Raw genomic sequence first — 57,671 nt, 5'->3', positions numbered from 1 at the left:
TCGATTTGGACAAGGTTTCCCAATTCAACTACGATGGGGTTTCTTCGTTTGGATTTTAAAATTCCATGAACTACAAATTTTTTTCTCGTATACTTTTGGTCATAGAGCTCCTTACATAAAACTTCCAAATGAACATCCGCCTCTTGAAAGACAGATTTTTTGAGGATTATCCCTTGGCATTTTTGGAGTTTCATTTATAAAGAGAATATTCAATTATCTTTCGATACAAAGTTCGCTGAGAAATTCCCAGGAGTTCTGCGGCTTTTTCTCGGTTTCCATTGACAAACTCTAGGTTTTTTTGAATGATTGCTTTTTCATATTCTTCTAATGAAATTCCAGGAATGATTGTGTCTAATAATCTCTTTTTTGAAGCAGGAGAAGGAAGTTCCAAAAGCTCTTCTGGAAGATCCTCAATTGTTAGAGTATCATCTTTTGCGAGAACGACCATTGACTCTAAAACATTTCGAAATTGTCGAATGTTTCCAGGCCAATCATAATTCTGAAAGAACTTCAAAACATCTTGGGACAGCTTGGTAATGCTTTTTCCATATTTTTCATTAAACTCAACAACGAAATGATTAAAAAGTAAGGGGATATCTTCCTTTCGCTCTCGCAAAGGAGGTAGTATCAATTTCGCAACAGCTAAACGATAATAGAGGTCCTCACGAAACTGCTTTTTTTCAACTTCTTCTAATAGGTTTTTGTTGGTTGCCGCAATGATTCGCACATCCACTTGAATAGGAGTCGTAGAACCAACACGATAAACAGTTTTATCCTCCATGACCCGGAGTAAACGAACTTGGCTTTCCATATCCAACTCCCCAATTTCATCCAAGAAGATGGTTCCCCCATTAGCGGACTCAAAAATACCCGGTCGATCCTTGTCAGCTCCAGTATATGCACCCTTCACTACTCCAAATAACTCTGCCTCCAAAAGGGATTTTACAATAGCACCACAATTGATCTTCACAAAGGGCTTATTCTTTCTTTGTGAATGTTTATAGATAAAATTTGCCAAGACTTCTTTTCCTGTTCCTGATTCTCCTTCAATGAGAACCGTGATTTCCGTTGGTGCGATTTGTTTGGCTTTTTCATAAACCTTTTGTATATTGGCGGAGACTCCTATAAAAAAACTTTCGTTTTCGTTGATTTCTGATAGTTTCTTCTTGAGTTCTAAATTTTCAATCTTGAGTAGTTTTGTATCCAAGCAGGATTGGATTTTGTGATAGAGATGTTCCAACTCCACAGGTTTGACCAAATAATCCCATGCCCCTGATTTTAAAGCCTCAACTGCGCTTTCCACATCAGGTTGTCCTGTGATAAAAATTACAGGAATATCAAAATTTTTGCTTTGAACGAACTTGAGGATTTCTAATCCATTCCCATCGGGGAGTTTCAAATCACTCAAAATCAAGTCTATTTCAGCGTTCAAATTTTCTATCAAATTCACGGATTCGGATTTTTTTGCCGACTCTAAAATCTTGAAGCCTTTCGATTGTAAAAATTCCTTTATTCCTTCTCGGTAGGTTTCATTATCTTCAATGAGTAGTAGGGTTTTTTTGAGCTTCTTTTTCATAAGGAAATTTCTGACCAATATTTTTCATAGAATTTCCATAAAAATAAATCGTAAATACCGTTCCTTCTCCTTCCTTGGAAACAAAATCAATTTCACCACCCATCTCTTCCACCATTTTTTTGACTAAAGCTAAACCCAAACCACTACCATCTTGTTTTGTTGTGAAGAATGGCTCAAAAATACGACCCTGTATAGACGACGGAATTCCCGGACCGTTGTCTGCTACCCTAATATATGGAAGTTCATTTTCTATCCCAGTGGAAATTTCAATTTTTCGTTTTTTTGTGGCGTCTTTATCCGTGTAAAATGCTTGAATGGAATTGATGATGAGGTTAATCAAGATTTGCTTTACGAATAAGGGATCAATCTCAAAATGAGCTGGTAGTCTTCCGGGATAAAAATAAATAGAAGCTTGAACTTTGTCAGCCTGTGGCTTCAACAAAGAAACGATGGAAGGTATGAGTTCATTCAATTCTAAAAGTGTAAAATTTCTCTTCTCTGCTCGAATGATTTTTATAAATTCCTGCAATAAGCGGTTTAGACTTAAGATTTCTTTTTTGATGATTTCTACTCGTTTTAGCATTGCTTCCCGCAAGGAAGGATTTTCTACTAATTGGATTTGATTTTCTAAAAGTTGTAAATGAAGATGGATTGCTGACAACGGATTTTTGACTTCATGAGCAAGTCCAGCTGCTAATACAGGCAGAGCTTCATTTTGAATATTCGATAAAGGAAGGGATAATACATTTGGTTTTTCAATGGCTTGTTTGACATTTTTCTTTTTTAGGGCTTTTTTTTTATTCATAGCGAACGTCCAATACTTGCACAAAGAAAAAATAAATATCATCTGAGGAAAGGTATTTCTTTTTTTCCATTTCTAAAAAACTTCGTAAAAACAATCTAGGCACTTCTTTTGAGTCTAAAATCAAAATTTTATCTGGGACATTCTCTACAAAATCTCGTTTATAAAAAGACAACCCTATATAAAAGTTCTGGTTTTTATTTTTGTATTCCAAAAGAGAGTTTAGGATTTGTCGATTCGAAAGGCGGATCCAGAAAGCTTTAGTTTCATCTTTTAGTAAAACCTTATAGTATGTTTGATTTGAACGAAGTTGTTGGGAAGCTTTGTGAATTTGTCTTTCCAAATCAGAAACCACGCTGCTTGCATATACCAACTTGGTTTTGTTTTTCTTCTCATAAGCCGAACATACCCAATCCAAATCTAACTCAGATGGTGTGTAAAGATACATTTCCAATCTGGGACATTCTTTTATGTTATAAATACTTTTTAGATACTCAACTTGATATTCTTCTTCACAAAGTGATAAGATTTTCCCATAGCGAACGAAAAAACTACGAAAGCCGTTCTCATACCCACAAACCCTTCCATAAACCACAGGGACGAATTCTACATTTTCTATGTTTCGAAAATTTTCTAGTTCACTCCACACCTCTAAGGGCAGTTTATAGGTCTGAAAAATTTTTACTCTGATCCCTTTCGTAGTGATTGTTTTTAAAAGAAACCCCAATTCTCGAAAATATCGATCTGTTTGTAAAGAATCAAAAAAGATCCAGAGTTCCGACTGATAAGGTATCAATTCTCTTTGGATTTGTCGAAGAGAAAAAACTAAATCTTCTGTATGCAAACTTTCTGAGGGAATGTATTCACTAAAATCTTTTATTAGCTTTAGATTTTGATTTTTATAAACAACATAAAGATGATGGAGTTCTGGATTTAGGGAAGAACGAAGGATGGGAAGTAAAGAACTCATGGAACCAGAACTATCTAAAAGAACAAATATTTGATTTTGTTTTTGAAATTTCGACAACCATCGTTGGTATTGAGGATTTTCCACCAAGAAAGGAAGGATTTTTTTCAGGTTGTTTGCTAAAGTAGATTGGAGTTTGTCGATCTTTGTTTGGGTTTTGATTTGATATAGCTTTTGCATGGTTTTACAAGAAAAAATGACTTGATATAATTGCACACTCTCAGAAGTTAAAAAATATGCTTCCCCCACGTGAAAATACGAAAACTCATTTTTTCCACAAATCTCTAAAAGCTGCACACGAGCCTGTAGCTCCGTCAAACCTTCTTGATATTGAGGATAATCCAAATTTAGTTTTTCCGACGAAAGAAAAGTATATTGAAACTGAAGTCTTGCTAAGAATATGGTTGCATCCTGCAAAAGCACTGGTAATTCCATAGGAGAAAGAATTTTATCTGATGAGTTTTGGACATAAAAAGGGAAGATCGCAAGATGTTCAGGAAAAGTTTTAGGATAAATGTTCCCAATAACCAAAACTCCCAAAAGATACCAAAGCTTCATCTTCTCTTTATTTTTTTCATTTTTTGGAGTTGTCAAATACAATCCCCGAAAAGTCCCCTACCTCCTAATCATCATGATTTTTTTTATGGAAAAGATTTTATTCAAATCATTGGGTATGGGCGAATCCCAAATTCACAAAAAGAACCTTACGAACACCGGCTCAATCAATGTGTCAAAGAAGCACAAATCCACGCTCACAGTAAATGGCTCGGGATAACAGAGAAATACATCGAATCCCAAAGGCTCTGGTATGATCAACTAAAAAACAATTATTATTCCCTTTGGCGTAAATGCCTTGATGAAGCAAAAATCCAAGAAATCATACCCATTTTCCCAAATCAATGTAAAATCATTGTTCATTATTATTGTGATCCACAGGAATGGTAATGCTTTAATTCAACGTCAAAAACTGAATCACAACCAAATTTTTGTTGACATAGAGAAAAAATTTTGTTTTCCCAACTTTTAAAGTAAGAAAGCTTTTTTTCGATAATCTTTATGATGGCGGGTATAAGTTTTCCTAATGATATTCATCGAGCTTATCCTAATCCTCACGACCCGCATGATGTGATTCTAAAAAATCAAGAAAAAATTCCTCAAAATGATCCCCTCAAGCACTTCCAAGAAAAAAACAAAGAACAAAACGAAGAAAAAAGGGTTTCCTTAGAAGAACTGCAAAAATCCTTGATAAAACCAAAAGAAATCAAAAGGCTAATTTACTTAGCCATTCCCTTTACAAGACACTTTATTACTGAGCTGGACAAAGAACCCAAAGGATTTTATTTCGATAGTCAAGGATAAATTAATTCTTCTTTTGAGTTAAGAGTTCATTTTTACGTTGAAGCAAGTGCTGTGCGTATTTGCTATTGAGATTCTTCATGTGCTCTAAGGTTTTTTTTATGGCTTCTTCGATTTCTTCTAAGGTCATCTTGTTGATCTTTTTTCGCTTGGGTTTTTCTTTTGCCATGTATCCAGTTTTTTTTTTATCAAAACAAATTCAACTGATTTTATGAAGTCTCATTGTCATCATGAAGTCCATATTTCTTACGAAGGCTCTTACAAAAGGGAGTTTCATATAGGGGATTTTGAATACAACTCGCTTCTTCATACCGATTCAATTGTAAAAATAAGAGATATAAAACCTTTCTGTAAAAGTCCTCTTGTAAGATAGATGAAGGTTTGATGGAAAGAAATTCTTCTGTTTTTTGGAGAGCTTCTTCAATTCGCCCGAGATTTAATAAAACATAGACCATTTCCAAATAGGCATCAATTTGAGTATTAGAAAACTCACTTGCTCCTTTGTATCGATCTAAAGCCAATTGCCAGTATTCTTTTTGTTGAGTTTGATTCCCTTTTATGACGTATAGTCTTGCTTGACTGAGAAAGTAAGTTCCCAACTCCGAAGGTTCAGAAACAAAAATTAACTTATCAAAAAAGTGAAGATATTCTTCTAAGTAGATAGCATTGCATATAGGATCATCACTGGGACATTTCAATATGGCTTCATGCGGGACATATCTATTCACATAATTTACTAATGCGAATTTATAATTCGGTTCATCTCGTAGAACTTCCAGTAAATTCAAATCCAAATCAAAGGGGAATCCCCAAGCTTGAGGATTTTGTTTTTTCATTTCGTTATAATAGCGACTTTCCCAGTAAAGGATGTATTGATACCAATAAGGCTTTCCTTCTTGAGGAAGGCATAATGCATCAAAGCATTCTTGTAAAAGTAAAGGAAGTAGAATTCTCTTTTGGTCTTTCGTTATGTTTTCTGGGATTATGTAAGCGTACTTGATTGCTTCTTTGAGAAGTAAAATGGCTTGATTTACGTATTGTTGTTTTTCCTGCCAATAACTGGTGGGTTGCACCGTTATGAAGTTTTTTTCAAAAGAAAATAAATTATACTTTTTGATAAAATCCCAGCGATAACTATCATCAATCAAAATGGTTGATTGGATTTCTTGAGGACAAATTTCCTTCATGACCTTGAGGTTGACTTGATGTTTCTCTAAAATTTCTACAGCTGGTAGAAAAAAATCATGATAAGCTTTTTCTGGATTTTGTTTTTGAAATGGTTGCGGGTTTGTCGTAAGGCGGTATAGAAACGATACCCATTGATAACGATAGTAATAAATAAAAAAACCAACAATCAACCAAAACAATCCAAAAAGCAAAAACAAGTTTTTATACTTTAGGATTTGTTTCCATAAGATATAAAGCATATTTCGTATTCCCCAAAAAATTATTTTTCATCAATACAAAAAAATGTAGAAAACACAAAGAATTTAATAAACTTTGACACATGGCAAATTCCAAAACAAGAAATGTCAAAAGAAAACATCGAAAAAGGATACGAAAACTAAAAGAAAAAAGAAAATTACAAAAAATGCAAGCTAAAAAATCCAAATCCTCAAATCCATAATCATGAAGCCAACAATTTTGCTTTTTTTGTTTTTTATCTTGATTACTTTTTTTCATGCTAATGCTGAGGAAAACAAAACCACAGAAACCTACTTAGAAGAATACAAACAAAAGCTCAAGGAATTCTATCAACCTCCCAATTGTTTTTTGTTATCTTTTCGAACGAACTTGAATATCCCCCAGTATGGTCAACAAAATGCTGAAGGTTCGGTCAGAGCCGATAACGTAAACCAACGCATTCGAGTTATCTTGATTGAACCGACTTTGGGTTTAACCATCAGTTGGATCACAGTGATTGACAAAATAGCTTATTTATCCCATCCGAATAAAGAAGGAGTTCTAAAACTCCCTCTTAAAGACGTTTCTTTGGGTAGCGTAGTAAATAACCAAATCCAAATCCCTTTTGCGTTGTTTCAGGACATACTTTTTGGGAAGCTCCCTACCGAACTTTTCCAAACCCAAGACTGGAAATTCGAAAACCAACAATGGATTGTTCAATATACACAAAATGGAGACGTAATCACTTTTTACTTTCGAAATGAAGATCCCCTCCGCCTCGAAAAAGTTATCTACCAAAAACCACAAGACTCTTACTATGCAATAGTGAACTTTGTTGATAAATTTTACGAAACAAAATACCCCAAGCAACTCAAAATACAAACCTTCCAAAACAAAACTGCTTTAGAATCCATGACGATAAACTTTTACAAATACATTGACACAACCAAGTGTAAAAACGAACACTTTCCTGTTAAATAACGTTTTTTCTTCCTCAAAGGAAAATTATTTGACATCTGATTTTCTTATCAGGATTTCAATGCAATAAAAAAGGAGGAAAGAGAAAATATGAAATCCCAAAGAGAAAATTGGGGGTCCTTGATTGGCGTTGTTCTTGCTGTGATGGGAAGTGCGATTGGGTTAGGTAATTTCATTCGCTTCCCCGGGCTTGCTGCAAAATACGAAGGTGGAACCTTTATGATTCCTTATTTCTTTGCTCTGATCTTTTTAGGAATTCCCATAGCATGGATGGAATGGACCATCGGAAGAACAGGGGGACAAAAAGGATTTCATTCAACTCCAGGGATATTTCGTATTTTATGGAAAAATCCGTTATCTCCTTATTTAGGTTTTTTAGGACTTTTGGTACCAGTAGGAATTTTTATGTATTATATCATCATCGAAGCTTGGAGTTTATATTATGCTTTTTTGTATCTTGTGGGAAGTTTTCCTTTGTTCAATAACGACCCCAATGTTTATAAAGAATTCTTTGTTCGTTCTACCGGAATCAATCAAGACGGGATTTTGTTTGATACCCGACAAACTCCGGTTCTTTTTTTTGTTTTATTTTGTTATCTCTTGAACATGTGGATAATCTATCGTGGTTTGGTAAAAGGGATTGAAGTGGTCAGTAAAATTGGCATTCCCTTGTTGTTCGTAATCTCTTTCGTGATTTTAATTCGTGTTTTGACGTTGGGAACACCAAACCCCGAGCACCCTGAAAGAAATGTCATAAATGGTTTGGGTTTTATGTGGAATCCGGATACATCAGAAAAATCGTTTTTTGAGTCTTTGTTGAATGCCGACATGTGGCTTGCTGCTGCTGGTCAAATTTTCTTTTCTCTTTCCGTAGGATTTGGCGTGATAATTACTTATGCAAGTTATCTCAAAAAAGATGACGATGTGATTCTTTCTGGAACAACCTCTGCTGCCGGAAATTCCTTCGCTGAGGTCGCCTTAGGTGGTTTGATTACTATTCCAGCTGCTTTCATTTTTTTAGGACAAGAAGGAATAACTGATAGCGTCTTTCAATTGGGGTTTATTACACTTCCGAACGTTTTCGAAAAGATGCCTTTGGGAGGACTTTTTGGTTTCTTGTGGTTTTTTCTACTTTTTATCGCTGCGTTGACAAGTTCAATTTCAATGCTACAACCTGCCATCGCATTTTTCGAAGAAGGATTAAATGTCGGACGTAGAGCAAGCATTAGTCTACTTTCTTTTGTTACGTTGATGGGAACTTTGTTTGTGATGTTTTTTTCGAAGGACCTAATTGCTTTGGACAATATGGACTTCTGGATTGGCACATTGGGGATTTTTCTTTTAGCAACCATCCAAATCTTGATTGGTGGGTGGATTTACGGAGCTGAAAAAGTCTATCAAGAAGCACAAGTAGGTTCCATCATGAAAATCCCAAGGCTTTTTGTTTTTGTGATAAAGTATATTTCTCCTGCATATTTACTGATTATCTTCATCAGTTGGTTATACCAAAAACTTCCACTATATGTTGAGACCCTTGTCCAAAATCCAACGGCAAGAATTACTTTTTCCTTCGTGGTGTTGTTATCTTTGTTTTTTATTTTACTCATTGCTCAAGCAAACCGGAATTGGAATAAACAAAGTCAAGGAGTATGACTATGACGATTGGTGGTTGGATCATCATGATTTTTTCGGTTTCTTTTGTTACGATTTTGTTTTTTTGGTCCTTGTATTTGGTGTTAACCCACAAAAAGGCGATTGAGCACCTTCATTCTACTTTGGATGAAACACCAGACATCAAAGAAGACACATAACTTATGGTTTCTATTAGTGCTGCCATCATCACCTATAACGAAGAGCAAAACATTCGTGAATGTATACAATCACTACTTGAGATCTGCGACGAGATCGTAGTGCTTGACTCCTATAGCACAGATCGAACGAAAGAAATTTGTTTATCTTTCGATAAAGTAAAATTTTACGAACATCCCTTCGATGGACATGTGGAACAAAAAAACCGAGCCATTGAACTTTGTAGCCATGAGTGGATACTATCTTTGGATGCCGACGAAAGGGTATCCGAAACCCTCAAAAAAGAAATCCTCTTTTTGAAAAATCATCCTGAGATCATGAACCAGTACACGGGATTTCAAATCCCTCGTCTGACCTACCATTTAGGAAAGTTTATTTATCATAGTGGTTGGTATCCCCAAAGGAAATACCGTTTGTTTCGAAAAGGGTTTGCGAAATGGGAAGGAGAAAACCCTCATGACTATATCGTCATCCAAGGAAAAGGGAAAAAACTCAAAGGAGACATCTTGCATTATAGTTTTAAAGATCTCTCCCATCAGATTGATACCATCAATAAGTTTTCTTCTATAGTTGCTTTTAATCGTTATCATCGAAAGAAAAAATTCAGTGTTTTTCGATCAATCTACAAACCCATATCGAAGTTTATAGAAATCTATTTCGTAAAAAGGGGTTTTTTGGATGGTTATCCTGGTTTTATTATATCTGTTGCCTCTGCTTTTTCTTCTTTTCTGAAAGAAGCAAAAATCTATGAACTAAAACATCAATTCATTGAACGCCCATCAAATCTACGAAAAGACTACCAATACCAAAAAAAATCATGAAATCTCGATATTTACTCATTACATCAACAATACTATTTCTAAGCTTGGTTTTTTTTTTATTTTTGAACTCATCCCCGCAACAAGAAGCAACTCAAGTTTTGTTCACAGTACCCAGAGGGAAAAGTCTATCATATGTAGCGCAAAAACTAAAACAAGAAAACCTCATTCGGAGCTCGGATTTCTTTTTGGTTTTAGCCAAGCTTTTCTATTTTCATTCCAATATCAAAGCGGGAGTTTACGAAATCCAAACCCTGATGACGTCATTAGAGATTTTGGATCTTTTAGTTAGTGGGAAAGTCAAAATGATACAGTTCACCATCATTGAAGGATGGACCAACGAACAGATTGCCGAATACTTTCTCGAACAAAATTACATCCAAACAAAAGAAGAATTTCTCTCTTTAACAAAGGACCCGGAGATTCTAAAAAAATACAACATTTATGGTCCTACTACTGAAGGTTTTCTTTTCCCAGAAACTTATACGATTGATCCTCAGCTCCCTATTAAAACTATCCACGAAATCATGATAAAGTTCTTTTTCAAAAAACTCTCAGAAATTGCTGACTACCAAAAACTTACCCCGAAAGAACTCTATGAAAAAATCATCATCGCCTCCATCATAGAAAGAGAAGCTGTCCATAAGGAAGAGTTATCTCTGATGGCAAGTGTGTATTACAATCGTCTGAAAAAAAAGATGAAACTACAAGCTGATCCTACTATACAATATATCTTAAAAGACCCAAAGAAAAAACTCACACTTAAAGATTTAGAAATTGATTCCCCCTATAACACCTATAAATACAAAGGACTGCCTCCTACTCCCATTTCTAACCCTGGTTTCTTTGCTTTAAAAGCTGCCTTTTATCCTGCGGAAACCGATTATCTTTTTTTCGTTCGAATTGAAGGAGGTAGACATCATTTCTCAAAAACATATTCAGAACACGTAAAAGCAAAAAGAGAATACTGGGATAAACAATAAGGTTTAATTGCTTAAAGCTTTGAGTAATTGCCTTAGAACATCCGGAAAACAACTAACCGACAAATGGCTTGCATCATAAAAATCATCACATTCCAATAAAGCTGGATCGTTGAAATTCAAAAAAGGAGTATGGTATTTTTGAGACAACTCTGAAATTTGAGAGATCACAAATGAAATTTCTGGATGATTGCTATAGATATTTCGTAAATACGGATTTACTCTTGGTATGTAAATTACTGCCTTGGATTTGTTTTTTACTGCATCTAACAAGAGCTCAAGAAAAATCAATTGTTCGTAAGAAATTGTAAAGTTTTTTAAATATAGATTTTCGAATTTTTTGGTTTCTTCTTGTAAATCTTTGTCTGACATTTTTCCAAACCATGCGTATTGAGCTCCTTTGGTATAGTTCATCAAAATCCTATGAGGAGATTTTTCATAGACATAATAACTCAGATTTTCTTCACCAAATAACAATAAAACCTGTAGAAGCTTTTTCTCCTGCTCTGTGAGTTGATTGTATTCAATTTGATATTTTTCCAATAATTCTTGGGTATTGCTTCCAAAGATTGAGCCTTTGATTCTTTGAAGCAAAGTCTTCATAGAGAATTGTATTCCTGCGAGAGCAAATAGTTTACTTTTTTTATAAATTTCTTTATCTTTTCTGGGAATGAGGTTATCATATTTTTTGATGAAGTCTTCATCAACTCCGAAGATCAAAACTGGATTAGCAAAGATATGAGTATTTCGATTAAAAGCATCAGGGGATACTCCCACCAAAAAAACATCAGGATGATGAAACTCCAAAATCTTTTTAGCAAGGTAAAAATAATAAGCAGGCACAGCTTGAAATGCAGTAAAATTCCAAATGTCTAAATCCTTTCTTTGGATGTAATTTGCCACTTCCTGTCCTAATCCCAGACTCCGAGAATCCCCCAAAACAACAAAAAGTTTCTTTTGATCTTTAAAATTCTTGGGTTGATTTTGGACGTGATTTTTAAGGTTTTCGAGTAGTTCTTTTCGATGTCGATAAAATACCATTCCTCCGGGTTGAAGAAAATGGTCACGCACAACTTCCCACAAAAATATCTTATCGAACAAAAAAAGAAGCAAAATCAACAAAGGATAAAAGAGTAAGTTCTTGATATTCTTCATCAAAACTGAAAGTAAAAAAAGTCTTGTCCAGTTTTGGAAAATTCCAACAAAAGAAAAATTACAATCACAAAAAACACCATTTGCAAAAAGAAACTATATTTTCGGAATCTCTCAAGCTTCTCTGGGTATTCTTCAAAAAATTGAAATACCAAAACCGAAAGAGTGGAAAAGAAAATGATTTCGGTATTCAATGAAATTCCTTGAAAATCGAAAGTCAGCATTTTTTCCAAAACATACAAAGCTCTATCGATATCCTTTACAAAGAAAAACGTAGTTTGGGGTAAAAAGATCAACCATGTGATGAATCTACGAAGTATCTTAGACAACAAAGATTTTGGAACTTCTGAAAGACCTCTTCGAAAAAGAAAAGATTCTATAGACAAACTCAAGCCTACAAAGACTCCCCAGAAAATAAAATTATAACTTGCACCATGCCATAAACCTCCAAGAAAAAACGTCAAGATTAAATTTCCATAATGACGAAGTTCTGGAACCTTGCTTCCTCCAAGAGGAATGTAAATGTAATCCCTAATCCACATGGAAAACGTCAAATGCCAGCGCCTCCAAAAATCGGAATGAGATACCATAAAAAAAGGAGCTCGAAAGTTGATGGGAATATGAATCCCCAAGAATAATCCACAACCTCTTGCAATGTCTGAATAGGCAGAAAAATCCGCATACAACATTAACAAACTCGAAAACACTAATAGCCATGCATCACCAGTTGACAAAGTTTGTTGATTATCATGCAAAGGAGCTATCACAGAGGCAAGAATATCAGCAATTAGCAATTTTTTTACTACACCAATCAAGATGAGCCAAAAACCTTTTTCTAAATTTTCTTTTGTGGGAAATGAAAGTTTCTTTATGTTTTGGATTTGAGGTAGTAATTCCTCTGCCCTCATGATGGGACCTGCAATCAGTTGAGGGAAAAATAATATGTAAAGCAAAACTTCTCGGAATGGATGTCTTTTGTCATACCTACCAGAAAAAACATCATACGAATAAGACATGATTTGAAAGGTATAAAAACTAATACCCAAGGGTAGAAAAATTTTTAAACCCATCACATCAAAAATTTCTTCAACTTGATGATGGCGTAGAATTGGGATTTGAAGAAGATGACCAAGAACATCCAAAAGAAGATAAAAATACTTAAAAATAGCTATGTTGAGAATATCAATGATCATGATAAAAACAAAAATAAACTTTTGTTTATAAACCCTCCATAGTTCCATTCCATAGTAATTGATGGCAACGATCAAAATCAAATGAAACAGAAACGGAATGCTCCAAGTTCCATAAAAATAAAAACTACTGACCAACAAAACCCAAAAACGAAAACGAGCAGGCAAACTCCAGAACAAAAAAAATACAACAATAAAAAAAACTAAGTATTCAATAGTAACGAAAAGCATTAATCAAAGATACGCTGATAGAGTTCGAATAAGTAATTTGCTTCGGGAGTATTTTTCCAAATGATGGATGGTTCAAACTCCCAATAGTGACCTTCGGGCAATTTCGTTTGTTCGATATTTAATTCTCCGATAGCGAAACGGTAGAGATCCTTTACTTCATAAAAGAGTTCTTCGAAAACCTTACGCAAGTTTCCTCTCTCTGTATATAGTGAAATTTCGTAGATGTGTTTCTCGGGATCTCGATTCACAATTGATAAAAATTTATATCTTTGATTTTGGATTTTCAATCCTCTACCCATAAGTAAATTTCTATCCATAGAAACAATAGGATTGTCCAACTGTACGTAATACTTTTTCATCACTTTATAGCGGGCATCTCGAATTTGTTTTACGAAAAAAACATCTGTCGATAAAACCACCAATCCCCTTGAATTTTGATCTAATTCATCAGCAAGATAGAGTTTCTTTTTAGAATAGGTTTCTGGTAAGAGTTGAAAGATATTTTTCTCTCTTGATCTTTTTGTAAAGTATCCTTTTGGTTTATTGATAGCCAAGTAAAGATTATTTTTGTTTAAAGATACTCTTTTCCCTTTGTAAAGAACCAAATCACTTGTTTTGATTTTATAGTTGAGTTCCGTGATGGGTATTCCATTTACAAGAACTTCTTTTTTTTGTATTGTTTCTTCGATTTCTCTTCGCGGAGCTACTTTGCAGATTTGTAAAAACTTTAAAAGTGTGATCTCTTTTTGTGATTGTGGTTTATCAGAACTATCATCAATTTCAGACAAAAACCAATGGATTTTCTTTTGAATATTTCTATCGATCATTATTTTAGTTATTTTGGTTTGCTTCTATGATGTTCGTTTTCGCCTTTTTGAAATATACTTCTTTTTCGTTTTTCCGTAAAACCATTCGATAATCATTGAGGACCTCATATAGAGTTGCCACATCTCCAATAGGTAAAACAGGATGAAATTGAATTTCACCTGTATTTAGAACTTCGAACCTTCCTTCTTTCAGTTTTTTCCCGTGATTTTTATATATAAACTTTTTGCTTTTTTGCTCTGGAGATTTATCATCTTCTAACAAAAATTCAATACTGCGAAAACGCGTTTGATCTTTATCATCCACTTCCCACCACACACCTAAAAGGATTTCTTCGATTTTTTTTGTATCCACTGTGATATTTTGTTGAGTTAAAGTATTTCCCAAAAATGCTCCAAATACCCAACCTAAATAGCCTCTTTGGGTTTTTACAAAATACCAATAGTCTTCAACACTACCGATTCTCGTTGGAGTTGGAGTTTTTTTTATGACTTCTACTTTTTCCCCAAACTTCAAAATGGAAACTTCAAAAGCATAAGTTGACGGATTGGTTCGTAAAATCGCAAAATTACGAATAACATATTTTTCTTTTTCTTCTGCAAAAATGGAAAGATAACCTAAGAAAAAGAAAAAAAGGGATAGAGCAAAATTGATCTTTTTGGATTTCTCATTTTGGTTCTTTGGGGGCGTATGGATCACCATAGATCCAAATTCTTGTTGGTCCTGTATCCAAGATAGGATTTGGCGGGAATAAATTGTCCATATAAGCATTGTTGATCGCCTGTTGGAGCACTTTTTTCACAATAGGATTATCTTCAATCAAAAATGCATCTGAAAGTTCATAATAAGACTCACCTAAAGAAAGTTCACGAAAAGCTGAAGCAACATCGTACCTTACTATAGGATCGGGATGCCTCAAAAATTGCATCAATGCACGATAATACTGTCCTTTTGTGTTATCATTAAATAAAATAGCAAATGCGATACGAGCCTTCACTTGGTCGTCGGTTTCCTCTTGATATCGTTTCTCCAAAATTTCAATGGCTTTGGGACTTCCAATCTTTGCCAACGCCAAAGCAGTAGAAAGACGTAAATCTTTATAGGGGTGACTTAAGAAAGGAGCAATTGGATCAACTCCTTCGAATGAACGGATATTTCCTATAGCTTGGATGATAAAAAAAGCCAAATTCACATAGTTATAACCCCTCATTCGAACCAGAACCCATTCATCGGACAAATTGATAGCAATGAATTTCTTGAAATCATCGGCGATTGACCACGCTGCTTCTGGAGAGGTAGGAAATATGTACTTATCAGACAACATCGCAGGAGCAATTTCATTTCTTTCATAAAATAACTCTGGGGATTGGGTTTGTTGAGCTTTGGCTATGTTGTCTTGATAAAGCTTTCGCTCTTCTTCAATAATTTTCCCTACGATTTCTAAGGCTTTCGCAAGAGGAGGTATTGCTTCTTTTCTGCCAATTTCTCCTAAAGCGTGAGCAATTGCTGATTTTACATAAGGATCAAAGGTTGCCATTTTTCGGTATTGGGGATCGTCTAATCCCCTTAGTAATTCCCTTGATAAAGGTCGAACAAAACGGAATCTCCTCAAAGATGCCATGTAGTGAATAGCATTCAGCTTTTCCTGCAAACTACCATTTTCCAAATCCTTTTCTAACCTATCATAAAGCTTTTCATAAAACTCGATAATTTCTCTTTTATCACTTGGAACCAGAGAAGTAAAACTTAAAATGAGAGTGAAAACAACTAAAAGCTTTTTCATAATTTTACCCCTTTGAACTATATCGTAACTTTAGAGACGGAAATAAAATTATCCCCTAAAATTTTTTATTCTAAAATGACCCTCAACATCCAAGCTGTTTTTTCGTGGACATCCAATCTTTGAGTAAGAAGATCTATGGTTGCTTCATCGTTTGATTCTTCGACAATGGCAAAGTTTTCTCTTATGTATCGTATAACCTTTTCGTGATCTTCGACTAAATTCTGAACCATTTTCTCCGCCTTAGGGACACCTTCATCTTCTTTTATTGTAGTCAATTTTGCCAATTCACTATAAGAGTAAGGCGCATATTCCCCTAAAGATCGAATTCTTTCTGCAATTAAGTCGATGGTATTCCAGAGCTCCGTGTATTGCTGCATGAACATATCGTGTAGTTGCTGAAACATCGGACCCGTTACATTCCAGTGATAACTATGGGTTTTAAAATACAAAAAGTAAGTATCAGCCAACAAACGCTTAAGAATTTCGACCACTTTTTCTCGTGATTCTTCTTTTATGCCTATGTTGATCTTTTTCATGGATAACAATGAATCAAACTTCAATAAAAAATCAATAAATTTTTATTCTAATCGATAAAATTTACACTATTTAGAATTTAAAAAAATTTAGATAAATTCTAAACGAATAATATCATGAATTCATCGCTAAAATGACTCAAACTATTAACATTATAAATAGTCATTTTATTTGATTTTTCTTTTTTACATTTTTATACTACTAAATTCTAATTCAAAAAAAATTTTTATCAACATAAGAAAGAAATTATTTTTTTATAGGAATAGTCTTTTTTCTTTTTTCATTGAAATGTAATATTTCAAAATTCAAGGAGGAGTGTATGGCACAAACTAAACTTAAAACAAAAGATTCAACTATTATAACAGAATACAAGATTAGTGAACCAAGAACATTTTATGAACTATATTTACGAGCTGAGTCTATGTATCCAGAGCGAAAAAGTTTCCTTCGAAGAAGAGGAGATGGAACTATTGATGGATATTCTTTCTCTGAAATGAGAAGAATGGTAGAAGAAATAGCCTCAGGTCTTCGAGAAGTAGGACTTCAAAAAGGAGACAAAGTCTTATTCTTGTGTGATAACTCCAACCATTGGATGTTAACGAATGTAGGTATCATTACAGCAGGTGGAGTTTGCGTCCCCAGAGCTACAGATGTTACAATTGATGATATTATATACATCACTAACCATTCCGAAGCCAAATTTGCGATAGTACAAAACCATAAAACTTATGAAAAGCTAACTTCTTTGCTACAAGACCTACCCACACTTCGAAAAGAAAACATCTTTATTTTGGAAGATGATAAGTATTACTTATTGAAAGGAGATAGTAAATCTGTTTATGAAGCGATTATGAAAAAAGGACAAAAAGTCCTAGAAAAGGATCCTGATTTTGTAAGAAGGCTTAACTCAGAGCTAGATCCTCATGAGATGTCAGTATTGATCTACACAAGCGGAACCACGGGAACTCCCAAAGGAGTGATGTTAACACAAAATGGTTGGATAGCCTCGGCAAGAAATAGTCTAGCAAAATTGGAATTACGAGAAAGTGATACAGCTCTAAGCCTTTTACCACCCTGGCATGCTTTCGAACAAATTGTTGAATACACATTCTTATACTTTCCAATACCTTTTATGATTACGGACATTCACAATCTTAGACAAGATTTAGTGGATTTTCAACCAACCACATTTCCTTCTGTTCCAAGAATATGGGAATCTTTGTATAATGGAATCCTTTCAAAAATCAAAAAAGAATCAAAAGTAAAACAAAGCATCTTTTTCTTCTTTTTGAAAGTGGGAGAAATCTGGCATAAGAACAAATCAATACTCGGTGGCTATGATTTTCAAATTGAAAAAAAACCTTTTTTGAAGGATCTTCTTGATAGAACCATAGCATTAATCATTTTAACGCTTATTTCTCCATTAAAACTTATTTCACTAAAGGTATTTGCTCCCATCAAAAAAGCTTTGGGTGGTAAATTACGTTCCTCACTATCAGGTGGAAGCGCTTTACCAGAAGTAGTGGATCGCTTTCTTTCTGCAATAGGACTCAATGTCACAGAAGGTTATGGTATGACAGAATCTTCTGGAGTAATCTCAGTGAGGGATTTTGATATGCCAACACCAGGAACAGTGGGAACAGTTCTCAATGGATACCAAATCAAACTCAAAGATGAAAAAGGAAATGACGTCAAACACATTCCGGGTGCCAAAGGAACTCTATGGATCAAAAGCGAGCAAGTAACCTTAGGCTATTATAAACGTGATGATTTGAATAAAGTTGTATTTGATGAAGATGGCTTTTTTGATACAGGGGATTTGATGAGGATCAACTGGAGAGGTCAATTATTCTTCACTGGTAGAGCTAAGGATACCATCGTTTTAGCAGGTGGTGAAAATGTTGAACCCGTTCCCATTGAAGATAAACTCTTGCAAAGTGAATATATAGATCAAGTATTAGTTGTTGGAGATGAAAGAAAAACCTTAGGAGTTTTGATTGTTCCCAAATTTGATCTTGTAAAAGAAAAAATCCCCAATGCTCCTGATGATTATTCAAAATGGAATGAACATCCTGAGATTCGCCAGCTCTTCCGAAACGAAATTACAAGAATTATCAATCCTAAAAATGGTTTTAAATCCTTCGAGTTGATTCCCAAAGATACATTCTACATTGTCCCTCGTCAATTCGATCCAGAAACTGAAATGACAAGAACCCTCAAGCTTAAACGTCCCGTCATTAAAGAACACTTCAAAAGAGAAATCGAACTTATGTATCAACGATAACAAGCAGTCTCGGACTGCTTTTTTTTATATCTTGAAGTCAAAGATTTGTTTCAGTTCTTGTTTTAGAACTTTCCCGGATAGATTTCGGGGAAGTTCTTTTAAAAAAATCACTTTACGTGGGAGTTTGTATTCAGCCAGATAATTTTTAGCAAATTCTATAACATCACTTTCGGATAATTTAGAATTTTGCTCTTTTACAATAAAAGCAGTAATAAAAGACAGATTTTCTTCTTTTTGGATTTCGCAGACAGCTACTTCCATCACTTCTGGATGTTGTTCCAAAACTTTCTCGACTTCTAATGCTGAAACCCGATAACCGAAGGACTTTATAATATCGTTGTTTCTTCCTTGAAACCAGAAATAGCCTTCTTCGTCTTGATAGGCTAAATCTCCTCCAACAAACCATTCTCCTCGGTACACCAACTCCTCTTCTTCTTCGCGGTTGTGATACCCTAACATCAAACCCTGATCAGAACGATGAACAGCGATAAGTCCCACTTCTCCAAGCAATGCTTCTCGATCATGCTCAAGGGATAGGATTTTGACATTACGCCCTGATTGGGGTTTTCCGGGACTTCCAGGTTTTGTAGGAACTTTTGGACCCGAACTGATATAAGTAGAAATTTCCGTCATTCCTAAGGCTTCATACAGGGGCTTTTGAGTTAAATCGGTCCATTCTTTCCACAAAGAAGCTTTTAGAGCTTCACCCGCTGATAAACAATGCCTGATTGTTGAAAGTTTCGAAACTTCGTGGGAATGGTATTTTATAAGCCTTCGATACAAACTTGGAACAGTCGCAAAAATTGTGATGGGAAAGTTTCTCATGATCCAGGTCCACAAGGAAAGTTGATTTCTTCCACTTCCTACTAAAACCGAAGTTGCTGAGTTGGACCAGACATCCATAACCCCTACCCCCAAAGTGTAGGTCCAGTTCAGTTCTCCTGAATGAAGAACCCAATCATCTTCTTGGATTCCCAGCCAATCGTTTTGGATTGGGGTTCGCCCTATGAGATTTCGTTGAGCATGGATGACTCCTTTTTGTCTTCCCGTCGTCCCTGAAGTATAGATCATAAAAGCAGGATCTTCACTATAGGTGATGGGAGTTTCAAAAGATTGATAAGTAGAAACCTTTGGGATTTCCATTTTGTTCGAAATGAATTTTACTTTTACTTTTTCTGGTAATTTATCAGGTAGCTCCAAATCTTGGCATATTACCAAATCCACATTAGCATCATCCATGATGAATCCAACTTCTTGTTTGGTTAACATCCGAGAAATAGGAATTGGAATCATTCCTGCCAAGATGGAAGCAAAAAAATAAAAAATTACATTTGGATTAGAAGGCAAACGTAGCAAAACCTTAGAAAAAGGTCTTTTTTTGTGTTGGATTAATTCTTGAGATAGCATCTCTATGATTTCGATAACTTCTTTATAAGTGTATTTGATGATTTCGTTTGGATTTTCGATATAAATTAAAGCAGGTTTTTGAGAATTTCGATTTTTTTCGATGATATATTGAGCCAAATTGAACTCATAGGGTTTTGGAGTCTTCATGTTTTTGGTTTGAGGCTTCCCACTGTTTCTGTATATTCCAACTATTGTAAGTTTGATTATTTTTTTTAAGGTTTTCTACTTGTTCTTTATTGTGTAAAATTTTTTCTGCCAAGCGGAATTCTTCTTCTAATGAAGTAGAAAAAATCCCTGGGTCATCAGCACCAATACAAACAGTCAAACCATGATTGATAAAAAACTTCAAAGGACTAAAACCCAAAATCCTCAGGTTTGATGTGGGGCAACTTTCAATCACTACATTTCTTGTTTTTAAATCCTTGATCACGAACTCCCAGAATTCTCGATGAAGACGTAGTTCTTTATCTTCGTATTTTATTTGAATGGAATCATTTTCGTTCATTGATGACAATTCTTTTTGTTTTTGGTATAAATAGTCTTGATAGTGCCATTGGTTGGTTTCCGAAAATTTCATAAGATACTCTAAATGATCATTTCGTTCTTGAACTGATTCTATATAAACTTGATCCTTCACTCGTTCTTCAGTATAAGCCAAGGCAACACAATGGCCTAAACGATGTGCATTTTTTGATACTTCGTGAATCCAGCGAATTGCCGATGAAGGAGACTTGTTGGTAAAACTTTCCCCAACGTGGTATAATACGACAAACTGTTTTTCAGTGATGACTTTTTCTAAGAAGGCTTGTTTTTCTTTGGGAGGATCATTCTCCTCGTATCCAGCAAAATCTATCCCCACCAAAACCTGATTTGGATATTTGTTTTTGAGGCTTTTGAGGATTTCGTATTGCCACTCATACAGAGGAAACTCCCGGTTGAGGGAGATTACTAATTTTGATTTTTTTGGGAAAAACTCTTTTTCTGCTTTTTGAAAGCCCTCAATCAAAGCATGAACTTTTTCTTCAAATTCAATTTGAGAAACCAAAGGAGAAAACATCATACGATATTCAGAATAGATTTCTTTTTGATTTCCTATAACCCTTAAAGAAATTACGCGCAATTCCTCAGGGTCTGTATGGGAAAGAGAAATCACAAAATCAAAGCAATTTTGAAAATACAAAAACCCCTTAGGTTTACTTTCATCGTACACATAAAAAGTTCGTAATATTTCTTTTTGTTTATCATTAAGCTCTGATGTTTCCCAAATACGATAATGATTGAGGATTTCTAAGTTGGGTTCTCTTTGGTAGATTTTTCTGTAAGAATCCCGAAAAATATGCCAGCGAGGGGATTTTCGCTTCCCCAACCAGTGTATGTCTTCTTCTTTTAAGCAACCATATAGATGGGTATGAACTTCATAAAGATCATTCATTCGGTCGGCTTTGAGTTTCTCTTATTTTGATAAATTCTTTCTTAGGGGTGTCCTCACTGGCATCAATTTCGATCGGTTCTGGTTTTTCTTTTTGTTGTTCTTTTTTGTCTTCTGAAGGAACTTCTTTTACTTCATCCATGAGGAAGAATCAAAAAGTGTTTAGGTAGCTTTTCTCTTGAGGTGACAAGGTTTTTTTCAACAGAACTTTCTCTTGATCTTTTAAATAAATCACATTTTCCTTAATTTCATAAGACACAGGACGAAATTCATTTTTATTTTTGTAGAAAATCACACCAGGCTGATTTCGAAAAGCATAAAAAGTAATTTGATTTTGCTTATCTTTAATGACTAACATGTCATTTTGTTCTTCTATTTCTAAGATAGGATTTTCGGGGATTTTCGAAATATTGATTTTTTTTCCTGTCCAAAATTCAATGGTGTTCAAAACTACTACGTCAATAAAAGAAGAAACTCCGTAGACTGGGATAATAACAAAAAGTATCATCACAATCGAACGAATCACACCACCAGCTTTGGACGGACCACCTATAGAACCATTAAAACTATATACGGTTCGAACTAAGGGGAAACTCCCATAGCAGTTCAACGACAAATAACTCAAAAACCCCAAAAGGGTAAATAATACAACGATTTTTCTCATTGTTTTCATAGGATACTCCTTTTTTATTCTGACCAATTTTTTACTCTTTCTACGGCTTTGTGCCAATAGTGCAATTCTTTTTTTCTTTGAACTTCACTCATTTTAGGTTCAAAGATGGTTTTATCTTTCATGATCTCTGAAAGTTCTTCTGCATCCTTCCAGATACCCGCTTGAATCCCAGCCAGATACGCTGAACCAGCGGCTGTGGTGTCTATGTTTTTGGGTCTTTCGACTTTACGATTCAAGATATCGGCCTGGTATTGTAAAAGAAATTGGTTGCTTGTTGCTCCCCCATCAACTCTTAAAAATGGCAGTTTTTTCCCTGTGTCTTTTTCCATTGCGTGGACCAAATCATACGTTTGTAATGCAATTGATTTTAACGCTGCTCGAGTGATACGTGCTGGACTGGTATCACGTGTGAGTCCAAAGATAGCCCCCCTTGCCTTCATATCCCAATACGGAGCTCCTAACCCAACAAAAGCTGGGACAAACACCACCTCATCATCGTCTTTTAAGTCTTTGATAAGTTCTTCACTTTCTTTGGCTGTTGCAAAGAATTTCATGTAATCTCGGAGCCACTGTATCACAGCACCTGCAATAAAGACAGCACCTTCCAATGCATACGTAGGATTGCCATCTTTATCACAAGCTAACGTAGTCAAAAGCCCCGAATTACTCAAAATAAAATCATTCCCAGTTTGGAATAACAAGAAACATCCTGTTCCGTAAGTGTTTTTTGCCTCTCCGGGATGGACGCACAACTGACCAAATAACGCTGCTTGTTGGTCCCCTATCATGGCATAGACGGGTATTCCATCAGGTAGAACTTGAACATTTTTCGTGGTTCCAAAATTTGCTCTACTTGGTAAAACCTCAGGAAGAATATTTTTGGGAATATTGAGAATTTCTAAAAGTTCCTCATCCCATTCTTTTTGTTTGATATTGAAAATCATGGTTCTACTGGCATTCGTAAAATCTGTTTTATGTTCGCCCGTGAGTTTATAAAGAATCCATGAGTCCATTGTTCCCATTTGTAATCTTCCGTTTTTTGCCAAATCTCGAGCTCCCTCGACATGATCTAAGATCCATTGGATTTTGGTTCCGGAGAAATATGCATCAATCACCAATCCTGTTTTGTTTCTCACTATATTTTCATAACCTTTTTCTTTTAACTCTTCGCAGATTTTAGCCGTTCTTCGACATTGCCAAACAATTGCGTTATAGATTGGTTTTTGGGTTTTCTTATCCCACAAAACAACGGTTTCTCTTTGATTCGTAATCCCTATGGCAATTGCATCTTTGGAATCTAAATCTCCTTTGTTGATGGCATCTTGAATGAGGTATAATAAGCCCGCCCAAATTTCTTCAGGATCATGCTCTACCCAGCCTGCTTTTGGAAAATGCTGAGTAAATTCACGATAACTACTACTGATGATTTCTCCCTTCTCGCTGAAACAAAACACCCTTGATCCTGTAGTTCCATGATCAATGGAAAGGATGTATTTTTGACCCATGAGGTTCTCCTTTGGTTATCGAGACTGAAGGATTTTCGCAATTTCTACTAAGGTGTCGGCAATATCATAGGTTTTGATGGGAATTCCTAATTGCCTTGCTATTTGATTCAAAGAGAAAATTCCCCGCACCATTTTTTCTCCTGATGGTCCTTGATAATCCACAACTAAGATATGTTGTTGTTTTCTATGACGTAGAGTTTCAATCACATCAGCAACCGTAGCTTGAGATAATGTTTTAATTTCAATCACGTCAATTTCATTGCTGGGAGTCATGATGTCTTTAACCAGAATTTCACTTCTTTTTACATTGTTCTCTTGAGCAAACTTTACTGGCTTTTCTCCTAAGATATCTTGAGCTGTGATTATCCCTAAAATCTGATCAGAATAATTCACAACAAACAATAAACGAACTTTATTTGCGATCATTTTCTCATTGGCTGCATCAATAGGTTCGTTTGGATAAATGATTCTTGCAGGAATTTTTTTTAAATCTGTCATTGCTTTGATGGCTGGATCTGTTGGCTGCAAAGGCTCAAACACCGGAGCTTCCGGTCGGTGAAATTTAATCCCACTTCCCAAAGGAACCGTAGATAAAAGCTTAGCCATACAATTCTCCTTTTGTATTTGTGGAATTCATATATGCAAATCTTTTTTCTTCATCAAGCAATAAATTTAATAAACTTTAATATTTTGCTTGCAAGGGGAAAATTAATCTTTATTTAACAAAGCTGATATACAACCCACCAAAACTTTTTATGATACTAAATGGTTTTATGGGAATATTTTTGAGTAGATACAAAAGATTCTTTGTGGATTTTTCGTTGGATTCTCAAAGATACACAGCTCATTGTCCCAATACGGGTTCTATGGAAACTTGCTTTGATGAAAATAATCCCATCATACTAAGCATAGCTCAAAATCCACAAAGAAAATTACTTTATACACTTGAGTTGGTTTTTCACAATCAAAACTGGATTTTTGTTAACACCTATCGAGTCAATTTTCTCATGGAATGGGCATTCAAACACCAAAAAGAACTTCTCTCAAAATTTTCTTTTCCAATTTATCAATATCAATACTTAAAAAGAGAGCCGAAATTCGAGGGGCACAAATTTGACTTTCTTTTGTTTAATCAAAATCATCAAGAAAAACTGAAAATCACAAACTATCAAATTCTGTCTCAACAACCTCAAAACCACTCAAAACCAATTCTCATAGAAATCAAAAACACAACGTATTATCACAAGCAAAGTAATACTCTACAATTTCCCGATGCTCCAACCCAACGAGGAACAGAACAAGTAAAAAAACTGATTTATTTTCTGGATCAAGGCTTTGATTGTTATGTTGTGTTTTTACTTTCTCGGCAAGAAGGCACATTATTCACACCTGCCTACTCAATTGATCCAAAATTTAGTCATGCTTTGGAGTTATTCCATCAACGAGGCGGAAAAATCCTTCCCATTCGAATTGGGATCGATGTTCAAGAAATATCAAAACAGGAATTTACCCAACGAACAAATACCACCTCATCAATCATACCAAACAAAAATTTAAAGCATTATCAAGTCCGACTCTATCTTCGAGATTTTCTTTCTTTTTCTTTTCTCAAGAAAACTTAAATTTTCTTTACAATGAGCTTGTGGAGCAATTTTTTAATGCATGCTGGATTTACGTCGAATTGAAGAAAATCCCGAAGAACTCCGAGCTACTTTAAAAAAACGAAGACAAGATGATTCCTTTGTCGACCAATTAGTAGAAATCTTCAAAGCCTCTAAGTCTTTACAAACAAAGATTGAAGAAATGCGTTCTCGAAGAAATAAAGAAAGCAAAGAGATTGGAAGAATCCTAAAAACTGATCCAACTACAGCAGAGCTCAAAAAAGAAGAAATCAGAAAATTAGGAGACCAAATCCAAGAACTCGAGAAAAAACATGAAGAACTTCGGCTCCAAATCGAGGACATTGTCCTCCAACTCCCAAATTGGCTTGATCCTGAGGTTCCCGATGGAGATGACTCACGTCAAAATGTAATCATCAAACAAGTAGGAGAAATCCCCAAATATGATTTCGAAGTCAAACCCCACTATGAAATTGGAGAACGTTTAGGCATTCTGGATTTTGAACGAGGAGTAAAACTTGCGGGTTCCAGATTCTACACTTATCGTGGTTTGGGTGCTAAATTGGAACGAGCTCTTATGAACTTCATGCTAGATCTTCATACCAAAAAAAATGGATATGAAGAAGTTTGGGTTCCAGTTCTAATTAAAGATCAAGGCATGGTCACCACAGGTCAATACCCAAAATTCAAAGGTGAATACTATCAACTGGAACGAGATGGATTGTCTTTAATTCCCACTGCTGAAGTTCCTTTAGTAAATTTATATTATGATGAAATCATTCCCGAAAATCAACTTCCCATCAAAATAACAGCTGCGAGTTCTTGTTTTCGAAGAGAAGCAGGCGCAGCGGGGAAGGACACACGAGGACTCATACGAGTTCATCAATTCCAAAAAGTAGAATTAGTACAGATCACCCATCCAAACACTTCAAAACAAGCCCACTTGGAGATGCTACAGCACGCAGAAATGGTTCTTCAAGAATTAGGACTTACCTATCGAGTGGTTCTTCTTTGCTCAGGAGATATGGGAGCAACCGCTGTAAAAACTTATGATCTTGAAGTTTGGATCCCCGGCTTGCAACGTTGGTTGGAAATTTCTTCTGTGTCAAATTGCTGGGATTACCAAGCCAGAAGAGGGAGAATCCGAATCAGAACCGAAAAAGGAAATATTTACGCTCACACTCTAAACGGCTCAGGATTAGCTATTGGAAGAACCTTAGTAGCCATTTTGGAAAATTATCAGACTTCTAATGGCGAAATCTTGATTCCAAAGGTCTTAGAACCGTATCTCTAAGTTAGCTTGATGGGTTCTTTGTTGATGGTGCATCGACCTTCGAATACGCAGCCTTCTTCTACGATAAGAGCAGGCGTAACGATGTCTCCTTTTACTCTACTCGATGAAAGAAGTACTACTCTTTTCGTGGCTAAGATGTTTCCAATCACTTCGCCACCTACCACTACCACCGCAGCTTTGATGTCAGTTTCGACTTTTCCTGTCCTTCCAATTAAAATTTTTCCCTCATCTGTGAAGATAGTTCCTTTGAAGTAGCCATCTATTCTTAGAAGATTTTTTACTTTGAATTCTCCGCGAAATTCTGAACCTTCTCCTATAATAGAATTAACCGCTACGGCTTGTGTAATTTCATCCATAAGGTTTGTAAATCATTCATCAATATGTGTGGATTAAATGCCAATGTTCCTATGTGAACTTCGTAGTAAATCATGTTTCTTAAAGTTTTTCCGCTTTTTCCTGAGTAAGCAATCACATCTCCCTTGTTTACAATCTGATTTGGTTGAACGATTACTTCATCCAAATGGGCAAAAAACGATTTGATCCCAGGTAAATGTTCAATCCATATAGAAAGTCCAAAAACAGGATGATATTTGATTTCTGTAATCTTTCCTTTTGCTGTAGCATAAACAGGAGCTCTTGGTAAAGTAAAAATTTCTACCCCCCTTAAAGGGTAATGATTCCCTCGATCAAGGATTACCTTTGAGCCATAATTATTGCTAATAAAGCCTTTCACCGGTAATCCTGTAGGTATGAAAGAAAAGAAATGTTGGATTTCTTCTGATTGTAGTTTTTGTAAAATCTCTTCTAATTGGGTGTTGGTTTCTTTTAAAATTTCATTATCCAAATTTGAAATATTCAGAGATATCTTCAAGATTTCTTCAATTGTTTTCTGATCGCATTCTTCTTTTTTTTGTTTGCATTCTTGGATAAGATATTTTAAATATTCAATTTGCTCCAAAGTAACATCATAAGAAAAACCTCCCTCTCCCTTTTTACGAGAAATCCTCAAGTTTGAATGCATCTTTGCGATGGTTTCTGCAAATTGAAGGATTTGATTGTGCATTGGGAGGATTTCTTCAGCCAAACGAGCACTTTGTAAGTAAAATTGACTGCTTGTAACTCCCATGTCGTAGTACTGTAAATTCTGGGAACTCCGATAAACCAACATCATCACAGAAGTAGAACCCACCAAAAAAACTCCCAAAAAAATAGCAAACAAAGTATAAAAATTAATATGAAAATTCAAAATACTGCTTTCGGAATGGGGAATAAACATAATTGTGAGTTTTTGAAGTCCTTTTCGATGTATCTTGTAGAAGAATGCTTTGATTTTTTCCAAAAAGTCTTTTAAACTTTCTCGTTTTTTAGGGGTAATTTCTAATCCTAAATAATAAGAAATTTTTTCCACATCTTGAGTGGCTTCTTTGGAATTTTTCTTTTTTAGACTTTGCTTTCTCTTAGAAGTTTCTTTCCGCTCTTTCATTACTGACACTTTTTATCTCTTACTTGATAAAAACAATTTTTTTTCATTTACTTATATTAGAGTTCATTAAAATTTTCTTTATTTAACAGGGTTCAAATATGAGTGAAAGTCTTCATACTCAAAAAAAAGTGATCAACTTATCTGAACTAAAACTAAGTGATACGCATGCCCCATGGCAAAAAGAGTTCTTTAAGAACATAGAAGGTTTTGTTCAATATGGTGTTTCCCCAGAAAAAGCAAAAGAACTCTTATTTCAATTTATAAAGTTATCTTCAGAAACTCCCATGCCAGAAGTTATGAAAACCTTTGAGGAACCTTCAAAATTAGATGAAGTAGGAGTCTATACGAAACAAAACCCTAAAATTCGTGATTTTATTACAGAATTTCTCACACCTCTTTTTCAAAATTTCACATTTGAGGGAACTGAAAATTTAGAATACCTCCTTCCCTTAGCAAATGAATTCCCTGTTACCATCATATCAAATCACATGAGTCATTTAGATGCACCAGCCATTTATTATATGTTTTATAGACAAGGAGGGATTGCACGAGAAATAGCAGACCGATTGGTCTTCATTGCTGGTAGATTAGCCTTTACTGAAGACTTCACAAGATTAGGGTTATACATGTTTGATACTCTGCTTGTTTGTTCAAAACGGGATATGGCGCAAAATCCCAGCTTGGCAGATGTAATGACAAAAATCAACATGCGAGCTTTCCGTCAGTCCCAACAACTTCAAAAAGAAGGAAAGATCATTGTTATTTTCCCTGAAGGAACAAGAAGTCGAACTGGACAATTAATTTCCTTTGTAGATGCAGTTTATCATTATGTAATGAACAAAATCATCATACCAGTTTCAATTGAAGGAACGGATGAAATCCTTCCAACCTCTACTTTTCTTTTTAAAGCAGCAAAAGGGCGATTTGTTTTAGGAAAACCAATTCTGGTTGGTAGACTACCTGATCACTTAATGAAAAAACTCCCAGAATATGTGGTTCATTTAGAAATCCCTGATGATGTCGATGACAAACGACAATTTGTTATAGATACCCTCGCTACCCTAGTGGGAAGGAATCTCCATCGACACCGACATGGTTTCTATAGAAACTTATACAAAGCAACAGATAATAAAGAAAACATACTAATTCAGATTCCCAAAAACCCTAAAGAAAAAATCTTTGTGATAGGGCACTCTCCTTACGCTACTGCCATTTCTTGTGTACTAGCCAACAAAGATGCACAAATCAAAATCTATACTTTGTTTGATCAAGACAAGATAAAAGAATATAACAATTTAAAAGTGGATCAAGAACATTTTCCCTACTTCAAATTACCACCAAATATGGAGTTTACAAACTCAACGGAATTTCTTGAGGATGCCACCTTGATCATTCAAGCAGTCCGACCTTGGGAATTAGAAAAATATTATGGCACAATCAAAGAAGACTTAAAGAAAACTCATGTTCCTATTATAAACATCGCGAAAGGTTTTACTTCTTTGACGCAAGGTATCATAATTAATGATTTGGTTCAACATTTTGAGTTACCAGCTGATAGATTTTTTACCATGGCAGGAGCCAATTATCCCCAACAAGTGATGGAAAGAAAAATGACTGGCTTCGAAATAGCCGCTCACACAAATACCGAAAAGATCGATTACTACATAGATCTCTTTCGAACAGACTATATTTACGTAAAACCTGCCATTCAAAAAAAAGACATTCAAGGAATACAATTAGGAGGAGCGTTGAAAAACATCTACGCTCTAACCACAGGAATAGTCGATGGTTATTTTAGTAAATATTATGGTGGGAATAACGATAACACTTTGTTTCACTTATCAAATCAATTTTTCGAAGAAATGAAAGCAATCGGGGTTTTCTTGGGTGGAAAAGAAGAAACGTTCTTTGGATTATCAGGTCTTTCGGATCTAATGTTAGCTTGTTTCGGACAAGACTCAAGGGATCGTCAATGGGGTTATGATTTTGTTTTCCAAAAAGCGGATCCCACTCGAGTTAGCTCAGGCTTATTTGGTTTGAAAACTTTGCCAAGACTAATCCCCTCTCTTCTTTCAGATAGTGATACATCATTCCCCATAGCTACTATTACATATAAAATCGTTTATGAAAATCTACCGGTTGAAGAAGGTGTTGAAACCTTATTGAGAAAACTAAACCAATATTAAATATCTCTGATAGCGATTTTGAAATGCTGCGATAAAACCACTAACTGGTGAGAGAATAACCCCCAGTATAGGGATAAAAATTAAAATTAAAGCTCCAACTCCGGTAAAGAACACTTCTTTTTTTATGCTTTCTATTAGTTGATATCTTTCTTTTGGAGTGGGAAATTCTTGTTCTAATAAAATATCATAAATCCCGTAGCCCAAACTATACCCTTGGTAAAGAAACAAAATCAAGGGTTGAAGTGGTCCCAAAAAGAAAGTAAAAACCAGTAAAAAAAGATAAACCACTTGAAACAACAAAGTTTTATACAGACTCCATAAAAAGTTTCGAAAACTCAAAAAAAAGTTTGTTTTCTGAAAATTCCCAATACGATAGTGTTTTTCTAACTCCTTTCGTAATAATAGCAAAAAAGGAAAAACGAAAATCTGCACAAAAACCCGATAAAACACCAAAAAAAGAAAAAAACTTTGAAGGACAATCACTGCATAAACAAGAAATTTTATCATAGAGTGGATTTGAGAAAGATCGAAAAAACTCCATATTAACCCTTCTAAGAGAAGATAGATGAAGTAAGCAATCCCTATGGACAACAAGAACGCCAAAAAGATTATGAATATAATATACTTTAAAAATTTTAATTTCTTTAGTAAAGAAAGAGACTTAATAGGCTTTATCAAGTATTCCCAAGATTCTTTCATGAGTTTCAGGGGTTTCGTGGCTTTAGGATTTTCCTGTTATTTTTACAATTCGATTGTTATCATCTACATGCACTACAATAGGTTGGTAATCTTTGGGGATTTCATCGAACTTCATTAAAGCATAAGCAATGATGATGACTTTGTCTCCGGGCTCTCCTAATCGTGCAGCAGCTCCATTTAAGCAAATTTCTCCTTTTCCTTTTTCTCCTTTTATTACGTATGTATCAAATCTTGCTCCGTTATGAATATTGACAACTGATACACGCTCATAAGGTTTAATTCCTGATGCTTCTAAGAGTTCTTCATCAATGGTGAGACTACCTTCATAATGTAAGTTTGCTTCTGTTACCGTTGCCCGGTGTATTTTCGCTCGAAACATCTCAATGAACATAATTTCCCCCATTATATAATTAAAACAACTTATAATAAACCATAATTTTTTTTTTGAATCATTAGAAAAGTTTTTTCTTGCTTTTTAAAGATAAAAAACATTTCTTGATGAATTGATGACAAATCCAAAATATGCTGAAATCAAAAGCGATATTCTGCCTTTAAGAAATCATTTTCATAATGATTTCATAACTATCCCAATTCTTTTTGGTGAATCCCAGTTTTTAAAGAAAGAACTTATTTCCTTACTATCAAACAAAATTATCATAATTCCGATTGAAGAGTATTTTAGTGAACAACCAGACTCTTTGATGGACTGGTTAATGAATTTTTCCTTCGAAGGGAAAAGTGATTTTAATTTTTTATTGAACAATCCAGAAAACTATTACCCTTATGGAGTGATTTTCATAAGTGAAACATTTTTTGTCAACAATGTAGAGAACTTAAGCAAGTTTTACTACAATATCAAAAAAGGTGAATTTTTTATAGTAATAGTCTTAGAAAAAGAAAACACTTCTTTCGACGACTTTACAAAGATCAATGATTATATCTATTCTTTCATTCTGAAAATCCAAAATCATAAAAGTCATGAAATTTATGCTAAGTTCATTTTGAATACAATCAATGCTTTGAAATTACAAATCGAAAACTTTCACCTCGAGACAAAATTAGAAATCGCCCATAAAGAAATGTCTAGAATTATACGAATCGGGCAATTGTTATCAAATGAAAAGAACTTGGATATTATTTTAGATACCATTCTAAAAGAAGCTATGGAAATGGTATCTGCAGATGGAGGATCAATTTATATCACTGAAACCGATGATAAATTATATCAAAAAGAAAAAAAATTCTTGAGATTCAAAACGTCAGCTCTCAATTTAAGAAAAAATGAATTTATATTGCCCATTGATTCTTCTTCAATTGCAGGATATGTTGCTTTATCAGGAGAACCTTTGATTATTGATGATGTGTATGCACTACGAGGAGATGAACCCTATAGATTTAACCCTGAATATGATATTCAACACCACTACTTGACACGTTCTATGTTGGTAATCCCCATGAAAAACTATCAAAATGAGACCATAGGTGTCATCCAACTCATAAACAAGCGAAAAGATCCCTATCGGAAATTAACTTACGAAGAAATGAAAAAGGGAGAAGTATTGCCATTCACTCAAGAGTGTATGAAAAAAATTCTTGCTTTAGCAGGACAGGCAGCTGTTGCCATAGAAAACCATAAGTTAATCCAAAGCATACATAATCTCTTTGAAGGTTTTGTCCGTGCATCTGTTATAGCCATTGAACAACGTGATCCCACTACATCTGGTCATTCTTTCCGTGTTGCTGAATATACCTTAGCTTTAGCAAACGCAGTGAATAAAACTCACACTGGAAAATACAAAGATCTATACTTCACTGAAGAGCAATTAAAGGAAATACGTTATGCTGCATTACTACACGACTTTGGAAAAGTAGGAGTTCGAGAAAAAGTTCTTGTAAAAGAAAAAAAACTATATTCAGAACAACTCAATGAAATCCAGTGGCGCTTTAAATATGCCATCCGATCCCTTGAATATGAATATACACAAAAAAAATTAGACTACATAAAAAAGAATGGACTTACAGGTTTTAATGACTTTGAGAAATTTCTTGATTTTGAGTTAGAAATACGTATTGAAGAACTGAAAGAAATGTTATCTTTGATTGAACAGTCAAACGAACCTAATACCATAGAAAAAGAGGTTTTTTCAAACTTAGATAAGATTTCAAAAAGTAAATTAACTATTCAAAATCGAAAGCATACAGAAATAATTGAATTTTTGAAAGAAAATGAACTTGTTAGTTTGATGGTGCGACGCGGAAATTTGGATCCTCAAGAGCGTCTTGAAATAGAATCCCATGTTTCTCATACTTATAAATTTTTGATACAAATTCCATGGACCAAAGATCTAAAACTTGTTCCTGACATTGCTCATGGACATCACGAAAAATTGGATGGCTCTGGCTATCCGTTAGGACTCAAAGGAGAAGAAATTTTACCTCAAACGAGAATTCTTACAATCGCTGATATTTTTGATGCTTTAGTAGCTCCCGATCGACCTTACAAAAAATCCATACCAAAAGAACAAGCTTTAGACATCTTAAAAATAGAAGCAAAAGAAGGTAGAATAGACTCCGATTTATTAGATATTTTTATTGAATCAAAAGCTTATGAAATCTCATTTTCAAATCCATAGAGCTCAGTCCCAATTTCCTTAGGACTGAGCAGGAATAATAAATTATAAATTTAAAAATCGAAATTTCCTTCGAAACCAACAGAAAAATAGCTACGTTCTTCATCAAAAGGTTTCGACCATTTCGATGGATTTTCTAAATTGATTGGTAAACCACCCAAAGAGGTTATTTGTAAAAGTGAAATCTCATTAGTTGATTCTAAGTAGCTATATGTATATGATTTTTGACCAAAACCTAGTTTTATTTTAGAGTTCTCTGTCAAATATAAATTAACCCCCAGTGCAAATTCAGTAAATTCACTTTGGCTTTTCCAACCTAAAGATTGAACCAAATCGAATGTTGTGATTGGATCTACATTTATGACGGAAAATACAGAAAAATTTGTTTCATTAGAATTAGCGGAACCTGTCATACTTCCAGATTTGAAATCCAAAAACAATCCTAAGTTTGGAATTAACAAATATTCGATATTCAAATGATTATAAAGACCAGAAACATCGTTTTTCAATTGTTCATTTGTTGAAATTAACATAGTAAATAATCCTTGTAAGGTTGTCCATTGAATGCTTCGATTTTTACTTCTACTACCTATACCAAAACCTATCTTTAATGGATCGATAATCTTAAATTCATAACCTACCTCTAAATCAGTATTGGCAACGCTATATCCTGTGATGCTATAGGGAAAAATGTTAGTAAAATTGGTGGATTGGTTGATTCCTGCAAAGTTAATTTGAAAAGAATATGTCTCTAACATAGAAAATCTGCCTTCATAGTTATAACTTTCTCTTCTTAAACCCGCATAAAATTTCCCAACACCAACATCTCTTAAATAAAATATTTCTATTGGAGTGAAAGCTTCACCACCAAAATTTTCCCATCCTGACGTAAAAGAAAAATAACCTGTTGTAGGGATTTGTTGATTGGTAGTTGCTATTAAATTTTCACGAATCATTTTAATATTGTTGATATGATTCAATCGTTTTTGTAACTCAGGCTGGAAATTTAACTTATAATTGAAATCCAGTGCGATCCTAACGGTATTTTCTGAGTACAAACTCTGAAACACAAAAAACAAACTTGCTATGTAAGCGAAAATTTTTTTGATTTTCATTTAAATCCCTCCCTTTTTAAATTGCAACTCACTAATTTTAAATCTCTAGTCAAGAACTATTGCTTTTTTTAGGTGTTTTTTATCTTTCAAAATTAAAAACATGTATTTAAATAATTTTCCATTGAAAATCTAGGAAGATTTGGTATTATTTAACTATGTTAGTTAATGGAAAAGAAATCTCAATCCAAGAGCTAAGCGAACCAAAAATAGAAGAGTTAATTAAAAAATTTCAGCTACAAAAACATACCTTGGCAATAGAAATCAATGGCAAAGTGATACCACGTTCCGAATGGGAACACGTAGTTCTAAAAGATGAAGACAAAATTGAGCTCATTCGTTTTGTAGGTGGAGGATAAATGTTTCTCTATCCCATCGTTGACTGGGATTATCTACAACAAAAAAATATTTCTTTTTCTCAAGTATCAGCAACTTTATATAAAACTAATTTCTATCAGCTCAGAATCAAAAACCAAACAATTGAGAAAATCAAAGAAATCATAAAGAAAACCAAACAAGAATTCCCAGACGTAAAAATCATACTAAACGATTATCTTGAGCTTTGTTTCTATTCGAATGGAGTCCACTTAGGGGTAGAAGACTTAGAACAAAACAAAGAAGAATTTCACCAGCTCTTGAAGGCTCCTTTTGTTTTTGCTCCTAACATCGAAGAATGGAAAACGAAATCTCAATTCCTGATTGGGGTATCGACTCATAATTATGAGCAATTTGAGTTTCTATATAAAACTTATAATCAATACATTGGCTATTTAGCTATTGGTCCTTGTTTCCCCACTACCACAAAAGATTCTCAATATCCAGTAGTTTCCGAAAAAGAATTCAATAAAATCTTCTCCTTTGTGAAAAAAAATCAAATCCAAAAGTCTCTTGTTTTTATTGGTGGCATTCAAAAAGAAAACTTAAAGATTTTGTATGATCGAGTTTATTCTTTTTTTCAGGGCACAAAAACAAACTTTTACTATGCAAGCATTTCGGGTTTTCTTCAAAATCAAATTCCTTTAAAATTTGACTTTACGTTATGAAAATAATCAAAAATCACGTAAGGTAGTCCTATGAAAAACCCCACTTTTCTTTGGGAAGATAGAGACATTTTGCTCGAATACAAATCAATTGATGTTTCGAAAGCTCAAAGAATCTCTCTTTTGAATGTTCCCATCGATAATGTGAGTCATGATGAAGCCATGGCAAAACTTTTTTCTTTTTTAGAGAAAAAAGACAAAGTTCGATTGGTGATGTTTATCGATCCCATCAAGTTTATCAAAATTCGAAACAAAAAAAAATATCAACCCTTCATGGAGTCAGATTTGATATTGGCAGAATCAGAAAACCTTCAATGGGGGGCAAAAAAGCTAGGAAAAGAACTCAAACAACGCATCCACAAGATTTCTTTTTTGATGGACGTATTTCGTTTAGCCCAAAAAGCCGATTTCACCATTTATTTACTTGGATCGAAGATTGAAAATGTAGAAAAGATCTATACAAACCTGACGAGAAATTTACCAGGAATTCGAATTGTTGGCAAACAATCAGGAAATTTCGATAAAGAATGGGAAACAAAAATCAAAGAATCCATAAAAAAAACATCTCCTGATATTATCCTGATTGGAATGAACTTCCCAAAACAAGAAATATGGATACGCCAAAACCTTCAAATTTTTACTTACAAAGATAAAGTAAAAATCGGAAACAAAACAATAGAAAAACTAAAACATTCTGTGGTGATTGGGGTTGATGAAGCTTTTGACATACTATCAGGAAAAAAACGCATTCCAGAATTTTTTCAAAAACATGGAAAAGAATGGATTTGGAGGATCATCAAACATCCTTATCGACTGGATTGGATTTTTTGTGCTATTCAGTATTATTTCCTCATTTGGTGGAATTCATTTTTAATTCACCGGAAAAATCGGAAGTAATGCATCTTCAATCAAAACAGAATCCTTGTCCCTTCGGAATGAAAGTTCTAAGTTGACTTTCGCTTTAGTGGGTAGTAGATTTTCTTTTAGAGCAAATTCAATGGCTTTATAATAATAACTCAAGCTTGATTCTTTTAGCTGATCCAATCTCCTTTTGGTAAAGTTTGATTCGTTTTCAAAATAGATCAATTCATAAGTAACACCCAAATTGTTGTAGATGGAATATAAAATTCTACTTTCTTGTTGGTTAAATCTGGTCCTTGACTCAAAAAACTTCTCTGCCATTTTGTAATAATTCAGAGCTTGATTGTATTGCTCTTTGAATAAACTTACGTTTCCTAAGGCATAATAAAAATAGGGATTATCATAAAGTTCACGAATGTCTAACGTAAACCATTCTTTGATTGCTTGATCGAAATTCCCATTAAGGTAATATATAAATCCCAATTGATACCTTGCATCAAAAATTTTTTCAGGAGTTTTTAGGTTTTCTAAGGATTTGTTTAAATACTCTTCGGCGCTGTTGAATTCTTTAAGTAAACCTTCATATTCTTGAGATGGTTCCTTCAATGAGACCAAAGAAGGTATGAACTCTTTTTTGTTCTTTTGAAAAATCACATTAGCGATATAATAGTAAATCAAACCAGAGTCAAAATGCATTAAAGTTTCGTCTTCTGGGCGCAGTCCATAAAAATCTTTGTGTTGAAGATAGGTCTCCAAAGCCTTTAGAAAATATTCTTTAGCTCGTTCATAATCTTCTAATTTGAACAAGTAATATTCCCCAATTTTTAATACTGCGGGATAATGCAAAGGATCATAATAATACGCATATTGAAACTGTCTGACAGCGTTTTGATATTGCTGATTTTTTTGATAATACCTTCCCCGTTGGTAAAATCCTTCGCCATATTCTTTCCCTTTTATCATTTGGTTTTCTCGTTTTTCTTCTTTTTCAAAGGCTAAATCCAAAAGATAAACGGCTATATCATCCAATGTTTCTTTATTAAGGGCATTCACAGGATTCACATTATACCGAACCCTCAATTCTTCAGGATTCAAATCAATATAAAACCCTGCCAACTTCGTCAACGTGTAAATAGGAAGTTTCTTCTCTAATCCTAAATTCTGCAAATATCGATGCTTAGCCACCACGTATCGTGGATCCTGATTTTCTTTCCATAGCTCAATGTAGGTGTTTAAAATCCCATCATGACCGAGGATGTTATCAGGATAGTGATCCACGATTGTTTGATAATTGCTTAAGGCTAAATTGAATTTTCTTTGACGGTAATAAATATAAGCAATTCCAGAGAGAGCTTCAGGATCATTTGGTCGATCGAGAAGTGTGAGTATGATTCGATAGTAATCAATGGCTAATTCATCATTTTTGTATTTTTTCCCCTGTTCTGAATTTAAAAAATGAGGGAAGTTTAAGGAATGAAATCTTCCTAATTCCAAAAGATTTTGTTTGTGAAATTCTTGATCACGAAGCCTGGAGACAGTATATCCTCCAGGAATGAGTAAAAGTCTTTTGATTTTATCATCCGAAAAAAATTCTGTATATCGATTTTGTTGGATTTCTTTCCAATCAAACCAGGGACCACTTCTTGTAATCAAAGGAACCCTTTGGGTAGGAGAATTCCAAAAGTATTCAGGCTGAACTTTTCCAAATAATTTTTCAAAAGCTTTATCATACTCACCTAATTCTATATAAGCTCTACCATATTGATTCAAATAATCAATGTCATATGTGCCTTGATTTACTACAGCTCTTTGGAAATAGCTTTCTGCCAATTCTATTGATTTTAGCTTTTCTCCATAAGAAAGAGTTTTCGCTTGTTTGAGGATTTCTAATCCCTCTTCATAGAGATTTTTTGTTGTTAAGCTTTTGAATAAATTAATGCCAACGAAAAATGAAACTACCCCAAAAAAGATAGATAACATTCCCAGAAGAAAAATCATGGCTCGCTTTTTACGTCTTTGGAGTGCCTCAGGAGAAACCTCTTCTGTATAGATTATGGGGATACCTTCTTTGGTTCTATCTACCGAGATCTTTGGACGATATCCTAGCTTTTCTTCGAGAAAATCTGCTATCGTGGTTTCTTCTGCTTCTTCAATCAACATGTTGACGAGAAGCTTCTGATCTGGTCGTGGTATCTTTTCATTTACGACTGCATCGATGATGGCTTTTCTCAGAGGTTCACTATAAGAAAGTAAATTCTGCCTTAATTTAGCCAGTTCTTCTTCTGAATAATCTGTTCCAATCCCCGTTTGAAGTAAAGACTGCTTTTCCATTTCTTTCAAGTCATCAAGGTTCACATCAATATTCCCGAGATCATCCAATGGTTGAAAATCAGAAGGTGTAGTATCCTCCAGCTTAGGAGTTTCATCAAGGTTAACTAAAGATAAATCATCCATCTGAGGAACGTCAAAAGACATATCAGGTGGTGATAATGATTCATCTTGTAATTGTGGTTCAATATCTGGTAGCTCTATATCTGTATCCACTTTCAAATCCAAATCTTCGGGAAAAGACAGGGGTTCTTCTGGTGTAGTAGGAGAAAGTTCATCTAACGATGGTTGAGGAATATCATCAAAAGTTGGAACCTCCAGATCGGCAACATTCGAAGCTGCATCAGAAAGATCTGGTTCAATTAAAGTATCCATTCCATCTTCTTGTGGAAACTCATCTTGCAAAGTGGGAATAGCTTGATCTTCTAATTCTTGAGTAGGAACATCAAGACTTTCTGTTTGTAGAGTTTCTTGTTCTTTTTCTTGCTCTTGGATTTCTAAACTTTCTGAAGCTTCGTCTAATTTTAGAGATTCCAATTCACTCAATAAAGACAATTCATCAGTTTCTTTTTCTTCAGTTGGTATTTGAGTTTCTTCAAGATAAAGGTCACTTACAAAATCTTCTGTGGGAGTTGTTTCTTTTTTTTCTTGTGGTTGTGGTTCATCTGTGGGAAAATGAAAATACTTTTTATATTTCTCGAAGTCTTCTGGGAGAAGCCTTGGTTTGATATCCTGATAAAGAACTCGATTGAAGGGAAAGAAAAAGTCTGGATTGTATTCATCAAGCCCTTCTAAAAATTTCTGGATTTGTTCTTGTTTGTTTTCGATTGCCATAGGAAAACTTTTAAGATAACTGATAGTTCTATCGACATTAAAAAATAAGTCAATAAGAATTCTATGAATTATCAAATAGTAATTCTTTTTTTATTTTCATTTGGAATGTTGCAAAGCCATGAGTTTTTTTACCAATTCCCTCTTGAAGAAGAACCCCAGAAAATCCCAGTCTTTACAAAATCGGAACTCGAGAACCTAAAAACTTCTTCTTCTCCTATTTACATTCATTATTTTGATTGGAAGGATTATGCTACTTCTAAAAAAATCCTTAAAAAAGGGATTCTTTTTACTTATCGAAATTTAGGGGCAAAAAATGTTTTTATTGCTGGAAACTTTACGAATTACAAAAAAATCCCGATGGAACGAAATCCTTTTGGAGTCTTTTATTTTGTTCAACCTGTCATAAAAATCCAAAATCAAGCTCTGAAAGATTACTATTATTCGTTCTATGTGGATGGGATCTGGGTGTTGGATCCTACCAATTCCGAAAAACGCTTACTTCATTCTCAAGAATATTCTTTTTTTCAATTTGAAGATCCTGAAATCGATTACTTAGAAACATTTAAAGTTCTCAAGAAAGAAATCACATCAAACAATCTTGAGTTTTACTTAGTTGAATTTTGCATTCACGAAAATCATCTAAAACGAGCTCTCAATAAAAACGAAATTCAAAGTGTTCACGTGATTGGGGATTTTAACTACTGGAATTTAACCTCAAAAATGATCAAAGATAAAAAGGGATTTTATCGATATCAAACCTATCTTCCCAAAGGAACTTATCATTATCAATTTGTGGTTGACGGAGAATGGATTTTAGATCCATTAAATCCCAAAACAAAATACTCAACAAATTTTAGAAAAGTTCTCAGCGAAGTCCAAATCCCATGAACAATACAAAGAACATTACAAATCAAGAAGTACATCCTAAAACCCTGGAACGAAAGATAAGACGAAAGATAGGGAAAGCTTTATCAACCTATCCCATGATTCAAAATGGAGATAAAATCTTAGTCGCAGTTAGTGGTGGTAAAGATAGTTTGACTTTGCTATATTTTTTAAAAGAGTTCCAGCAAAAAGCTCCTTTGAATTTTTCTTTCGTTGCCTTTCATTTACTTCAAGGTCAGCCAGGAGAGGATCCAGAACCTCTACAAAAACTTTTTGAAAAATGGAATGTTCCTTATCGAATTGCATACCAAAATACGTATCAAATTGTGAAAGAAAAGATTCCACCCCACAAAACTTATTGTTCCTTGTGTAGTCGATTACGAAGAGGGATCTTGACACGCTATGCTCTTGAGCTTGGCTGTAATTCCATTGCTTTGGGGCACCACAAAGACGATGTCATAGAAACTTTACTTTTGAATCTTTTTTTCGAAAGTAAGTTCTTTTCCATGAGACCTGTTTACAAAACCAAAAAAGAAGGTATCAAAATCATTAGACCTTTGTTTTTTGTGGATGAAGAATCAATCAAGCAGTTTGCAAAACAAAAGAACTTTCCCATCCTTCCTTGTAATCTATGTAATTCTTTGCCAAATAGTAAGCGTTTGAAAATGAAGAAACTACTTAGTGATTTAAGCAAAGATCATCCTATAGTTAAACACTCGCTTTTTCATTCTTTTGTGAAAAGCTTGTGATTATTTTAGTTCTTCTTTTGTAATCATGGGCACAAAACGAACGGGGATGAGTCGGTTTTCAATCAATGTTTGATTTTTTTTATAAAATTTATATAAATACTGAATTTCTTTTCTTCCACCAATGGGTGCTACCATTATGCCATTTTCTTTGAGCTGTTCTACCAATTTGGGTGGAACTCTTTCTGGAGCAGCTGTTATCATGATTTTATCAAAGGGGGCTTTCTCAGAATAACCTTGATAGCCATCTCCACAAATCACAAACACATTAGTAAAATTCAATTTCTTTAGGGTCAGTTTTGATCTTTGGCAAAGTTCATCGACAATTTCAATTGTATAGACTTCTTTTGCTAACTTCCCCAGGATTGCTGCTTGATAACCACTTCCCGTCCCAATTTCCAATACTCTATCAGTGGATTGGACCTCCAAGAGTTCCGTCATCAGAGCTACAATATAAGGCTGAGATATGGTCTGCCCATAACCAATAGGAAGAGGTGTATCCTCATAGGCAAAGGAGCGATAGGGTTCAGGAACAAACTCATGTCTTGGGATTTCTTTCATTACTTGGAGAACTTTTTCATCCTTGATGCCGTAATCTCGCAATACCGAAATCATCTTTTGATGCTGTTTTTCCCATCCGTTAAAGCAAAACGAACCCAAAATAAAGACAAATATTACGGATCTTCTCATGCAATAAGCTTAATTCGAAATACCCTTGATTTCAACACAAAATTCCTTTTTGAGAAAAACTTTTTTCCGATATGCGATCTATGAAAATCGAGAAACCCCTTCATGACTATTTCCCCTTATTGAAGGAGAGTTCCAACGAAAATCAAGGGAAGGTAGCAAGCGGAAAAATATATCCTTATCGAGAGGAAAGTTTCTATCAGAATTTGCCCCCTAAAAAGAAAGCCCTTTATGAAACTGCTTTAGAATTCCAAAGTTTATTCGTAAAGATCATGCTAAACAGCATGCGAAAAACCCTAAACCCCCAAAATGATCTCTTGTATGGAGGAAGGGTTCAAGAAATCTTCGAGGATCTTCTTTTCGATGAGTATGCAAAAATTTATTCAAAAAACACTCCACTAACCATAGCTAAAGAAATCTATCATCAATACGAAAAATTTGTCGAAGAAGATGGCATCTCATCCCTCAAGCAAGAATTAGAAAAGCAAAAGGACCTTCAAAAACACCTCGATAAATTACAACCAGAAAAAGATTTTCTTTTTGAATGGAAAAAATGAAATATCACTCACCAAATTATGAAGCTCTCTCGTAGGAGTCGATTTCAGTGGGGTTCGGTAGTGGTGCTTTTGGTCTTTGCTATGGGGCTTTCTTCTTTGACGATGGCTTTGAAATTCTGGAATGACCTCCAGCAAGAATATGCCACTACGAAAAATTTCACTGAAGGATATCGTGCATATCTTTTAGCGGTTTCGGGACTTCAAGCAGGACTTTCAGCTCTTCAAACAGTCCCGGAGGAATTTTTGTTCCAAACGGGATTGGCATTGAATCCACCCAATATAGAAGTCGAAGACTGCAAACCCAAGTGTTTTGTTCGATATAGCATCCAACCCGAAGACGGAAAAATCAACTTGAATTTCTTAGTAAGAAAAGTCGATGATCTCCCCAACGATACGTATCGAAATATTTTGATTCGGTTGTTTACCTCATTTCGTATACCGATTGATACCATTGACGCCATCATTGACTGGATTGATCAAAACGAAATCACAGAAGGAAAAGGAGCGGAAAGAAGCTACTACGAACTTCTGAAACCACCGAAGGAAATCAAAAATGATTTTCTCTATACATTACCTGAGGTACTTTTAGTAAAAGACTTTTTGCCTGAGTATTTATTTACTTCTCGAGCTCCTGAGGGTTGGGAAGAAGAACAAAAGGAATTAGCATTTCTCACTGAGGACGAAAAAACCCTTTTAACGATTGATGATTGGATTTTAGAAAACAACATCACTGCGTATGTGTATTCGGATTCGGATACAGGAAAAATCAATATCAATGCAGCAAGGTATCATGTTTTGATGAGCCTTTCGGATTCTATGACACGTCAGGCAGTGTTAGAAATTTTTAAACTCCGCAATCAAGAAGGAGGATACATCAAGGATCTCAAAAAACTCCAAAACCTACCCTCATTGCAAGTAAAAACAACTTTAGGAGTCACCCTTTATGAAGAACTCGTAGGAAAAGGAGGTCAATACACAGGATTACTCAAGACCGAAGGAGAAATCTACCGCATCACAGGAATAGGAACAATCCTTCCCAAGAGTTTGGATCCTAACCATGCCACCATTCGTAAGGTTTGGATCCTATTTGACAAGAAGCAAAAAAAGATAATCTACTACCAAGAAGACTAATCAAAACACAAACAAAATAGCAAGGTCATTCAAGTTCGTTCCCGTATAGCCAACTTTGATCAAAGAATCACTCAACAATAAGGCATGATAAGAATCATTCTCTTGCAAAAATGCTTCTGGTAGTTTTGACTTTTGGGTTTTTCCGTAGATGGTTGAATATGTGTTTGGATCGACAATTGCTCCTGCTGCATCTGTAGGTCCATCAACCCCATCAGTTCCCATAGAAACAAAACCCCACTCATAACCCATGGGGAGCTGAGTTTTGATATGTTCAAAAAAAATGGCAATGCGTAATGCCAATTCTTGGTTTCTTCCTCCTTTTCCTTTTCCGGTGACCTTCAGAGTTGGTTCTCCTCCCCAGAGATGAGCCGTTTGGTGTCTGGGTTCTTTTAGTAAAGCTTGAATACTTTTTTGGATTTCCTTTTCGTATTCCTCAAGCGTTGATTGGATTTGGGTTCTCTTGATGAATGCTGAGAAGCCATGGGACTCTAATATTTCTTTGGCTTTGATACAGGCAATTTCGTTATTTCCCACAAGAAACGTTTTTTTCAGGGAAGTTCTCTTTTTTTCGGGAAAGCTCAGTTTGCTAAGATCGAAACTCGTCTTGACTTGGTATTTTTCCATGAGTTCTTGGACGGTTCGAAAAGGAATTTCTTCTGGATACAACAAACCAGAAGAAACATGTTTTTCTGTATTGATCCCTACTACATCGTTCAAAAGAAATTGATACACAACTCTGGGATAAAGAAGTTCTGCAACTCCACCACCCTTCAAATAAGAAAATTTTTTTCTGATGGTATTGATTTCTTGGATACTTGCGCCTGATTTTAAAAGGCTATTTGTGAGTTCCTGAAGTTCGGTTAATCCCATACCTTCTATAGGTTTTTCTACCAATGCGGAAGCTCCACCTGAAAGAAGAAAAACAATCACAACATCATGGGGTAAACTATGAGCAATTTCCCATAGTCTTTCTCCTGCATAAAGGCTATTATGATCAGGATAAGGATGGGAAGACTCAATGATTTCGAAATTTGCAATTTCACTGGTTTTTGTTCGATAAGGTGTCACCACACATCCCCCCAAAAGACCATCAAAATCATTTTCTTGTAAATACTCAAAAAAGGCTTTTGCCATAGAGAAACCAGCCTTCCCCAAAGAAATCACATAAATTTTGGATTTTTCTATCAGCTGGATAAATTTATTTTCCTTGAGATTGTTTTTCAAAAGCTTTTCTGCTCGAATCTCTGTGTATATTTCTTGAATGATCTTTTGAATAATGGATTTGTGGTTCATAGATTCATCAAGTTTGATTTTTATCAAAAATACAAATAAAAAACAAGAATATAAAAAATTTATGGATATTGACAATAAGTAGTCATCAAAATCTCACAAGAAAAAAAGTTCTTATCAATAACAAAACCTCATTCGAAATAAATTTAAGATATCTGCAATCCGACGATCAAAGGTAAGTTCTATGACCATTAGTGGAGTTTCTCTAAAAAAAGAAAATATTTTAAACATCATAAAAACCTATGAGTATGAATTTCTACAAAACTGGGATTTGTGCAAAAATCAATTGCGAAAACTCATTCCTGAGCCTTTTTTTAGTCACTTCATTGAACCAATATATGCATTCATTGACAAAGAGCAAAATATCATACTTTTTACCGAAAATGAAAAACTCCAAAAACATATCGAAATACGGTATAGCGAAATCCTAAAAGAAATCATAAGTGATTTTTATAAAGAAAATTTAAAAATCAAAAACATTCTGTTTTATCAACAAAAACGAGACTATCCAACACAAACCCTAAAACACAAATTAAAATACGCCATCTCCAGTGATATCCATCAAAACCAAAATGAGAAAAACACAAACAACATATGGGATTTAGATATTTTTTATCCAGCCAAAGAAAACTATGAAGAACTAACGAAATTAATCCAAGTTGATAAATTTTTTCGACCCATTTATATCTACGGGAAATCTGGTTCAGGGAAAACTTCTTTAGCAAAAACATGGAAAAAAATACACCAAAACAAGGTTTTTTATATCACAATTCCTAACTTCATCAATGAATTTGTTTTATCCATAAAAAGAAAAAATACCATCACGTGGATAGAAAAAATCAAAACCCATAGTATCTTGATATTCGATGATTTTCAATTTCTTCGTCCCTCCGCCATCAAATGCCAAGAAGAAATCCGAAATCTTATTGATTATTCTTACGAAAAAAATCAGGTTTTGGTAATCTTATCCGACCGAGATATTCCCTATCTGAAGTTAGAGAAGGACCTTTATTCTCGCTTGTTGATGTTCCATAAAATTCAGCTCCATTATCCTGATTATGAAACCAAAATCACTCTTATCAAACATTATTTAAATAAATATCAGATTATCCTGCCGCAAAACGTGATTGAACACATTGCCATAAAGCTCATGGGAGATGTGCGTTATTTACAGTCATCAATAGAAAAATTAGCTTTCTCTTCCTCAGAGCCATCAAAACTAAGAACTTCTGAAATTGATTTGATCCTTCAACCCTATTATGATCAAAGCTTAAATGTTCCTATAGAAGTGATTGCTGAGGTGGTTTGTAATCATTACAACATATCCATAGAGAAAATTTTATCCAACCAAAAGCAAAAAAACGTTTCTTTGATACGACACATGATTGCCTATATTGCCGTCAAGTTAGGAAATTACACTCTAAGCTACACAGCAAAATTTCTCAGAAAAAGGGATCATACCAGTGTTCTTTATGCCATCAAAAAGATCGAGGATTTGATTGCAAAGGACCTCTTTTGGAAAAAAGAGATTGAAGAACTCAAAGAAAAAATCTATCTTTCTTACAGAGAACATCAATAAAATCTCGAATTTGACGATATTTTAAACCACAAGGACGTTTTATGAAAAGGATTTATGTTTTAGTGAGCCTTTTGTTTTTTCTTTGGCTTGGAGCTATAAATGCGAATGAAGATTATTTTTCCAGAGCTCAGTTCATAGAAAAACACAATGTATATCTTTATCAGGATCCAGTATATGAAATCGTTTGGTATGCTAACAAAATTAAAAAAGCCGAGGGAAAACTCAAAAATCAAAAAAGACAAGGAAATTGGAAGTTTTGGTATGAAAATGGAAACCTAAAAGCAGAAGGAACCTACGAAGATGGCAGAATGGAAGGGTATTGGAAATTTTATTATCCCAATCAATCCTTGCACTCAGAAGGTAATTACAAAAACAATCGAAAAGAAGGAGAATGGAAATTTTACTACGAAAATGGAAAAATAAAATCCATTGGAAATTTCGTTAATGGTATTAGAAATGGTGAGTGGAAAGAGTATTACGAAAATGGACAGTTGTTTTTTCAAGGAAATTATAAAGAGGGTTTAGCTAATGGATATTGGGTTTATTTTTTTCCGAATGGTGGTTTTTTCCAATCAGGAAATTTTGAGAATGATGCTCGAGTAGGTGTTTGGAAAATTTGTATTCATCCTGGAGGTCCATGCGGTGAAGAAAAAATTGACAACAAAAGCCCACCTCCTCCCTCTGGATTACCCAAAATTGATACCCCTAAAGAATATTCAACGGACATAAAAGATCCCATGAAAATCCTTCAGTCTTTTGAATAATTTTTGAGTAAATTTCATTTATAGGCTGATTTAAAACTCGAAAAATTGAAAATAAAAAATTTTTCTATTACAATGAAACTTTTTTATTGAATGTGAATCATATATATTTAAAATATGTTAAGTGTTAGAAAAAATTGAGTTGTCGATTTTGAAATTATAATTGTTATTTATTTAGAATAATTCTAAAAATATAAAAGAAAAAAGGAGATATGAATGAAAAAGAAAACACCCAAAAACAAAGATCAACCCAAAAAACCAAAGTTAGATAAAAAAGTGCAATCTTATAAAGAACCCTTTGATGAAATTGAATTTTTACCTGAACAAGAGCTTCCTGAAGAGGAGCTAAAAATCTTAGAAGAAGAGTTTATTCATTCCATTGAATTAGATGATTTTGAATCAAAAAATCAGCGTAGTAAACATACAAGCACTAGTGATTCCATCTTGAATTGGTATTTAAATGAAATTCACAAAATCCCCATGCTAACCCGAGAAGAAGAATATGAAACTGCCCTCAAATCCATGCAGGGAGATAAAGAAGCAAGAAATAAATTAGTCCGTGCCAATCTTCGCTTTGTTGTGACCATTGCTAAAAAATACCAATCCTTTGGTTTGAGCTTGATGGATTTAATTAACGAAGGAAATGTGGGTTTAATCCGTGCTGCTGAGCGTTTCAATCCCGAACGAGGTTATCACTTCATTTCCTACGCAGTGTGGTGGATACGTCAATCCATTAAGTACGCAATTCAACAAAAATCTCAGCTCATACGACTTCCTTTGAACAAAATTGCTGAATTAAGGAAGCTAAACGAATTAGACAACGGATTTGAAACTCAAGAAGAAATGAATGCAAAGAAAAACTTAATGGAGTTATCAGAAAAAAAATTCCAAGAAATCAATCATATAATGCTTCTTAGCAAAGAACATCTTAGTTTAGATGCTCCATTGGTGGACTCAGACGATTTCTCTTTGGTAGATGGAGTTCATGACCAAAAAGTCGAATCACCATCAAACCAGATTGAATTCCAACAACTCAGAGAAGAGCTACTAAAAAGTCTCGATCAGCTAACAGAAAGAGAAAGAAAAATCATCATGCTTAGGTTTGGACTCGATGGCGGACCTGTGTATTCCCTCCAAAAAATAGGAAAGATGATTGGACTTTCAAAAGAAAGGGTTCGTCAAATCGAAAAGAAAGCCTTAAGAAAAATACGAACAGGCAAAAACGCCAAAGAACTCAGCTCATTTCTATAGATTGTGAAGTTTTTTATTTTATTTCTCTCTTTGAGTTTGAATCTTTTTCTTGTTTCTTTTCTATTCAAAAAAGAAGAAATCTACATTCCCCCAATTCAATTTTCGCTAAAAAACTTTAACGAACAGAAAGATTTTCAATGGCTTCATAAAAAAGAGTTTTTTTATCAACAAAAAGCATATCCATTACCTTCGGAATTTTTGTATGCGTTTTCAATTTTGCCGAATGGATTTGTTCGCTTTCAGAAAGTAGGAAGTAGTATTGAATATTTTATTTCCCCTGAGCAGCTCCTCTGGAAGAAAGAGCGATTTTCTTATCCCTACTTTGAGCCCTATGGTAGATGGATATTCCTGATTAATTCTGATAGAACGGCTTTTGAAGTTCTCGATTTGAACGGAAATTCGTTGGTTCAAGTGAACGGTTCTTTTTTAGTGGATATAAAATGCCATACAGAAGATGATATATGTTTTTTTCTTTTTAGTGATGGGAAATTGGTTTCTTTTTATAAGAACCAGTCCTTTGAGTTTTTTTTGCAAAAACCAAATTCGTTTTTTAAAAGCCTATCTTTAAGAGATCAAGAGTTGGCAGTTCATTATTATAGTCAGAACCAAGATGTTTTTGAAATTTTTGATATTCGACATCAAGATACCTTGACGTTAAAATCAAAAAATACGATCCAAAGTCCGATTGTTTTTCCCTTTACCCTTCCGTTTGTTTTTTACGAAGATAATATAATGTTTCCCAATGGAGAAAACACAATCCTTATTCAAAAAGCTCAGGTATATGAAATCACCTCACAAACCAAAACCAATGAAGAAGTTTCTAAAAATCTAATCAGAACGCAGAAGGATTTAAAACTTCATACTAACTTTCTTGGTGATTCTCTTTCCTACGGAAATCTTTTCTTTGTTGTAAAACCTCAGAATCTTGAAGTTTACTCCCTCGAAGGAGAACAAATCTTTTCTTTGTTTTTTGAGAAAAATTATGAACCTATGTTGTTTTTATATCATCATAAAGTGTTTGTTTTTTTGGATCGGGAATATTTGGAGTTGAACTTTCTTTGATTTTATACATAGATATGGTTTTGTTTCGAAATTCACTTTCCAAATCCAAAATCCCTAAAACCTCGGTTTCTTGATTTTCTTTAATATTAAAAATCAAATGATCTAAGTTTTCTCGAGCAATGAAGATTCCCCTTCCACGTTCATCATGAATAGACATAGGAAGTCCATGTAAATCATAGGTGATATTTCTTTCCAATCGACGTAGCACTTCTTGAAAATTCAACTTACCACTAAAGTCGTTGACGCCCAAAAGCAGCCTTTTTTCGAATATGCCAAACTGAATTTTAATGGGTAGCTGAAATTGTTTTGAACCATAGTCTCTGGCATTGAGTGTTAACTCTTCCAAAATCAAACGGATACTTTTAGGGGCTTGATGTTTTGATAATAAAAGAAAAATCATTTCGCAGGCTTTATCTCGTTCTTCTTCGGTATGAACGTGGATGTGATACACGGTTCGATCTTCTAAATTGGCGTTTCTCTCTTTTGCTATACGATAAAGTTCTACAAGCTTGATCTTTTTTTGCTGTAAGGGCTCAAAATACTTATCGAAACCAAAAATATCGTTACTTAGTAATTTATAAATCATTGTCTTGATAAACCCTAGGTCCAAAAAACTGGATTTAGGAATAATATTCCAAATTTTGTATTCCCGTGCATATTTGATGTAATCGTTGATATTATAGGCAGTAATTAATGAGTATTTTGTAAAGGGGTAGAGTTCTTGGATTTTTCGAATTAGGGTTATACCATCCATATCTGGCATGCGAATATCAGAAATCACAATATCGATGTGTTGGGATTCTAAAATCTTCAAAGCATCAAAACCATTCGATGCTGTAAGAACTTGATAATCTGATTTCAAATAATCATGAATAGCTACTCGAATTGATTCAATATCATCGACGATCAAAACTTTATAAAACTTCATTACTTATTAAGAAGGGGTAAGGAAATATAAAAGGTGGTTTTTCCATCGTGAGAGCGAATTTTGATTTTGCCATTGTGTTCTTTAACAATACTAAAACAAATAGACAAACCCAATCCCGTGCCTTTGGAAGTCGTTTTCGTCGTAGCAAAGGGAATAAAAACTTTCTTTAGAATTTCTTTGGGGATTCCGCCGGCTTCATCATAAACCATCACGAGGACCTTGTCAGGATAAAGTTTGAATTGTATTTTTATCACTCCTTCTCTGTAGTCATAGGCTTGAAGGGAATTCCGAAAGAGATTGAAAAACATTCTTTCGAGTTTATCTGCATTGCCTAAAACAAACAGAGACTCCATTTCTTGGATTTCCCACCGGATTTTGTTTGCCAAAACCGGATATATCCTTATGGTATTATCTTTTGCTCGATGAATGACTTTAATCAAATCAACAGGGTGTTTTTCTTTCAGTCCAGGACGTGATAAACTCAAGATGTCTGATACAATCGAACTGGCTTTTAGCAGATCCTTTTGGATTAGCTTAAGTCGGTATAATACCTCTTGTTGTTTTTCTGTTTGATTTTCGAAATAATGAGGAATGTTGGAGATGAGATTTTGTAAATTTAACGAAATTCCTGTCAAGGGGTTGTTGAGTTCATGAGCAATGCCAGAAATCATGGTCCCTAAAGAGGCTAAATTTTCAATACGAATCATTTCTTCTTGTTTTTCCACTTCTTTTGTGATATCTTCGATGATTTCAATCATTCTTAATCTTCCATAGGAAACCAAAATAAAAGTAATTTTGTAGATGGTTTCTTTTTCCTCTTTCTTGGAAATGATCTTTTCTATTCGATGATATTGTTTTTGATCAAATGAGATTCCATTCCATTCATTCATCAAAGGACAAAAAGGACAAATTTCGTTTCTTTTGTGAATTTTTGCATAACATAATTCATTGAGAATAGAACGATAATCGTTTTCTTTTAAGAATTTTAATGCTGTTTCATTCAAGCGAAGGATTCGAAACAATTGGTTGATGGCAAAAATAGCAATGGGAAGTGAGTCAAAAATGATTTCAATTTCTTTGAATTTGGACTCTATCGTTTTTGCGTATTCCATGGTGTTTGAAATCGTGCTATTTTTTCCCCATATTTTACTTTAATACCTTCGATGGCAGTTTCAAGAAATTCTACTGTGTTTTTTTCGAAAATCAAAATCACGGTCGAACCCATTTCAAACCTTGCTATCTCTTGTCCTTTTTTGAAAAGGATTTTGTAGGGATAACGAACGGCTTTCTTTCTTCGTATCCATGCATTGGTTCTGATGGAGTCATAAAGAATTCGGATTCGTCCAACATTGGTAGCTCCTACTTTCACCATCGCAATCCTGCCGAAACGAGTTCTCAAAAAGGTTGTTAGGCGTTCGTTTTTTGGAAATAATCCGTGCATTCCTTCCACTGCTGGTTCATTCACTGGGAATAGATTTCCGGGAGAGTAAGTATATCCTTCCACGATGCAATCATAAGGGGCATGTATGCGATGATAATCTTGAGGACTCAAATATAAAACAATGTACCTTCCTCCTTCAAAAACAGGTAGATAATCCGGATCAACCAAGAGATCTTTTAAAGTATAATAAACATCTTTTGCTTGGATGAGAAATCCTTCATTGATAGTTCCCCTTCTTATGATAGTTGCATCCACGGGAGAGACAAGGATTTTTTTTCTTCTGTCGATGGGACGGACTTCTTCTTTGAGCTCCCGAATGAAAAACTCATTGAGATTTCGGAACTCTTTGAGGTCCTTTTTGATTTCTGATAGGTTGATTTTGTAGATTTTCGTAAATACCAAAATAATCCACTTCATCAAGGGTTGAGGGAAACGAATCAGGCTAAAATAACCAAAAATTTTGGAAATTAAATTCGAAGGTAGAATGGCAAACAACAAAACGAACAAGTCTCGAGAGAAATCCACTCCACCCTCGTAAGAGGCTTCGTATTTTTGTAACTCGAACTTTCCGAGGATGTGATAAATCAATGCAAAGATGATAGAAAAAATCCCCACAATCCCAGAAAGAAAGAGAAAAAGCAGATAAAAGACGTACATCACTTTCTCGTTCTCCCAATAGAAAAAAAAGATGAAATAAAGAAAAATCAGAATCACTACAACGGGATAGAAATTAGGTAAGTGAAAGCGAAACAATACCTGCCGAAGGATTAGATTTCCAGAGAAAAACCAAGTCAAAAACGACGAAAAAACCAAAGAAAAAAACATCGCCCAAATCACAACATCAAGATAAGGCTCAGAAGAAAAACCCAAGATAAAGCTAGAAATCAAACTTGTGTGAAGAAAAAAAATCAGCTGCGGCAAATCACTAAAAGAAGAAAAAGGGATAGAAGAATTTTTGAGGATTTCGTAAATCACGGGGGAAAACAAAATCAGAGCCAAAGACTGCAAGATGGGATACAGAAGTGTAGCTATGCCTTGCTTAGCGGAATAATTCGTGCGCACGAAACCAGAGAAGATGTTGAGCTTGTAGCTGGGGACTTCAGCAAAAAGAAAATACAGGATGGTGGCACTGATGGTTTGGTCGAAGTTTTCTTTATGGAACAACTTTGAAAAATCCTTGAGAGCAGAAGCAAAAAAAGAAAAAAACTCTGGTATTATGAGCAAACTCAGTATGACAACAAGTAGTAAAACATATGCTTGGATTTTTGCATAGACCCCAATCCTTCGAATGCCCCCATTAAAAATCAAAATCAAGAAAATCAAAAATAAGATCATGATGCTTGAGGACTCCATCTTCCAGTCTATTCTTTGATAAAAGGTTTGATTGATAACCTCAACAAAAGATAAATTCCAAATCCCATAGAAGATACTCAAAACTCCAAAAAATAATCCATAAAGAATGCCAAACCACCGAATTCTGGAATACTTATCTATTCCCAAAATTAGACCTGTTTCTAAGTTTCCAGACTCGTTTCGGTATCGGAACTTAAAGCTCATGGCAGAAAGAACAAACTCAAGCGAGGTCTGAAGAAAATGGAAAATCATGAGTAAAATTACGATCGGGGGCTCAGAGATTACCAGGGCAACGGAAAGTCCCACCACCTGCCCAGGAAAAAAAGAACCCACTATGCCTGCGAAAAACGCACGCCCCGGTGTGATTTTACCTCTTGATCCTTTCCAATCCAACACCCCCGAAATAATTTTGATGGACAAAAGAAAATAACGAAGGATCAAAAAACGGTAGTAAAAAAGCAAAAACAAGCTCGCCAAAAGAAACATCAAAAAATAAGGATAAATGATGCCGTTGACAAGTTTCAAAGAAAACATATCTTACTGCAAGAAAACTAGTAATTCCTATTCAGTAAATGAATTTCTTTTCGATGAAGAAAAGTTGATTTCTTTGTAATTCAACATGAGGAAATTAGTAGTTCTTATATTGTTGTTCGAATTTTGTATGGTCAATAGCAATCCCAAAGAGCATCAAGCGAAAAAGATGGAAATCAAGAGATTGAAGATTTATCATCAGGAACACCACACTCAAAATGGCTTTCGTAATCCCTATCCTTCGATTGAAAGAGATCCTGTAAAAAGCTTTTTTTGGGTTTTTAGTAAAATCCTATCAGGCGATGAAAAAGAAAAAATCTTTCCTGCTGATTTCGTGAAACTCTCAAAAGAAGAAATCCAACAAGAGATGGATTCCTATCGTTTTTACTGGATTGGGCATTCGACAGTGTTGATTGTGTCTCCGAAGTACTATTTTATCACTGATCCTCATTTTAGTGAGAGGGCAAGTCCTGTTTCGTTTGCTGGTCCGAAGAGGCAAAGACCTCCCGCCATTTCTCTTGAGGACATACCCAAGATTGATTTTGTTTTGATCTCCCATAATCACTACGATCATTTAGATGAAAAAACAGTAAGAGAAATTGATAAAAAATTTAAACCACTATTTTTTGTGCCACTAAGGGTAGGAAATCATTTAAATGAATGGGGGATTTCGAACTATGTTGAGTTGGACTGGTGGGAGTACGTGGAGCTCGATGGCATACAGGTTTTTTGCACGCCGGCAAGGCATTTTTCAGCTCGATCCCTTTTTGATCGGAACGAAACCCTTTGGGCTGGTTGGTATGTGAAGGATAGGGACCACGATTTTGATTTCTACTTTGCGGGTGATACTGGATATGAAAGATTCTTTCGAGAAATCAGAGAAGAAATCGGGAAACCCAAGGTGGCTTTGATTCCCATTGGGGCTTTTGAACCACGTTGGTTCATGCAAGAAGTTCACTTGGATCCTCAGGAAGCCTTTCGGGCTTTCTTGGACCTGGATGCAGAAATCCTTTTCCCCATCCACTGGGGCACATTCTACTTAGCAGAGGAACCCATGAACTTGCCCCCGAAGTTGTTAAAAGAAACTTACGAAAACTGGAGGCAAGCTCAACCGAACCCAGCCAAAGAAGTGGCATTCCTCAAAATCGGCGAGAAAATCAAGGTTTCTTTCGAAAAAAGGTATGCTCACACGTCAAACTGAGGGCTTGAACCTAAGCGAAAAAAAATCCACCATAAATCACTACACTACAACACCCCCATCACGAATCATCCACGAAAACATACTCTAACAGCCTGTCCAGCCGACTCGCCGTGAGGCTCAGGAAATAGTTATTGGAAACGTGGACTTCGGCGTCGTCCAGCAGGCTTTCACGGAAATCCACTGGTATCCACATTTCCACTCTTTCCCCTCTGCTGCTCATTTCCCATTCGAGAAAGATCCGGATGATGGCGCTGATTGAGTAGCCTGTCATTTCTTTGAGTTCTTTGTATTCCTTCCATAGGTATGGGTCCATGGCTATGGTTCTTCGTATGTAATCCTTTGTTGGTGGTTGATACTCCGTGGTTGATGTTCCTTTGATGTGAACGACTTTTGCTGCTAAAAGAAACACTTTGTACTTATGGAGTAGGTAGCGAAAATACTCAATCATATCGTCTTCTGAATTCTGAACCAAATACCCGTAGAGCTCTGGCTTGATGTTGATGCAAACCATCGTTATGGGTTTGAGGGTGAAGGAAAATTGGTGCTCCATCTCATAGGGTGAGGTCTCAGGAAATGAAACATAGTTTTAACAAAATTCCCTTCCGTTTAAGGTTCGATTTTAGAAAAATGAAAAGAGATTGAAACTTTTTGGCTTTTGAAAAACTCTATTAATAAGTATGAGAGAAAAAACTATTGTTATTTCAACAGATTTAGGCGCCTTAAACACAAGCTTACTGTATGTGTAATCAACAGAAACGAGGTAGAGAAATTCAAGGGTATGTTGTTAAAGTTTGATAAAGACATTTTCCAATTGTCTTTGTGTCTTTGAAGGATCGGTTGATGAAGAGGCATCAGCGAAGAACAAAAAAAAGAATAGACTTGCGAAAAATGGGTATATACGAGCTTGCGAAGCTTTTTGCATTGGTGAGATTTATTCTGTGGAACTTGATGGCGCTCTTGAATTTAAATTTTCCCGCACTTGTGGTTGATTTCGACGAGATTAATAGTTAAAATTTAAGATTATGAGGGCAAAAATATCGATAGAAAACTTCAGAGCATTCGGCGAGAAGGTGGAGATAGACTTCTCAAACTATCCTGTCTATGCCCTTGTTGGCAAGAATGCCTCTGGCAAGTCCACCATCTTGGATGCGGTAAACAAGGCAGTTTATAGAAGACAAGTGCAAAATGAAGAGAAAAAAGAGCCGAATAAGCCTGCGGTCTTAAGCATAGAAACATCCGCAAATAAGTGCTACAAAATAAGAAGTACTAAAGGCATTTACGAACCTCTACCGATCGAACAACAAGCACAGGGCAAAGACATAGACTTCGTAGAGCTCTTGAGAAACTACCCTGACCAGTCTTTGGAAAATGTCTGTAAAAGCGTCTCCGATATACTGGGCAAGAGGGTAGTGGTGATAAAAGGGGACTCCTTTAAAGGGAACTCCTTTGAGGTAGAGCTGAACGGCAGGCGGTTAAATCCTCAGCGGCTCAGCGCTGGCACGCAAGCCATCTTCGCAATAGAAGCTATACTCAACTACCCGCGCATAGGTAATCAGGACCAGGTCATATTCGTCATAGAAGAGCCTGAGGTCTTCCTGCACCTCAACCTGCTCAGGGAGTACATGAACAAGCTCATCAACTTTTTTGAAGAGAACAAAGACCGGTTTAAGCTCCTCTTTAGCACTCATTCCGCCATTCCCCTTTCTATGCTAAAGCCTTCCCAGATTGTCAGAGTCGTAGAGAGCAAGGTCTACACCCACGCCGAGGACTTTGCGGGCTGGTACATGATGACAGACCAGAACAAGGCGGAGCTCTTTTTCGCGGACAGAGCGATTTTGGTAGAGGGCTTTAGCTATAAGCTGGTCTACTCTTCTCTTCTGCGCTCTACGGGCACACGACCCGAAAGGCACAACGTGCTTCTTCTTCACATAGACGGCGTCTATAACCGCGAAAAGATAACCGATATCTGCGAAAGCTTTGGGATAAAGACCTTATTCGTAGGGGATAAGGACCAAGAGATTCACAAACAGAGAGGAGGCAAAAATCTAGAGCTCTCCTTTGAGGTTCTTCTTCAATACGGCGAGCTTGAAGACGCCATACCTCTCGTGGATTGGGCAAAAGCGTTGGAAGAGGACTTTTTAGACTTCCTCTTTTTCAATCTTAATCTTATAAAGCCTGAGGGAGGTCAAGACTACGAGCGGGCTTGTAAGGCTTTAGGAAAGAACAAGATTAACTACGCAATAAAACTAGCTCAGCTCTACGGTTCAGAGCCGGTAGACAGCCAGCACCCTTTTTACCAGCTTACGCTCTCTATGAAGAGCTTCGTAGAGAGAGGCGAATTTACGCAGGTAAACTTCCCTCGAAAACCTACGCTGGAGGAGGAGCTAAAAGACTATCGGTTCTTCTTCGTGCAGAAGGACCTGCGGGGAGACCTGCGGAAGGAAGACCTGTGTAATCCAGAAGAGAAAACGGTAGGTGC

Annotated in this window: 55 protein-coding genes (1 of these 55 running past the window's edge); 25 read left to right on the top strand and 30 right to left on the bottom strand. The window is 35.1% G+C overall.

The features are described from left to right. The 4 genes in view from NZ853_09790 to NZ853_09775 are tightly spaced (each overlapping or abutting the next) and all read right to left on the bottom strand, a layout consistent with a single transcriptional unit that may run on beyond the window. Positions 1-194: the beginning of a recombination protein O N-terminal domain-containing protein gene (locus NZ853_09790; GenBank protein MCS7205980.1), read on the bottom strand. It extends 622 nt beyond the left edge of the window; only the first 194 of its 816 coding nucleotides appear in the window; the start codon lies at positions 192-194; its stop codon lies beyond the left edge, outside the window. Beyond that, on the bottom strand, positions 191-1,576 hold the full coding sequence (locus tag NZ853_09785) for a sigma-54 dependent transcriptional regulator (protein MCS7205979.1): 1,386 nt from the start codon (positions 1,574-1,576) through the stop codon (positions 191-193). The genes NZ853_09790 and NZ853_09785 overlap by 4 nt, the downstream gene beginning before the upstream one ends. After that, positions 1,539-2,381, bottom strand: a complete 843-nt coding sequence (locus tag NZ853_09780) for an ATP-binding protein (protein ID MCS7205978.1) — start codon at positions 2,379-2,381, stop codon at positions 1,539-1,541. Before NZ853_09780 ends, NZ853_09785 begins: the two co-directional genes overlap by 38 nt. Continuing rightward, complete coding sequence (locus NZ853_09775) at positions 2,374-3,780, bottom strand: hypothetical protein (protein MCS7205977.1); 1,407 nt, start codon at positions 3,778-3,780, stop codon at positions 2,374-2,376. The genes NZ853_09780 and NZ853_09775 overlap by 8 nt, the downstream gene beginning before the upstream one ends. A gap of 54 nt (positions 3,781-3,834) precedes the next feature. Here NZ853_09775 and NZ853_09770 point away from each other — a divergent pair, with 54 nt between their 5' ends. Both NZ853_09770 and NZ853_09765 read left to right on the top strand, forming a co-directional pair. Next, complete coding sequence (locus tag NZ853_09770) at positions 3,835-4,290, top strand: hypothetical protein (GenBank protein ID MCS7205976.1); 456 nt, start codon at positions 3,835-3,837, stop codon at positions 4,288-4,290. Between the two features lie 111 nt (positions 4,291-4,401). Further along, positions 4,402-4,704 (top strand): hypothetical protein, encoded by a 303-nt coding sequence (locus NZ853_09765; GenBank protein ID MCS7205975.1) that lies wholly within the window; start codon positions 4,402-4,404, stop codon positions 4,702-4,704. Position 4,705: 1 nt separating this feature from the next. Here the strand turns inward: NZ853_09765 and NZ853_09760 are convergent, their stop codons facing one another. Together NZ853_09760 and NZ853_09755 are read right to left on the bottom strand one after the other, a co-directional pair. Then, a complete protein-coding gene (locus tag NZ853_09760) occupies positions 4,706-4,870 on the bottom strand; it encodes a hypothetical protein (protein MCS7205974.1) in 165 nt (54 codons plus the stop codon). 40 nt (positions 4,871-4,910) lie between these two features. Continuing rightward, positions 4,911-6,128 carry a hypothetical protein gene (locus tag NZ853_09755; GenBank protein MCS7205973.1) on the bottom strand — a complete coding sequence of 406 codons (1,218 nt, stop codon included), beginning with the start codon at positions 6,126-6,128 and terminating at the stop codon, positions 4,911-4,913. A 202-nt stretch (positions 6,129-6,330) separates the two neighbouring features. Here NZ853_09755 and NZ853_09750 point away from each other — a divergent pair, with 202 nt between their 5' ends. The 5 genes from NZ853_09750 to mltG all read left to right on the top strand — a co-directional run bounded on the left by NZ853_09750 (position 6,331) and on the right by mltG (position 10,693). Continuing rightward, positions 6,331-7,086: a hypothetical protein gene (locus NZ853_09750; GenBank protein MCS7205972.1), complete on the top strand. Its 756-nt coding sequence runs from the start codon at positions 6,331-6,333 to the stop codon at positions 7,084-7,086. A gap of 87 nt (positions 7,087-7,173) precedes the next feature. Continuing rightward, positions 7,174-8,736 carry a sodium-dependent transporter gene (locus tag NZ853_09745; GenBank protein ID MCS7205971.1) on the top strand — a complete coding sequence of 521 codons (1,563 nt, stop codon included), beginning with the start codon at positions 7,174-7,176 and terminating at the stop codon, positions 8,734-8,736. 2 nt (positions 8,737-8,738) lie between these two features. Beyond that, positions 8,739-8,894, top strand: coding sequence for a hypothetical protein (locus tag NZ853_09740; protein ID MCS7205970.1), 156 nt, complete (start codon positions 8,739-8,741; stop codon positions 8,892-8,894). Between the two features lie 3 nt (positions 8,895-8,897). Next, on the top strand, positions 8,898-9,713 hold the full coding sequence (locus NZ853_09735; protein MCS7205969.1) for a glycosyltransferase family 2 protein: 816 nt from the start codon (positions 8,898-8,900) through the stop codon (positions 9,711-9,713). Further along, positions 9,710-10,693 carry an endolytic transglycosylase MltG gene (gene mltG, locus NZ853_09730; GenBank protein ID MCS7205968.1) on the top strand — a complete coding sequence of 328 codons (984 nt, stop codon included), beginning with the start codon at positions 9,710-9,712 and terminating at the stop codon, positions 10,691-10,693. Before NZ853_09735 ends, mltG begins: the two co-directional genes overlap by 4 nt. A gap of 3 nt (positions 10,694-10,696) precedes the next feature. Here the strand turns inward: mltG and NZ853_09725 are convergent, their stop codons facing one another. From NZ853_09725 to NZ853_09700, 6 genes are all read right to left on the bottom strand, one after another. Beyond that, complete coding sequence (locus NZ853_09725; protein MCS7205967.1) at positions 10,697-11,845, bottom strand: DUF1574 domain-containing protein; 1,149 nt, start codon at positions 11,843-11,845, stop codon at positions 10,697-10,699. Then, the gene (locus NZ853_09720; GenBank protein ID MCS7205966.1) at positions 11,845-13,263 is read right to left on the bottom strand and encodes a hypothetical protein; all 1,419 of its coding nucleotides are present in this window, start codon (positions 13,261-13,263) and stop codon (positions 11,845-11,847) included. The genes NZ853_09725 and NZ853_09720 overlap by 1 nt, the downstream gene beginning before the upstream one ends. Further along, complete coding sequence (locus NZ853_09715) at positions 13,263-14,090, bottom strand: pseudouridine synthase (GenBank protein ID MCS7205965.1); 828 nt, start codon at positions 14,088-14,090, stop codon at positions 13,263-13,265. Before NZ853_09715 ends, NZ853_09720 begins: the two co-directional genes overlap by 1 nt. Positions 14,091-14,094: 4 nt before the next feature. Continuing rightward, positions 14,095-14,790 carry an SH3 domain-containing protein gene (locus tag NZ853_09710; protein MCS7205964.1) on the bottom strand — a complete coding sequence of 232 codons (696 nt, stop codon included), beginning with the start codon at positions 14,788-14,790 and terminating at the stop codon, positions 14,095-14,097. After that, on the bottom strand, positions 14,756-15,871 hold the full coding sequence (locus NZ853_09705) for a HEAT repeat domain-containing protein (GenBank protein MCS7205963.1): 1,116 nt from the start codon (positions 15,869-15,871) through the stop codon (positions 14,756-14,758). Before NZ853_09705 ends, NZ853_09710 begins: the two co-directional genes overlap by 35 nt. A gap of 65 nt (positions 15,872-15,936) precedes the next feature. After that, positions 15,937-16,407: a DNA starvation/stationary phase protection protein gene (locus NZ853_09700; protein ID MCS7205962.1), complete on the bottom strand. Its 471-nt coding sequence runs from the start codon at positions 16,405-16,407 to the stop codon at positions 15,937-15,939. 317 nt (positions 16,408-16,724) lie between these two features. Between NZ853_09700 and NZ853_09695 the strand changes: the two genes are divergently transcribed. Beyond that, entirely contained in the window at positions 16,725-18,689 is a 1,965-nt protein-coding gene (locus tag NZ853_09695) for a long-chain fatty acid--CoA ligase (protein MCS7205961.1), read from the top strand. Between the two features lie 24 nt (positions 18,690-18,713). Here the strand turns inward: NZ853_09695 and NZ853_09690 are convergent, their stop codons facing one another. Genes NZ853_09690 through NZ853_09665 form a run of 6 tightly spaced genes read right to left on the bottom strand, consistent with a single transcriptional unit; the run spans position 18,714 to position 24,309 of the window. Beyond that, positions 18,714-20,243 carry an acyl--CoA ligase gene (locus NZ853_09690; protein ID MCS7205960.1) on the bottom strand — a complete coding sequence of 510 codons (1,530 nt, stop codon included), beginning with the start codon at positions 20,241-20,243 and terminating at the stop codon, positions 18,714-18,716. Next, on the bottom strand, positions 20,221-21,528 hold the full coding sequence (locus NZ853_09685; protein MCS7205959.1) for a hypothetical protein: 1,308 nt from the start codon (positions 21,526-21,528) through the stop codon (positions 20,221-20,223). Before NZ853_09685 ends, NZ853_09690 begins: the two co-directional genes overlap by 23 nt. Beyond that, the gene (locus tag NZ853_09680) at positions 21,521-21,667 is read right to left on the bottom strand and encodes a hypothetical protein (protein MCS7205958.1); all 147 of its coding nucleotides are present in this window, start codon (positions 21,665-21,667) and stop codon (positions 21,521-21,523) included. The genes NZ853_09685 and NZ853_09680 overlap by 8 nt, the downstream gene beginning before the upstream one ends. A gap of 9 nt (positions 21,668-21,676) precedes the next feature. Continuing rightward, entirely contained in the window at positions 21,677-22,198 is a 522-nt protein-coding gene (locus NZ853_09675) for a DUF3332 domain-containing protein (GenBank protein ID MCS7205957.1), read from the bottom strand. A 14-nt stretch (positions 22,199-22,212) separates the two neighbouring features. Then, positions 22,213-23,703, bottom strand: a complete 1,491-nt coding sequence (glpK, locus tag NZ853_09670; protein ID MCS7205956.1) for a glycerol kinase GlpK — start codon at positions 23,701-23,703, stop codon at positions 22,213-22,215. Positions 23,704-23,718: 15 nt separating this feature from the next. After that, a complete protein-coding gene (locus tag NZ853_09665) occupies positions 23,719-24,309 on the bottom strand; it encodes a CBS domain-containing protein (protein MCS7205955.1) in 591 nt (196 codons plus the stop codon). 167 nt (positions 24,310-24,476) lie between these two features. Between NZ853_09665 and NZ853_09660 the strand changes: the two genes are divergently transcribed. Together NZ853_09660 and serS are read left to right on the top strand one after the other, a co-directional pair. Further along, positions 24,477-25,325, top strand: coding sequence for a DNA/RNA nuclease SfsA (locus NZ853_09660; protein MCS7205954.1), 849 nt, complete (start codon positions 24,477-24,479; stop codon positions 25,323-25,325). A 40-nt stretch (positions 25,326-25,365) separates the two neighbouring features. Beyond that, positions 25,366-26,616 carry a serine--tRNA ligase gene (gene serS, locus NZ853_09655; GenBank protein ID MCS7205953.1) on the top strand — a complete coding sequence of 417 codons (1,251 nt, stop codon included), beginning with the start codon at positions 25,366-25,368 and terminating at the stop codon, positions 26,614-26,616. Here serS and NZ853_09650 read toward each other — a convergent pair. After that, the gene (locus NZ853_09650; GenBank protein ID MCS7205952.1) at positions 26,613-26,972 is read right to left on the bottom strand and encodes a polymer-forming cytoskeletal protein; all 360 of its coding nucleotides are present in this window, start codon (positions 26,970-26,972) and stop codon (positions 26,613-26,615) included. The genes serS and NZ853_09650 overlap by 4 nt on opposite strands. Next, positions 26,948-28,099 carry a M23 family metallopeptidase gene (locus tag NZ853_09645; GenBank protein MCS7205951.1) on the bottom strand — a complete coding sequence of 384 codons (1,152 nt, stop codon included), beginning with the start codon at positions 28,097-28,099 and terminating at the stop codon, positions 26,948-26,950. Before NZ853_09645 ends, NZ853_09650 begins: the two co-directional genes overlap by 25 nt. Positions 28,100-28,197: 98 nt before the next feature. Here NZ853_09645 and NZ853_09640 point away from each other — a divergent pair, with 98 nt between their 5' ends. Continuing rightward, positions 28,198-30,285: a 1-acyl-sn-glycerol-3-phosphate acyltransferase gene (locus NZ853_09640; GenBank protein MCS7205950.1), complete on the top strand. Its 2,088-nt coding sequence runs from the start codon at positions 28,198-28,200 to the stop codon at positions 30,283-30,285. Here NZ853_09640 and NZ853_09635 read toward each other — a convergent pair. Together NZ853_09635 and NZ853_09630 are read right to left on the bottom strand one after the other, a co-directional pair. Then, entirely contained in the window at positions 30,271-30,984 is a 714-nt protein-coding gene (locus tag NZ853_09635; protein ID MCS7205949.1) for an EI24 domain-containing protein, read from the bottom strand. The two genes, NZ853_09640 and NZ853_09635, sit on opposite strands and share 15 nt — an antisense overlap. Positions 30,985-31,006: 22 nt before the next feature. Beyond that, complete coding sequence (locus tag NZ853_09630) at positions 31,007-31,375, bottom strand: aspartate 1-decarboxylase (protein MCS7205948.1); 369 nt, start codon at positions 31,373-31,375, stop codon at positions 31,007-31,009. 115 nt (positions 31,376-31,490) lie between these two features. Here NZ853_09630 and NZ853_09625 point away from each other — a divergent pair, with 115 nt between their 5' ends. Then, the gene (locus NZ853_09625) at positions 31,491-33,617 is read left to right on the top strand and encodes a GAF domain-containing protein (GenBank protein MCS7205947.1); all 2,127 of its coding nucleotides are present in this window, start codon (positions 31,491-31,493) and stop codon (positions 33,615-33,617) included. A 50-nt stretch (positions 33,618-33,667) separates the two neighbouring features. Here the strand turns inward: NZ853_09625 and NZ853_09620 are convergent, their stop codons facing one another. Then, positions 33,668-34,729: a hypothetical protein gene (locus NZ853_09620; protein ID MCS7205946.1), complete on the bottom strand. Its 1,062-nt coding sequence runs from the start codon at positions 34,727-34,729 to the stop codon at positions 33,668-33,670. 155 nt (positions 34,730-34,884) lie between these two features. On the opposite strand from NZ853_09620, the gene thiS reads away from it, so the two are divergent. Genes thiS through NZ853_09605 form a run of 3 tightly spaced genes read left to right on the top strand, consistent with a single transcriptional unit; the run spans position 34,885 to position 36,663 of the window. Continuing rightward, positions 34,885-35,085, top strand: a complete 201-nt coding sequence (gene thiS, locus NZ853_09615) for a sulfur carrier protein ThiS (protein MCS7205945.1) — start codon at positions 34,885-34,887, stop codon at positions 35,083-35,085. Continuing rightward, a complete protein-coding gene (locus NZ853_09610) occupies positions 35,086-35,769 on the top strand; it encodes a thiamine phosphate synthase (protein MCS7205944.1) in 684 nt (227 codons plus the stop codon). A 30-nt stretch (positions 35,770-35,799) separates the two neighbouring features. Beyond that, on the top strand, positions 35,800-36,663 hold the full coding sequence (locus NZ853_09605; GenBank protein MCS7205943.1) for a WecB/TagA/CpsF family glycosyltransferase: 864 nt from the start codon (positions 35,800-35,802) through the stop codon (positions 36,661-36,663). Here the strand turns inward: NZ853_09605 and NZ853_09600 are convergent. Next, positions 36,637-39,789, bottom strand: coding sequence for a tetratricopeptide repeat protein (locus NZ853_09600; protein MCS7205942.1), 3,153 nt, complete (start codon positions 39,787-39,789; stop codon positions 36,637-36,639). The genes NZ853_09605 and NZ853_09600 overlap by 27 nt on opposite strands. Positions 39,790-39,852: 63 nt before the next feature. Between NZ853_09600 and NZ853_09595 the strand changes: the two genes are divergently transcribed. Together NZ853_09595 and ttcA are read left to right on the top strand one after the other, a co-directional pair. After that, entirely contained in the window at positions 39,853-40,677 is an 825-nt protein-coding gene (locus NZ853_09595) for a glycogen-binding domain-containing protein (GenBank protein ID MCS7205941.1), read from the top strand. Then, a complete protein-coding gene (gene ttcA, locus NZ853_09590; protein ID MCS7205940.1) occupies positions 40,674-41,423 on the top strand; it encodes a tRNA 2-thiocytidine(32) synthetase TtcA in 750 nt (249 codons plus the stop codon). Before NZ853_09595 ends, ttcA begins: the two co-directional genes overlap by 4 nt. Here the strand turns inward: ttcA and NZ853_09585 are convergent, their stop codons facing one another. Further along, the gene (locus tag NZ853_09585) at positions 41,424-42,110 is read right to left on the bottom strand and encodes a protein-L-isoaspartate(D-aspartate) O-methyltransferase (protein MCS7205939.1); all 687 of its coding nucleotides are present in this window, start codon (positions 42,108-42,110) and stop codon (positions 41,424-41,426) included. A gap of 80 nt (positions 42,111-42,190) precedes the next feature. Between NZ853_09585 and NZ853_09580 the strand changes: the two genes are divergently transcribed. Further along, on the top strand, positions 42,191-42,664 hold the full coding sequence (locus NZ853_09580; protein MCS7205938.1) for a rod-binding protein: 474 nt from the start codon (positions 42,191-42,193) through the stop codon (positions 42,662-42,664). 18 nt (positions 42,665-42,682) lie between these two features. Further along, on the top strand, positions 42,683-43,795 hold the full coding sequence (locus NZ853_09575; protein ID MCS7205937.1) for a type II secretion system protein GspK: 1,113 nt from the start codon (positions 42,683-42,685) through the stop codon (positions 43,793-43,795). Here NZ853_09575 and NZ853_09570 read toward each other — a convergent pair whose 3' ends face one another. After that, entirely contained in the window at positions 43,796-45,088 is a 1,293-nt protein-coding gene (locus NZ853_09570; protein ID MCS7205936.1) for a DUF4147 domain-containing protein, read from the bottom strand. A 181-nt stretch (positions 45,089-45,269) separates the two neighbouring features. On the opposite strand from NZ853_09570, the gene NZ853_09565 reads away from it, so the two are divergent. From NZ853_09565 to NZ853_09550, 4 genes are all read left to right on the top strand, one after another. Further along, complete coding sequence (locus tag NZ853_09565) at positions 45,270-46,664, top strand: DnaA/Hda family protein (GenBank protein MCS7205935.1); 1,395 nt, start codon at positions 45,270-45,272, stop codon at positions 46,662-46,664. Between the two features lie 41 nt (positions 46,665-46,705). Further along, the gene (locus tag NZ853_09560; protein ID MCS7205934.1) at positions 46,706-47,428 is read left to right on the top strand and encodes a toxin-antitoxin system YwqK family antitoxin; all 723 of its coding nucleotides are present in this window, start codon (positions 46,706-46,708) and stop codon (positions 47,426-47,428) included. Positions 47,429-47,641: 213 nt separating this feature from the next. After that, positions 47,642-48,676 (top strand): RNA polymerase sigma factor RpoD/SigA, encoded by a 1,035-nt coding sequence (locus tag NZ853_09555; protein MCS7205933.1) that lies wholly within the window; start codon positions 47,642-47,644, stop codon positions 48,674-48,676. 3 nt (positions 48,677-48,679) lie between these two features. After that, positions 48,680-49,738: a hypothetical protein gene (locus NZ853_09550; GenBank protein MCS7205932.1), complete on the top strand. Its 1,059-nt coding sequence runs from the start codon at positions 48,680-48,682 to the stop codon at positions 49,736-49,738. Here NZ853_09550 and NZ853_09545 read toward each other — a convergent pair. The 3 genes from NZ853_09545 to asd are packed head-to-tail and all read right to left on the bottom strand — an operon-like array spanning position 49,665 to position 53,994. Continuing rightward, positions 49,665-50,666 (bottom strand): response regulator, encoded by a 1,002-nt coding sequence (locus tag NZ853_09545; protein MCS7205931.1) that lies wholly within the window; start codon positions 50,664-50,666, stop codon positions 49,665-49,667. The genes NZ853_09550 and NZ853_09545 overlap by 74 nt on opposite strands. After that, positions 50,666-51,778, bottom strand: a complete 1,113-nt coding sequence (locus NZ853_09540; protein ID MCS7205930.1) for a PAS domain-containing sensor histidine kinase — start codon at positions 51,776-51,778, stop codon at positions 50,666-50,668. The genes NZ853_09545 and NZ853_09540 overlap by 1 nt, the downstream gene beginning before the upstream one ends. Beyond that, entirely contained in the window at positions 51,757-53,994 is a 2,238-nt protein-coding gene (asd, locus tag NZ853_09535) for an archaetidylserine decarboxylase (GenBank protein ID MCS7205929.1), read from the bottom strand. Before asd ends, NZ853_09540 begins: the two co-directional genes overlap by 22 nt. Positions 53,995-54,079: 85 nt before the next feature. Here asd and NZ853_09530 point away from each other — a divergent pair, with 85 nt between their 5' ends. Further along, the gene (locus NZ853_09530) at positions 54,080-55,192 is read left to right on the top strand and encodes an MBL fold metallo-hydrolase (GenBank protein ID MCS7205928.1); all 1,113 of its coding nucleotides are present in this window, start codon (positions 54,080-54,082) and stop codon (positions 55,190-55,192) included. A gap of 58 nt (positions 55,193-55,250) precedes the next feature. Here NZ853_09530 and NZ853_09525 read toward each other — a convergent pair whose 3' ends face one another. Further along, entirely contained in the window at positions 55,251-55,742 is a 492-nt protein-coding gene (locus NZ853_09525; protein ID MCS7205927.1) for a hypothetical protein, read from the bottom strand. A gap of 472 nt (positions 55,743-56,214) precedes the next feature. Between NZ853_09525 and NZ853_09520 the strand changes: the two genes are divergently transcribed. Beyond that, a partial coding sequence (locus tag NZ853_09520) for an AAA family ATPase (GenBank protein MCS7205926.1) occupies positions 56,215-57,671 on the top strand: 1,457 nt, incomplete at its 3' end.

Source organism: Leptospiraceae bacterium, from assembly GCA_025059995.1.
Classification (GTDB): Bacteria; Spirochaetota; Leptospiria; order Leptospirales; family Leptonemataceae; genus SKYB61.
This window is presented reverse-complemented; position numbering and strand designations above follow the sequence as displayed.

Coding starts and splice junctions, on each gene's coding strand:
- NZ853_09600 (MCS7205942.1), bottom strand. CDS start 39,789: ATGGCAATCGAAAACAAACAAGAACAAATCCAGAAATTTTTAGAAGGG.
- NZ853_09680 (MCS7205958.1), bottom strand. CDS start 21,667: ATGGATGAAGTAAAAGAAGTTCCTTCAGAAGACAAAAAAGAACAACAA.
- serS (MCS7205953.1), top strand. CDS start 25,366: ATGCTGGATTTACGTCGAATTGAAGAAAATCCCGAAGAACTCCGAGCT.
- NZ853_09650 (MCS7205952.1), bottom strand. CDS start 26,972: ATGGATGAAATTACACAAGCCGTAGCGGTTAATTCTATTATAGGAGAA.
- NZ853_09700 (MCS7205962.1), bottom strand. CDS start 16,407: ATGAAAAAGATCAACATAGGCATAAAAGAAGAATCACGAGAAAAAGTG.
- NZ853_09715 (MCS7205965.1), bottom strand. CDS start 14,090: ATGATCGATAGAAATATTCAAAAGAAAATCCATTGGTTTTTGTCTGAA.
- NZ853_09685 (MCS7205959.1), bottom strand. CDS start 21,528: ATGAATGATCTTTATGAAGTTCATACCCATCTATATGGTTGCTTAAAA.
- NZ853_09585 (MCS7205939.1), bottom strand. CDS start 42,110: ATGAGAAGATCCGTAATATTTGTCTTTATTTTGGGTTCGTTTTGCTTT.
- NZ853_09660 (MCS7205954.1), top strand. CDS start 24,477: ATGGGAATATTTTTGAGTAGATACAAAAGATTCTTTGTGGATTTTTCG.
- NZ853_09605 (MCS7205943.1), top strand. CDS start 35,800: ATGAAAAACCCCACTTTTCTTTGGGAAGATAGAGACATTTTGCTCGAA.
- NZ853_09775 (MCS7205977.1), bottom strand. CDS start 3,780: ATGGAATTACCAGTGCTTTTGCAGGATGCAACCATATTCTTAGCAAGA.
- NZ853_09765 (MCS7205975.1), top strand. CDS start 4,402: ATGATGGCGGGTATAAGTTTTCCTAATGATATTCATCGAGCTTATCCT.
- ttcA (MCS7205940.1), top strand. CDS start 40,674: ATGAACAATACAAAGAACATTACAAATCAAGAAGTACATCCTAAAACC.
- NZ853_09570 (MCS7205936.1), bottom strand. CDS start 45,088: ATGAACCACAAATCCATTATTCAAAAGATCATTCAAGAAATATACACA.
- thiS (MCS7205945.1), top strand. CDS start 34,885: ATGTTAGTTAATGGAAAAGAAATCTCAATCCAAGAGCTAAGCGAACCA.
- NZ853_09770 (MCS7205976.1), top strand. CDS start 3,835: ATGTTCAGGAAAAGTTTTAGGATAAATGTTCCCAATAACCAAAACTCC.
- NZ853_09725 (MCS7205967.1), bottom strand. CDS start 11,845: ATGAAGAATATCAAGAACTTACTCTTTTATCCTTTGTTGATTTTGCTT.
- NZ853_09540 (MCS7205930.1), bottom strand. CDS start 51,778: ATGGAATACGCAAAAACGATAGAGTCCAAATTCAAAGAAATTGAAATC.
- NZ853_09705 (MCS7205963.1), bottom strand. CDS start 15,871: ATGAAAAAGCTTTTAGTTGTTTTCACTCTCATTTTAAGTTTTACTTCT.
- NZ853_09755 (MCS7205973.1), bottom strand. CDS start 6,128: ATGCTTTATATCTTATGGAAACAAATCCTAAAGTATAAAAACTTGTTT.
- NZ853_09545 (MCS7205931.1), bottom strand. CDS start 50,666: ATGAAGTTTTATAAAGTTTTGATCGTCGATGATATTGAATCAATTCGA.
- NZ853_09695 (MCS7205961.1), top strand. CDS start 16,725: ATGGCACAAACTAAACTTAAAACAAAAGATTCAACTATTATAACAGAA.
- NZ853_09665 (MCS7205955.1), bottom strand. CDS start 24,309: ATGGCTAAGCTTTTATCTACGGTTCCTTTGGGAAGTGGGATTAAATTT.
- NZ853_09525 (MCS7205927.1), bottom strand. CDS start 55,742: ATGGAGCACCAATTTTCCTTCACCCTCAAACCCATAACGATGGTTTGC.
- NZ853_09645 (MCS7205951.1), bottom strand. CDS start 28,099: ATGAAAGAGCGGAAAGAAACTTCTAAGAGAAAGCAAAGTCTAAAAAAG.
- NZ853_09635 (MCS7205949.1), bottom strand. CDS start 30,984: ATGAAAGAATCTTGGGAATACTTGATAAAGCCTATTAAGTCTCTTTCT.
- NZ853_09760 (MCS7205974.1), bottom strand. CDS start 4,870: ATGGCAAAAGAAAAACCCAAGCGAAAAAAGATCAACAAGATGACCTTA.
- NZ853_09750 (MCS7205972.1), top strand. CDS start 6,331: ATGAAGCCAACAATTTTGCTTTTTTTGTTTTTTATCTTGATTACTTTT.
- NZ853_09610 (MCS7205944.1), top strand. CDS start 35,086: ATGTTTCTCTATCCCATCGTTGACTGGGATTATCTACAACAAAAAAAT.
- NZ853_09580 (MCS7205938.1), top strand. CDS start 42,191: ATGAAAATCGAGAAACCCCTTCATGACTATTTCCCCTTATTGAAGGAG.
- NZ853_09630 (MCS7205948.1), bottom strand. CDS start 31,375: ATGTTCATTGAGATGTTTCGAGCGAAAATACACCGGGCAACGGTAACA.
- NZ853_09640 (MCS7205950.1), top strand. CDS start 28,198: ATGAGTGAAAGTCTTCATACTCAAAAAAAAGTGATCAACTTATCTGAA.
- NZ853_09745 (MCS7205971.1), top strand. CDS start 7,174: ATGAAATCCCAAAGAGAAAATTGGGGGTCCTTGATTGGCGTTGTTCTT.
- NZ853_09675 (MCS7205957.1), bottom strand. CDS start 22,198: ATGAAAACAATGAGAAAAATCGTTGTATTATTTACCCTTTTGGGGTTT.
- glpK (MCS7205956.1), bottom strand. CDS start 23,703: ATGGGTCAAAAATACATCCTTTCCATTGATCATGGAACTACAGGATCA.
- NZ853_09530 (MCS7205928.1), top strand. CDS start 54,080: ATGAGGAAATTAGTAGTTCTTATATTGTTGTTCGAATTTTGTATGGTC.
- NZ853_09710 (MCS7205964.1), bottom strand. CDS start 14,790: ATGGTGATCCATACGCCCCCAAAGAACCAAAATGAGAAATCCAAAAAG.
- NZ853_09785 (MCS7205979.1), bottom strand. CDS start 1,576: ATGAAAAAGAAGCTCAAAAAAACCCTACTACTCATTGAAGATAATGAA.
- NZ853_09690 (MCS7205960.1), bottom strand. CDS start 20,243: ATGAAGACTCCAAAACCCTATGAGTTCAATTTGGCTCAATATATCATC.
- NZ853_09720 (MCS7205966.1), bottom strand. CDS start 13,263: ATGCTTTTCGTTACTATTGAATACTTAGTTTTTTTTATTGTTGTATTT.
- asd (MCS7205929.1), bottom strand. CDS start 53,994: ATGTTTTCTTTGAAACTTGTCAACGGCATCATTTATCCTTATTTTTTG.
- NZ853_09555 (MCS7205933.1), top strand. CDS start 47,642: ATGAAAAAGAAAACACCCAAAAACAAAGATCAACCCAAAAAACCAAAG.
- NZ853_09735 (MCS7205969.1), top strand. CDS start 8,898: ATGGTTTCTATTAGTGCTGCCATCATCACCTATAACGAAGAGCAAAAC.
- NZ853_09740 (MCS7205970.1), top strand. CDS start 8,739: ATGACGATTGGTGGTTGGATCATCATGATTTTTTCGGTTTCTTTTGTT.
- NZ853_09565 (MCS7205935.1), top strand. CDS start 45,270: ATGACCATTAGTGGAGTTTCTCTAAAAAAAGAAAATATTTTAAACATC.
- NZ853_09780 (MCS7205978.1), bottom strand. CDS start 2,381: ATGAATAAAAAAAAAGCCCTAAAAAAGAAAAATGTCAAACAAGCCATT.
- NZ853_09625 (MCS7205947.1), top strand. CDS start 31,491: ATGACAAATCCAAAATATGCTGAAATCAAAAGCGATATTCTGCCTTTA.
- NZ853_09575 (MCS7205937.1), top strand. CDS start 42,683: ATGAAGCTCTCTCGTAGGAGTCGATTTCAGTGGGGTTCGGTAGTGGTG.
- NZ853_09620 (MCS7205946.1), bottom strand. CDS start 34,729: ATGAAAATCAAAAAAATTTTCGCTTACATAGCAAGTTTGTTTTTTGTG.
- NZ853_09560 (MCS7205934.1), top strand. CDS start 46,706: ATGAAAAGGATTTATGTTTTAGTGAGCCTTTTGTTTTTTCTTTGGCTT.
- mltG (MCS7205968.1), top strand. CDS start 9,710: ATGAAATCTCGATATTTACTCATTACATCAACAATACTATTTCTAAGC.
- NZ853_09595 (MCS7205941.1), top strand. CDS start 39,853: ATGAATTATCAAATAGTAATTCTTTTTTTATTTTCATTTGGAATGTTG.